The following is a 57,671-nucleotide window of genomic DNA, read 5'->3' on the forward strand; positions in this document are numbered from 1 at the left end:
AGCCGACAGCATCCGCGCGATCAACGATGCGTTCCGCATCACGCGGGCAGACGGCTCGGTGGAATACCGAAGCCAGCGCGGCGCTGGTGGCGCAGCTCAAGGAAAGCCTGGGGCTGCACTACACCGAAGGCACCGTCGCCGACGACATCGACACTCGGTTCATCAAGGAAAAGAAGGGCTTCGGCATCATCGGCCAGATTGTGGCGATGGCGGCGGCGGTGGCGATTTCGATTGTCACGGCGGGGGCTGGGGCGGCTTTGATGAGTGTGGCCGTCGCACAGATGACGGCGATGCAGGCGGCGATGGTCGCCATGGTGTCGGGTACGTTGTCGAGCATGGTGAGCCAAGTTATTACAACGGGTTCTCTTGATTTCGGTTCAGCGTTAAAGGCTGGTGCAATCTCCGGACTGACCGCTGGGCTAACCCAAGGCGCATTGGGCGCACTGGACTTGAACCAGGCAGGGATCGGCAGCATTGGCGACAACCTTGCCAAGGGAAACTGGACCCAGGCAATGGGGCAGTTCGGCAGCTACGCCCAGGCGAGCGTTGTGCGCTCGGCTATCAGCGCGGGGATTAATACAGCGGTATATGGTGGTAGCTTCGGACAGGCCTTTGCCGGGGGGCTAGTGCGAGACGCAGCGGCGCTGGCGGCCAATGCGGTGGGCGTCAAGCTACCTGGCATTGGTAGTGAGGGTGCGACAACGAGCACCATCGTCGCAAACGCGGCGGCGCACGCCCTGATTGGCTGTGCGGCGCAAGGCTTGACTGGCGGTGACTGTGCGGGCGGTGCCATTGGCGGAGCAGCTAGCGCGATTGCCGCGCCGCTGATTCGTGATGGGTTTTATGAGGGCAGTCAGACTGTCGTCGACAACGGTGATGGCACCCAGACGGTCAAGTACGGGAACACGGCCTACAACGCCACGACGGTCGCGCTGGCAACGCTCATCGGTGGCTCTGCTGGAGCATTGCTTGGGCGGGACGCGACCTCCGCATCGCTGGCGGCTCAGAATGAGTCGTTGAACAACGCACTGAGCGTGAAGGTTGTTCCACGGCCGGTCCCGACAATATTTGGCGTGTTGATGATTCCGACGCTGGTCGTGACCGATGAGCCCATGGGCACACCAAACAACGGGCCACAGAAATCCGATCCACTTTCGAACCCGCTGGAAGAGCAGAACCGCAATGGCAATGCCATTGGGACACCAAACAATGGGCCGCAGGGCTCGACATTGACCGACACGCCCGCGAACGGTCCTCAGGGGCCAACGATTCTGGGCAATCCTGGGTGTATGCTGGCACCGGTGCTATGTGCGGGACTTATAGCGATCGCTCAGATCCAAAATGGCGTCGCGGCAAACAACGTCACCATTGACACCAAAATTGCCGCTCAACTTGATGGGCGAGGGTGGACGGAACAAGACGTGCGAACCGTCATTGGTCAAGGGGCGGTAGGGGCTACTAGTGACAATCGATCTGCGGCAAAGACTCCCGATGGTTTGCCGAGAAGCGATCCCGCCTCTGTCTATGGATCAAAGAATGGCTACGTTGTTGTGAATGATCGGACGGGTGAGGTTGTTCAAGTAAGCGGAAAAAACGATCCGGGATGGATTCCTGACAGTCGAATTCAGTGGAAGTAATGTTTATGGAAATTGATCTTCAACAGTTGTACCACTCATCGGACGAGTTCTTCGAACTGGGTGGAAGCGTGGTAATGAAGTTGTCTACCAACGCGGCAGTGGCCGTTTGTGAGAGCGCAGTAAAGCACGGGTTGCTCATTGCTCGAATCGAAGGGGGAATTTGGCACGCCCCCGGATTTGAAGCGAGGTTGGATTGTATTTGGGACGGATTTAACCCTCCAGTTGATCTCCAACTGGCCGAGCAGAACAATCGTGAGGCGGCGGCATTCATCCGGAAAGAAAGTGGGATGCATGACGTGTTTGTACTTACCGCACCTTCAATGGTAGGTTGGTAACGATAATGGGATGGAAACCCCTATCGCCCAGAGGCCGAATCCCCCCTCTCGACCTTGACCTCAGGCGCGGCGTGACAATCATGGAGATGCTGCTGCGAGACCAGTAAAGTGCCGGCCTGAAGTCGCTACTGCCTGGCCGCAGGCGGCACACGATAGCAAGCAAGAATACGCAAGCATCGGGTATCGTCCTAGACCTGACAAACTCAACAGTTACTCCAGAGCAGCTAGGAAGCTTATTGCAGCGTGTAAGAGGGGCCGGAGCAACGAATATTACTGACATTAAGGTTATAAAAAAATAGATATGCCGAGCATGACTTGCAAGTGCGGTCATCGGATCACGTTTGGTGCGATACCGTGTAGCGATCAGTGGCTGCTCATCTCAGATGAGGACTATGATCAATTCTCAGGCGATGTGGATACCGAAGACATTTATCGGGCGATGCAGCCAATGTTGAAATGCTCAAACTGTGGACGCCTATGGATATTCTGGGATGGATTCGGCAATCCCGCAGTCGCCTACAAATTGGATTAGAAGCAATTGCTGTTTTAGTTAGACACCCTCCCTGGGAGGTTGAATTGAGACCAAAAAAATCGGAGCAATACGAGGTAATCTGTAGAGAGCTCCTTGCCTCTTCCGAAGAGATATTTTCGAACAATGAACAGACGGAACTCGCATCTGCGCTGCGTGACTTTTTTCCCCCACTGGATCGAGCGTTTGTTTTGAAGTGGATCCCGGAGCAGTCCGAAGACATCTATTGGGTGCTTATCAGCGCTACGACGATACTTGAGGTTGAGATTCCGCGTGGGCGACGAGGGCCCAACTCACTCCAAGCCATTGACGTTGCAATGTTTCGAGGTAGGCCACACGCGCGTAAGGTGATGGAGAAGCTGGAAGTCGCTCTCAAATTGGTACAGGCATGAATTGCATGTAAGTGATCTTCGGGCGGCCAGACGGGCGGGAGAGCTTTATCAGCGGCTTGTCATGGGATAGCCAGAACAACCTGTCGGTCACCGATCAGGAAAAACTGGCGCTCTACAAGAACGCGGCCGACTACGCAAAGGATCACAGTATCGCGCTCGGCACAGCCCTGAGCGACGACCAGATCAAGGCGCTGGACGCGCCGATGCTCTGGTACGTGGAGCAAGCCGTCCCCGATCCGCGGTGCACGGTATCGAGCACGATCTGTGCGCCGGTCAACGCGCTAGTCCCGCAGGTTTACCTGCCAGAAGGCTACGCGCAGGCACTGTCCGTCCCCACGGGCGGCACGATCAGCGGCGAGAACATCAAGCTGACCATCGACGGTCAGCTACGCAACACCGGGCAAGTGATCGCCAGCGACACGCTGTCGGTCAAGGACGGGAGCCTCGACCTGAGCCCGAACGTGGTGTCGATCGGCACCAACGCATACAAGGCGCAAGGTGGCTGGAATGTCGTCACCGGCACGGTGGTGCAACCCGGCGGCTTCCTGTCGGCGATGCACATGGACATCGAGGCCGACAGTATCCACGCGGTCAACGATGCGTTCCGTATCACGCGCGCCGACGGCTCGGTGGATACGGAAGCCAGCGCGGCGCTAGTGGCGCAGCTCAAGGAAAGCCTGGGGCTGAACTACACCGAAGGCACGGTCGCCGACGACATCCACACGCGGTTCATCAAGGAGAAGAAGGGCTTCGGCATCATCGGCCAGATCGTGGCGATGGCGGCGGCGGTGGCGATTTCGATTGTCACGGCGGGGGCGGGGAACCGAACGCGGGGGGAGGGGGCCGCATACACCAGTGCGATGGGTACCTTGATGGACTCGAGGCTACGAGAAGTGCATGATCTGCGGATGGGACGATGGAAGGTGTTGCGATGTTGAATTTGACCGATGCAATGGTGGGAAGCGAAGTTGCCTTGGACGGGTGGTTGGTAGATCGGAAGGATGGTTTGTTTTTACTGGATAATCATTACCCGGAAGACATCAACTATCCACTAAGAGTTAAATTTGTGAATGGAGATGTAATGTATCCAGTCCTGGCGAGGATTCCATCGCTGGCGGGAGGCGTGTCATTAATTTTTTGTCGGGCTAGAATTTTTGGCACACTGATTGGAACGAAGCCATTGTCAATGATTGTGGGGGAGATGACTGTGGAGGAAATTCGTGGTTCTGGTAAATATGTGAATATAGATATTTCTACGGAATTGGTGAATGAATATGTAGCGAAGAGGGGGAAATACAAATTTTGGATGGTGCGACCGTCAGCTCGTGACTGGTTGGAGGATTGACAGTGAGCGTTGCGAAATAGACGGATACCAAACCAAGAAAGCTCTTTTCAAGAAAATGAAGAATTGCAGCATAGTGCTGCTCAGAGATAATATAGTCTTCTCCCCAGTCACCATGACGGAAACAATAGCTGGAGTCGGAGTAAAGGGTGATTGGATTGAGGATGTCATCGTTACTGCCGGCAGTTCAACGGAGGAATTTGGCGCGGCGTCGCACCTAGCATTCAGTCGTTGCACGGAGTAGGTTGTCGACATTGCGATCACGGTCAATTTTCCTAACAGACAACCTGTGACAAGGTCGAAATATGACAAGCAAAAATATCACAAGAGCATTGGTGGATCTTGCCATCTTCCTGGAATACGCAGATCAAAAAATCCTTGATACGGATGCAGCAATCCAGGCGATGGAGCAGCTTGCGGAACGTCTGCAGAACCTGCCAGAGCAGGAGAAGATGCACTTGATACGTCAGTTAGAGGAAGTATCCCTAGAGTACGGCGAGCACGAGGGTTTTGTACGAGCACTGGCGGAAAATCTGGACCTGCGGTGATGTAATTCAGCGGTTAGCAGCGCCGCCGTCCGACATCCACCGATATCGGCGCCCTCATCGCCATATCAGCGTCCCCATAGCACCCCCCAAAACCAAGACGCCGAAGCACCCTCTCAGATGCTCCGGCGCGGGATCTCGCTTCAGTGAGCCCCGTCTTGACCTAAGGCGAGGTGTGACAACCGTGGAGATGTCACTGCGAGATCCGGAAAGCGATGGCTTGAAGCCGCTATCGCGTTACTGCTGGCGATTCTTGTCCTGCTGGCCTTGCTGGCCTTGTTGCCCTTGCTTCTGGCCGGCGTCCTGTTGAGGCTGGCCGGAGCGCTTGTCCTGATTTCCCATCTGGCCGCCGCCTTGCTGGCGTTGCTGGTCCTGGCCGCCTTGCTGTCCACCTTGGCCGGATTGCTGTTGTTCCTGCTGCTTCTGGCCTTGCTGTCCCGACTGTTGGCCCGGTTGGCCCGACTGGCTACCTTGCTGCTGTCCCATTGCTTTCTCCGGAAGATCGCGGCGAGGCTGCCGCGTTGGTATTCAGCAATCGGCATGCCATCTGACAAAGTGCGACGGATGCCATCTGTCGGACATACAGGTAGCGGATACGAGACACCGCCTTTGCCGCTTTTACAAGCCATGCATGGTTTTCACACAATGCGCGTGCGAGCGCTCCGCAGGCGGCGCCAGCACCGCTTCGCGCACAGCGTCGCAACTTTGATGGGTCAAGGGTTTGCGGCCGATGGCGCCAGATGTGGAACGGGATTTGCAGAACAGTGGGCAGGATGGTCAGTAACGCTATCGGGTCCACGGCTTCATACAGTGTGATGTGAGGAAGGACGCGGCGCCCGGTGACTGATCTTGTTTCACAGACCTTGATTCATTGCGATTCAAACGCTAACAAGGAGATATCACCATGAAAAACGCACCGACCACTCGCACTGTTCGTATCGCTTCGATCTTGCTGGCTACCGCTGCCGCATTTGCTGCGGGCGGCGCGCATGCGCTCGATAACGGCGGCTTCATGAAGGTGGCCGACTCCACCGGCAACACCACGGCCACGCAGACGCCTGCGTACACAGGTGCTGCTACGCCGGGCCGTATCGACGGCGACAAGGAGAAGATGCCCGCTGCAACCACTGGCGCGAAGATGGAAAACAAGGTGGAGAACGGCGCGGACAATGCGAAGCAGGTCGTGACGGACAGCGCGCTGACCACGAAGATCAAGTCGAAGCTGCTGGCCACGAAGGATCTGAAGTCGACGGGCATTCACGTCAAGACGAAGGATCGCGTGGTGAATCTCACGGGCTCGGTGCCGACGAAGGCCGAGCATGAACTCGCGCTGGACGCCGTGCGTTCGGTGGAAGGCGTGGATTCCGTGAAGGATCACCTCAAGGTGTCGTCGCGCTAAGGAGCTGACCTAGCAGACGTACCTGAACGATTGATGATGCGCGGCGGCTCAGGCCGCCCTGCGCTGAGCCGCGACTCTCCCACGTGTCGCGGCTCTTTTTCTTTGGGGCGGCGCAGGCTGGAATCAGGCCGCTTTCTTTCGCGTCGCGGTCTTCGCTGTCTTTGATTTCTTCGCTGTCGCAGTTTTTTTCCTGGCACCAGGTTTCGCGGTCTCCTTCGTCGCTGCTCCCTTCGTCGCCGCTTTCTTCGTTGCTGCTTTCTTCGCCACAGCCTTCCGCGCCGATTTCCTTGCGGGTGCCTTGTCGCGTTGCCCAATGCTCTGCTTGAGCAGCGCCATCATGTCGATGACCTTGGCGCCCTTGGACGGCGTCGGCGTGTCGTCGCCAGCCGGTGTCAGCAGATGGGTCTTGCCGGCCTTGATCTTGGCGTGGATGACTGCGAGCAAGTCTTCGCGATAGGTGTCGTGGAACTGTTCCGGCTTCCAGTCTTCGCTCATGTCTTCCACGAGCTTGGTGGCCATCTGCACTTCGCGCGCGCTCGCCGCGTGTTTCCTGGCGGCGGGCAATTTCAGGTCCTCGATGGGGAGCACCTCGTCGGCGAACCGCATTGTGTTCAGCACCAGTGCCTTGCCTAGCGGCAACAGTGCCGCCAGATGCTGCCGGTTGCGCAGCACAACGAGCGCTATGGCCGCGCGGCCGGTCTTGCGCATGGTCTCGTGCAGGAGCGCATAGCCGCGCTCGCCGCGCTTGTCGGGTTCGAGATAGTAGGGCGTCTCGAAGTAGTAGGGCGGGATCGCGCCGGCATCGACGAACGACACGATATCCACCGTTTGCGTGGCCTCGACATTGGCCTGGCGGAAATCCTCGTCACTGAGCACGACGTATTCATCCTTCTCGTACGCGTAGCCTTTGACGATCTGCGTGTTCTCGATGACCTTGCCGGTGTGCTTGTTGATGCGCTGATAGCCCACGGGCGCCATGTCGCGCTTGTCGAGCATGTCGAGGTCGAGCGTATTCGAGCGGGATGCGGCCTTCAGTGAGACGGGGATGTTGACCAGCCCGAAGCTGATGGCCCCTTTCCAGATCACGCGTGACACGTTGCGCTCCGGCTATGCGCGCTGCGGCGGGGGTGGCGGCATGTCCCCTGGAGGCGGATCGTTGATGGGCTCCGGCGTGGTATCGGGTGGCTCGGGTGGCGGGGTTTCGGGCTTGGGCGGCACGATGTCGGGTTCGGGCGTGATATGCATGCGCATGGGGTTCCTTGTCCGGGACGCGATGGATCAGGCGTCCAGTTCGTCGAGCAAACGGGTCAACGCGTTGAGATCGGCGGGCTTCACCAGATGCATGTCGAAGCCAGCATCGCGGGTGCGGCGGCGATCGTCGGGCTGGCCGAAGCCCGTCAGTGCCACCAGCCGCGCATTGCGAAGTTCGGGAATCTCGCGCAGCCTTCGCGCGGTTTCAAAGCCATCCATCGTGGGCATGCCCAGGTCCAGCAGCACCACGTCGGGCCGCACGCTGGCCGCGCGATCGATGGCGCTCTGGCCATCCGGCGCGGTCACTACGGTATGGCCCAGCGTTTCGAGCGTCATCGTCATGGCTTCCAGCGCATCGACGTTGTCGTCCACGAGCATGATGGTATGCGGCGCGCCTGGCACGGCGCGCGCCTTGCCGGCAGACGGATGCCAGTTCTGCCACGGCTCCACTGGCAACTCCACGGTAAAGGTGCTGCCCTTGCCAGCACCGGGGCTTTCCGCCGTGATGCGGCCACCGTGCAGTGTGACCAGCTTTTGCACCAGCGTCAGGCCGATGCCGGCACCTTCGCGTGCGGCAAAGTTGTCGGGGTCGGTCGGTGGTGTGGCTGGCAATGTGGCGTTGGTGTTCGGACGGTCATCGTGCTCGCCGATGTGGGCGGCCGCGCCATCCGACTCGCCGCCGCCGACGGCTGCGGCCAGCGGATCGAACAGGTGGCGTTGCAGCGCCGTGGATAACCCATTGCCGTTGTCGCGTACGCGCACGTACACCTTGCCCTCCGCGACCGAGGCCTCCACGGAAAGCTGTCCGCCCTCGGCGGTGTACTTGGCGGCATTGTGCAGCAGGTTGGCGAAGATCTGCGTCAGCCGCACCATGTCGCCGCGAATGGGCAGCGGCTGCTCGGGCAGCGACAGCCGCAGCGCGTGGCGGCGCGTTTCCAGCAGCGGCCGCACGGTCTCAACGGCGGTGTTCAGCGCGCCGCGCAATTCAACAAGGTCGCGCCGCAGCGTGATCTGGCCCTGATTGAAGCGCGAGATATCGAGCAGTTCATCCACCAGTCGCGTCATGTGATGCAGTTGACGGCCGATGATGTCGCGCGCGCGGAACATGTCTTCGCGCGACGGGGCGAGTTGCTGCAACAGGTCCACTGCGCTGCGCATCGGCGCCAGCGGATTACGCAGTTCGTGCGCGAGCATGGCGAGGAATTCGTCCTTGCGACGCTCCTCGTTATGCAGCGCGCGTTCCGCGCGTTTGTGGCGCGTAACGTCCTGGCAGATACCGGCCACGCGCAGGCAGCGGCCATCGGCACCGCGTACCGGAAACGCGCGCATATGCACCTCGCGGATCTCGCCATTGGGACGTTCGAGCTGGAATTCGGTATCGAGCCGGCCGTCGCGCAACATGCTCTCCCACTCCACTTCCATGCGCACACGGTCTTCCGGCGCCAGCCAGTGCAGCCATTCCGTGGCGTTCTGCTTGAGCGCATCGGCAGGGCGGCCCCACAGTGATTCGAACGAAGGGCTGATGAACAGGAAGCGCTGGCTCCGGGGCTCCAGAATCCACACCACATCGGCCAGTGACTCGGCCAGTTGCCGGAACAGGTCCTCGTTTTCGTGAAGGGCCTGCGACGTGCGCTGAAACGCATCCTCGGCGCCGCGCATGCGCAGCAACGCATTGATATTAGAGACCAGTTCCTCGGGTTCCAGCGGTTCCACCAGCAGGCTGTCCGCGCCGCCATTGAGCGCCTGCACGCGGCGATGGGAGTCGGTGACGCCCGCTGTGGTCAGCAGCACCATGGTCCGCGCGGTCAGCGGATCGTCCTTGATCAGGCGGCAGACGTCGAGGCCGTCGATATCGGGAAGCTGGCCCGAAAGCAGCACGAGGTCCGGCGTGTGCTGGCGCACCAGTGCCAGGGCGGATTGGCCGTTCGATGCCTCGAGTACCGAGAACTCCGCCCGGTTCAGGATGCGGCTCTTGACGTAGCGTGGCCCTTCGCGACCCTCGACATTGAGGATCAGCGGGCGGCGCGTCGGTTGCTGGTTCGGCGTGGCATTCATGGCTGGCTGGCGGCAGGGAATGCCGCAATCGTGATGTCGCGATTCGACCTCTCCAGGGCATGACACGCCACGTCGCCTGCACGGATAGCCGTCGCGGGTGGCGTCGCCACATCCTGAATTGTATTTTTTACCTTTTTGCTGCCCATATGCTTTGTATTTTTGACTCGCGTGTTTTCGGGTGTCGAACTGGCTGCTTCTAGCGATTCGCCAGGGCGGGGCGGACAGGGGCCGCGCCCGCATCGAACGGCGAAGACAGCAGATAGGCCAGCGCCAGCGTCAGAATGCAGAGGATGGCGCGCTGCCAGAACTCACTTGAAAACCACGGATCGGGGTCTTGTCTCATTGGTTGTTTGCCTTGCTGCGGATGCCCTCGGGGCAACGTTTTGGGTCCACAGTGGCAAGAACCGTGCCGCGCCGTCACAAGACCGCTGACAGACGGACGCCGACAGCGCGGCGTCCCATGCATCCGTTCAGCCGCCGGCGAGTCGTCTGCGGGCGCGCGTGAGCGTCTGGCGCGAGGTGGCGAACCCGGCCCAGGGGTCGTGCCGCGACAGTTCCTGGAGCCGGGCGCCGACATTGGCGATGGTCCAGTGCGCCGCACTCGTCAGTTCTGCAAGCTCGTCCCAGCTGACCGGAATGGACACGCCGAGCCCGGGACGCGCCCGCGCGGAAAATGCGGCAGCGGTGGTAGCCCCGACACCATTGCGCAGGTAATCGATGAAAATCTTGCCAACGCGATTGCGCGGGCCACTTTTGGCGACGAATCGATCGGGAATCGTCCGCGCCATATGGATCACGGCGTCCTGCGCGAAGTCACGCACAGTCTCCCAATCGGCGCGTGGCGCCAGTGGCACCACCACATGCAGGCCCTTGCCGCCACTGGTCTTGAGAAAGCTTTCCAGTTCCAGCGCCTCGAGCAACGCCCTGACCAGGCCGGCGGCTTCCTGGATCTGCGGCCATTTCACGCCTTCGCCCGGATCGATGTCGAACACCACCTGGTTGGGCTTGTCGATCGCGCGGGATGTGGCATTCCACGTGTGAAACTCGATCACGTTCATTTGCGCGGCCTCGACAATCGCCGCTTCGCTGGTGACTTCGATCAGCGCAGGATGGCCGGGCCAGAGGTCAGGGTCGAGCGCCTTCATGCCCGTGATGTGGAGCGTATCGCCGTGCCGCTGGAAGAACTGCTGCCCGTCGATGCCCGACGGTGCGCGCACTAGCGCCAGCGGCCTTGCCTTCAGGTAGGGCAGCATCAATGCGGCGGCACGCGCGTAGTAATCCACGAGATCGCCCTTGGTCAGTCCGGTGGATTTGTCGATGACGCGGTCGGCATGGCTGACGACGACATCGGCAACAACGGTCTTGCCACGGGGGGCGGATGTCTTTGTGGCGGCTTTCTTCGCTGCCATGCGTGTCTTGGTTGCGACCTTTTTCGCTGGCGCCGCTGGTGTTTCTACGGTGATGCTGCCTGCAGCCTTGTCGCTGCGCAGGCCATGGAATACCGAATGCCGGACACGACCCTCGCGCGTCCACGCACCGAACGAGACTTCGGCCACGAGCTTTGGCTTGACCCAATGTCCCTTGACGCCGCGTGGCAGCGGATCGAAGGGCGCGGTGTCCGTGGTCAGCGCATCGAGTTGCTTGCGCAATCTGTCGAGTGTGGCGGTATCGAATCCGGTGCCGACATTGCCCGCATATCGCAACTTGCCCTGTGCGTCATGAACACCCAGCAGCAGCGAGCCCAGCCCGCTTCGGCTGCCCTTGGGGTCGGTAAATCCGCCGATCACGAACTCCTGGCGATGGGTGCATTTGAGCTTGATCCACGAGTTCGCCCGCGTGCTGACATAGGGCGCATCCACACGTTTGCCGATCACGCCTTCGAGCTTCATGCGACACGCGGCCTGTAGCATCTCGCCGGGGTCGGCCTCGAAGCTGTCGCTGAAACGCACGCGCTGCGACGTGCGATCGGCCATCAGGCTGGCGAGCAGCGCCCGTCGATTTGCGAGCGGCACCGCGCGCAAATCATGGCCATCGTAGTAGGGCAGGTCGAAGGCGTAGAACTGAATCTGATCGACGTGCGCGGTCTCGAACGCATTCTGCAGCGCCTGGAAATCGGTGATGCCGTGTGCATCGACCACGACGATCTCGCCATCGAGCCAGCCATCAGGCAATCCGATATCGCGAATCTCGGCCGCGAGACTGCGCAGCTTCGATGTCCAGTCGTGTCCCTGACGCGTGAAGAGCCGCACGTCATCGCCATCCACGCGCGCCAGGATGCGGTAGCCGTCGAACTTGATCTCGTATTGCCAGTTCGCGCTGTCGGCAGGGGCCTTGTCGACGAGCGTAGCCAACTGGGGAGACAGTGCAAGCGGTAGCTTGGCTTTCTTCGCGCCGTCGGGCAGGGCGATAGGGGTGGCTTTTCCCGCTTGATTCGTTGTCTTCTTCGTTGCTTTTTTTGATGCGGTCTTGGCTTTCGATGCCGTGCCGCCGAGTACGCTGTCCGGCAGTGCCTCCACCACATCGAATTCCGATGCAGGCCGCGCGAATTCGTCGCGCTCCTTGATCAGCAGCCATGCATTGTCATCGCGCGCACGCTTGCCGCCCATGCGCACGAGCGTCCAGTGTCCCTGCAGCTTTTCTCCGCGTAATGCGAACTTGAGCTTGCCTTCGCGATAGGCCGTCTCCGGATCATTGTCGGGAATCCACACGCCACGGTCCCAGACGATGACGGTGCCGGCGCCATAGTGGCCTGCGGGAATCACACCTTCGAAACCGCCGTAGTCGAGCGGATGGTCTTCCACGTGCACTGCCATGCGCTTGTCGGCGGGATCGTAGCTCGGCCCCTTGGGTACGGCCCAGCTTTTGAGGGTGCCATCGAGTTCGAGCCGGAAATCGTAGTGCAACCGCCGCGCGGCGTGCTTCTGGATCACGAACGAGAGCGCGGCGGTCTTGCGGCGCGCGATCGTCTTGCCAGCTGTCTTGCCACTGGGTTCCGGTGTGGCGGCGAAATCGCGTTTGCGGTGGTATTTCCCGAGCGGGGCGTCTGTTTCGGCGGGTGCGGCGGTTGTCTTGGCCATGGATGCGTCCGACAGGTCGGGGATCGTTCCAGCTTATGCAGCACACGCTGCGCGCGAAAGCGGAAGGCGTCCTACATCGCTTATCGGCCTTACGCGCCATTGTAAAAATGTCCACGCCGATGCTGCGCTGCACATCGATGCGTGGCGGCGCGTGCGCGGGAATGGGACTTGCGGAAGAGAGAAGTATTTGCACGGCGCGCCGGACTCACCCGGAATCTCGCGCGCTATCCAGCCTCCCGTGCCGGGCCTATCGATGAAAGACATGATGAAACCCCTCAAGAAGATCGGCTCGCAGGTCATCGTCCTGACCGGCGCCACCAGCGGTGTGGGACTCGTCACGGCACGCCAGGCCGCCGAGAAAGGCGCAAAGCTCGTGCTGGTGGCGCGTAGCGAGGAAGCGCTGCACAAACTTGCCGAGGAACTGCGCGAGCGCGGCACCGAGGTCATCACCGTCACCGCCGATGTGGGCCGGCAGGAAGATATGGTCCGGGTGGCGAACATGGCTGTCGAACGCTTTGGGGGATTCGATACGTGGATCAACAATGCGGGCGTGACGATCTTCGGGCGGCACGGCGATGTGCCGCTGGAGGACCAGCGACGGTTGTTCGAAACCAACTACTGGGGCGTGGTCCACGGTTCGCTGGTGGCCGCCAGCCATCTGCGTGACCAGCGATGCGAATTCGGACGGGATTTTGGCGGCACCATCATCAACATGGGCAGCGAGGCGTGCGATGGGCCGCTGCCACTGCAAAGCGCGTACGCGGCCTCGCAGCACGCAATCAAGGGCTTCACCGATACCCTGCGGCTGGAACTGGAGCAGGAAAAGGCGCCGATCTCGATCACGTTGATCAAGTCGGCCGGACTGAATACGCCGCTGGTGACTCACGCCAAGAACTTCCTGCACGTGGAACCCCGCCAGGCCCCACCACTCTACGACCCCTCACTGGTGGCGGAAGCCATCCTCTTCGTCGCCGAACACCCACGCCGCGACATGTTCGTCGGCGCATCCGCCAAGGCGTTCTCCGCCGCCGCGTATCACGCGCCGCATGCCTTCGACCGATTCATGAGCCGCTTCATGGGCCGCGCCCAACAGACCCGCGAGCCAGCCGGCCCCATCGAAAACAACGCTCTGCACGATGCCGGCAACACGCTGATAGAACGCACCGGCAACAGCCGCGCAATGCAACGCTGCGCGTACACGACCACGGCACGACATCCGCTGCTGACCACTGCACTGGTGGTGGGCGTATCGGCGGCAATCACGGCGATGGTAAGGAGTCGAAGAGGATAGGCGGCGCGTGATGACCCACAGCTTCCATCCATAGCAGGAAATTGATTTTGCAGTTTCTTTGATCGTCCGCTGTTAACGCGGCGGATAGGCCGTTTTCCCTTGATTCGGTTCAATCGCGTGACACGCAAGGTCTATGTGCACAACCGGCCGAGCGCGGGCGGGATTGTTGTGCACGACTGGGACGATGCCCGGGCCACGCTCGACAATCCTGCGGCATTTTCTCCCGAACCTGTTAGCGAGAAAGAGGCCAATTTGGGTCACGGTCGCCTGATCCTGTGTTGGGTGGACATGGAGGCGGCGCAAATGCGCGGCCTGATCTTCGTGGGTCGAGCGGCAGGCAATGCTGCGCGGGGCCGGGCATGGTGGGAGTACATCCGGCGCTATATGGAAGAAGGGGCCGAGAGTGTGCCCCAACCGTTCCTGCGGCCATGGAAAGGCGCGTGGCCGCATATGTCGTTGCTGGAGGTCTTCTACCTCTACCCGGAGCGGATTCTGCGCGGTGGTCCTCTGTGGTGGGTATTGCTGCCGTGTCTTGCCCCGCTCGATCTGATGCGCGCCACCCTGCATTGGCTTGCGATGCTGCTGTGCGTGGAGCCGAAGTTTCCGCCGGAGATCGAGTCTGCAGGAAGTCCGCAGGAGGGATCTGCTTAACCAAGGGCGATAACAGACACAAAAAAGGGGCTGCCAACGGCAGCCCCTTATCACATCACCAACACACCCTTCACTGGAACAGCTTCAGCGCCTGGGTAATCGTGTTCGACACGCCCCAGACCAGCGGCACCAGTACGTAGAGCCAGAAGGCGGCCAGCAGGGCCTTGTTGGTGGGGGCGGCGTTGAGGTTCTGGTTTTCCATGTTCGACTCCTCGGGATCAGTGGGCGGCGCCGGTGCCGGCACCGAGCTTGGCCACGTCTGCGTCGCTCATGTGGTGCTTGTTATTGACACGCGACACCATCAGGTTGCAGATGAAGCCGATCACCAGCAGGGCGGCCATGATGTGCAGTGTCATGGTGTAAGCGGCGGCGCCGGTCACGCCGTGGGCTACCTGGTACTCGCGGATGTAGTTGACCAGCACGGGGCCGGCGATACCTGCAGCGGCCCAGGCGGTCAGCAGGCGGCCGTGGATACCGCCCACGAATGCCGTGCCGAACATGTCGGCCAGGTAGGCCGGGATGGTGGAGAAGCCACCGCCGTACATCGACATGATCACGCAGTAGGCCAGCACGAACAGCGCGATATTGCCGGCGGCGCCCAGTTGCGGCACCAGCCAGTACAGCACGGCACCCAGCGCGAAGAAAATGAAGTACGTGTTCTTGCGGCCGATCCAGTCCGACGAGGAAGCCCAGAAGAAGCGGCCGCCCATGTTGAACAGCGACAGCAGGCCGACGAAGCCGGCTGCGGCGGCGGCGGTGACGCTGCCCTTGAAGCTTTCCTGGATCATCAGCGATGCCTGGCCGAGCACGCCGATACCGGCGGTCACGTTCAGGAACAGTACGAACCACAGCAGATAGAACTGCGGCGTCTTCAGGGCTTCATCGATATGCACGTGGTTGCGCGTGATCATCTTGTTCTCGACCACGGGCGGGGTCCAGCCTTCCGGCTTCCAGCCGGGCGGTGGCACGCGGATGGCCAGCGAGCCGATGCTCATCGAGATGAAGTAGCCTACGCCCATCACCAGAAAGGTCTGGGCCACGCCTACCGACGTTGCGCTCTTGAAATGGTTCATCAGCACCACGGACAGCGGGGCGGCGATCATCGCGCCGCCGCCAAAGCCCATGATCGCCATGCCGGTGGCCATGCCGCGGCGGTCCGGGAACCAGCGGATCAGCGTGGAGACGGGCGACACATAGCCCAGGCCCAGGCCGATGCCGCCGAGCACGCCATAGCCGAGATAGAGCAGGGCGATCTGGTGCGTGTAGACGCCGAGGGCCGAGATCAGGAAGCCGCCGCCGAAACAGCAGGCAGCCGTGAACATCGTGCGGCGCGGACCCACGCGCTCCAGCCATTTACCGGCGAAAGCGGCGGAAATGCCGAGGAAGAAAATGGCCAGCGAGAAAATCCAGCCGAGCGTGGTCAGTTTCCAGTCGTCGGCCACCGATTCGGTAATGCCGATGACTTTCGACAGCGGCGCGTTGAACACCGAAAACGCGTAGGCCTGGCCGATACAGAGGTGCACCGCCAGTGCAGCGGGCGGGACCATCCAGCGGGAAAACCCCGGCTGGGCGTAGGTCGCCTCCTTTGAAAAGAACGGCGCTTTAGCGCCGCCACCATTAGTCACACTGCTCATTGAAAGTTCTCCAGACGTGGATCCTGGGTAATACATCCATGCTGGCCTGGCGACGCCCGCGGGTCTGGCTGGCCCGTCGGTTGACCCCGTACACCTTGGATGTATTACCCCCAGAGGTGTCGCTGTTCCGGGATATCAGAGACGTTTTGCCCCGGATGCAGCGACGGTTGCTACGAAGCTGCTACAAAACCGGTAAGCGGAAATGGATGGTCATGGACGCACGCAGGGCGCACGGGGGCGTGCGTCGGCGAGCTCCGTCGAGGCGGGGCGTGAGGGCGGCTGGAGACGCGAGGCGTCCCGGAATGGTGTCGTGCATCGTTTTTTCCGATCGGGGCGAACAATATATGTTTTTGATTGCATATATTGCCGTGGAAAATATTATGCGCTGAACCATATCCGGCCCGATTGATCACTTCAATAGGCTAAAGATGACATATTCCGAAAACGCACGAAATCGGCCGCTTGATGCGCAAAACTGCCGAATGACAGGTTTGTAACGTTTGATTTTCGCCACACACGGTGTGGTGACCGGAGAAAAAACTGGTCCACGGGCAGGTCGTCCGCAGGCATATTGAAGGACCGGTTTCGGCACTTCGGATGGTCGATTGTCATGACAATTCGTCACGAGACTGACATCTGGAGCGCTTAGGATGGCTGCCCGTGGCGGTACTCAACCGCTGCTCGGACAAGCCGGTCAGACCTGCAGGTGGGCTGCAGATCGCCAATACACGGGTGACAGAAGTGGGTGTCGCCCGGACCGGCATTTTCACGACGCCGCGACCATACATGGCTCGCGGCGTTTTTTTTCGTCCGCTGTGTGACCCGGCAAGAAGTGACGCTCCCGGCTGCTCGCGAATTGTTGCGGGTTCAACGTGTTGTCACATTCGGTTCATACGATGCCACCCGGCTTGACCGCTGTGCGGTTGCCTCCACAAGAGCTGACCGGGTTGCCATGTACGCATGTGCAGGGCGGTCTGATGAAAACACTAGATCGACGGGGAAATCCAAAAAATGTCCGAAAAACTTGACGCATCGCGCCGCAAGGCACTGAAGTTCCTGGCCGGCGCACCGATGCTGCCGCTGGGCCTGGCCTCCACCTCGCTGCTGGCAGGTTGTGGCGGCGGCGACGACGCCCCCGCTACCCCTCCCGTGACGACGAACCCGCCGGCTTCCACGGCCACGTTCACGACCGCCGAGTTCACCGGCATGCCGGCACCTTCGCTGGCCAATGCGGCCGAAATGGCCACCACTACCGTGGGTTCGAGCCTGAAGGTGAACTTCAGCGATGGTACGAGCCAGAACTTCAAGCTGGCGTACCAGCCGTTCTTCATGACCGGCGACAAGGTGTCGGACGGCAAGGGCGGCACGATCCTGGCCGGCGGCTACTTCGACATCAACAACCAGCCGATCATGGATTCGTCCACGGGCACGGCTGCCCAGTTCTTCTCGGACTCGCCGGACGGCACGTCGCTGCTGAAGATCGACGGCGCCAAGGTAGACGGCGTGAAGGGCAACACGGTCTTTGCCGTGGTGCAGTTCGAATACACCACGTGGGACCAGGCCAAGGTGACGGACATGTACGGCAAGCTGCCGTCGCCGATCGCCATCCTGACGCTGGACCAGGACCCGGCCACCGGCAAGCTGTCGCTGGTGAAGTACCACAACGTCGACACGTCGTCGGCCAACGGCCTGTGGATCACGTGCGGCGCCAGCCTGTCGCCGTGGAACACCCACCTGTCGAGCGAAGAGTACGAGCCGGATGCCTCGAATCCGAACACGGTGCAGAACCTGGCCTTCGCCAAGAACCTGTACGGCACGAGCACGATCCCGTTCAACCCGTACCTGTACGGTCACCTGCCGGAAGTCACGGTCAATGCCGACGGCACGGGCTCGATCAAGAAGCACTACTGCATGGGCCGTATCTCGCACGAACTCGTGCAGGTGATGCCGGACAACCGCACCGTGCTGATGGGCGACGACGCCACCAACAGCGGTCTGTTCATGTTCGTGGCTGACAAGGAAAAGGATCTGTCCGCCGGTACGCTGTACGTGGCCAAGGTGGGCACCGGCTTCTCCGTGAACCCGGCCGATGCTGGCGCCGACCTGACCTGGATCAAGCTGGGCCATGCCACGAGCGCGCAAGTGGAAGGCTGGGCCAAGTCGCACACGTTTGCCGACATCATGGACATCAGCGCCACGGATCCGGCCCTGAATGCCACGCCGGACACGACGTACACGAAGATCGCGTACAGCGGCAAGTTCCAGTGGATCAAGATCAAGCCGGGCAAGGAACTGGTGGCAGCGTTCCTGGAAACGCACCGCTATGCCTTCGTGGCTGGTGGCAGCATGGGCTTCACCAAGATGGAAGGCACCACCGTCAACATCAAGGACAAGATCGCCTACTCCGCGCTGCAGAACATCGTCGACTCGATGGTGCTGAACAACGCCAAGGGCTGGAACGCGCAGAGCAATATCAGCGTGCCGGCAGCCATCAACGCCGGCGGCGTGATGCAGCACAAGCTGGGCGGCGGCCAGAAGGATACGTCGGGCGCGGCCATCGTTAGCGAATGGGTACCGATCCACACCCAGGCGCTGATCGTCGGCAAGGACATCGCCGCCGATGCACTGGGCAACACCGCCGATCCGACGACCATCGGCAACCCGGACAACCTCAAGTTCTCCGAGAAGCTGCGCACGCTGTTCATCGGCGAGGACAGCAGCAACCACACCAACAACTTCCTGTGGGCGTACAACGTCGATACGAAGAAATTGTCGCGCCTGATGTCGGTGCCGGCCGGTGGTGAATCGACGGGCCTGCACGCCGTCGACGAAATCAACGGCTGGACGTACATCATGAGCAACTTCCAGCACGCCGGCGATGGCATCAAGGCTGCCGTGAAGGCGCAAGTGGAGCCGCTGGTGTTCGCCAACTACAAGAACGGCCTGGGCGCCTCGGTGGGTTACCTGACCGCCGACGCTACGAGCATCAAGACCGCGAAGTAAGCCGTTCGGTCTGTAGAAAAGAAAAGCGCCGCGGTCCGTGAGGTCCGCGGCGTTTTTCATCGACAAAGCATACCGGTAAGGAAAGTACCGATAACTCAGACGATCTTCCGGCGATCAGAAGCGGTGACGGACACCCATCACCATGCCGATCTGGTCGTCACCGGCCACGACATTGGCCGGGCTACCCGCCGGCCCATTGAATCCGTTCATGCCCAGTTGGGAGCCGTCGCGGTTGATGGCGTAGCCGATATTGAAATAGACGTCGGTACGCTTGGAGAACGCATAGTCCGCCGAGGCGACGAGCATGATCGGGTCGGCACTCGAATTGCGGGTGTCGGTGTAGTACGCGGCGCCCATCAGGGAGACGGAGGGGTTCACCGCGTAACGCATACCCGCCCAGTAGAGGTTCGAACCGCTACCCGGAAGCGTGCCGACATCGCCCTTGAACCAGCGGTAGCCCACAAAGGCGCGGGCTGCGCCGAATGCATAACTGGCGCCGATCAGGGCACGACGATCCTTGCGGTCCGCCGTGGCCACGCTGGTGCCCTGGAATTCGTCATACGCGGCGCCAATCCCCAGCGGGCCGTTTTCGTACATCACCGAGGCGCCGTAGTTGCGGTCCACCTTGAAGTTGCCCGGGATCTCGCCAGTGCCGGTGCGGCCCAGGCTGTACATCGCGCTCATCGTCAGGCCGCCGAACTTGCCGTCGTACCGGATCGCGTTATCGGCGCGGCCGGCGAGGATATCGTCGTTTGTCCACAGCGAGTAGCGGGGCGCGTATCGCATCGGGTCCAGGATATGACCCGTGTCGTGGATCGGCGTGTTCTGCCGGCCAAGCGCCACAGTGCCGTACCGGCTCTGGAGACCGACATACGCCGCACGGTCGAACAACCGGTTCGTGAGCAGACTGCCGTTGTCCGGCGCAAATCCGCTTTCGAGCTGAAAGATGGCCTTCAGTCCGCCGCCGAGATCCTCTTGACCGCGCAGGCCCCAGCGCGACGTGGACATATTGCCCGAACTCATGCGCACCTGATTGGCGCCGCCTGTGGCAGTTGGCACATTGTTGAGATATTCGATACCCACATCGAGAATGCCGTAAAGCGTGACATGGGATTGGGCGAAGGTGGCGGCAGACAGCATGCTGAGAGTTGCCGCGGCAAAGCCGTAACGGAGTTTCATTGCGCTTCCTTAAATAAAACGCACTTGGTTCTCAGTGGAATCAAGGTGGTGAAAAGTAAATTCACGGCCCATAAAAAGACTTCAGGCCGCTCGGAGGCGGCCTGGTTTTGTCTTCATGGCGACGTGGATTCAGTGGGGAGTGCCATTGGCGGTGCGTGCACCGTCTGTGTAGACATCACGCTGTTGAATGCGGCCACCATCGGTGTAGGGATCACGAGGACGATGCACTTGTCCTTGTTTTTCGAACGATGCATCCACCACGATGGGGGTCTGGCTCGCATTGGCCGTCGCACTGATCGCGATCAGTGCTGCGCCTGTGGCGAGCGTGGCGAGAGATTTCTTCATTGGTAGTTCTCAGGAGCTGAACGATTTTTCGGGGGGCTCGCTGAGTCTAATGACGCGACATGGAGTGCCCATGGCAGGCCGGTTACACCTCGGTCATGGAAATGCGACCGTGTTGGTGCACTCGTCAATAGATTGCTGAAGTGATAAGAAATTCGCGAAACGTTTCGCTCAAAACGCCTCGTTGATCTGGAAATACACACCCTTGGTGTTCTTGCCCACGCCTACGTCAAAGCGCACGTTGACGCGCGGCTTGAACTCGAAGCGGTAGCCCACGCCGCCATTGGGCAGCCAGTGCGCATCGCGCAACGCACCGGGGTTGCCGGCGATGGCGCCGGTGGCCAGCCAGAACACCATGCCCTGCCGGCCCGCGATGTGCCAGCGATATTCCACCTGTGCGGTCAGCAACGCCTTGTCGCGGTATTGGCCCATGAAGTAGCCGCGCATGCGCCGGTTGTCGCCGAGCTTGGACATCATGCTCCATGGCACGTCGCCCCAGTTGAACTTGCCGTAGATGTCGAAGGCCAGCACGTCGCGCTCGCGCATGGCGAAGTACTTGTCGTAGGTGATCTCCAGCGTTTCGAAATCGAAATCGCTGCCCAGGCCGCGGCGATACACCGTACCGTTGATCAAAAGCGCCTGGCCCTTGTACGGGTTGGGGATGAAATCGCGCGTGTCGTAAGAGAAATGCGCGGTGAGGCCGCTGCTGATGACATGCGTGCCGTGGGGATCGGCGGCGAACGCGCTGGCGCTGCCACGTTCGATGTTGGCCGCGTCGTCGTACTCGAAGTCGTAGCCGCCGCCGATGTAGGTATTCGGCATGATCCGCATCATCATGCGCGGTTGCAGCGAGACCCCCCGGTGCGTGTAGCCCTCCTTGTTGGCGTCGTTGATGGCGTTGTCGTAGCCAATGCCCCAGTAGGAGGTCGGCATGTTGAACAGGCCGCCCGAGAACACGAAGCGATAGCTGTCGTCGCCGAAGAACGTGTTGTTGTCCGCGCCGATACCGAATGCGCCGGTCGTCGTCACAAAGCCGTGTAGCGTGAGCGTGGAGAGCTGCGTGTCCTTCTCGGCGTTCTTCGGCTTGTACAGGCCGATGGCTGCCGCGCCGAGTCCCAGCCCCATCTCCGGGTTGTAGAACGGCCCGGGCAGGATGCCCCAGTCCACGCCATGGCTCAGGTCCACCTCCTTCGAGGCGCCAAGCTTGTTCAGGATCTTGTCGATCCAGGCGGTCTTGGGCGGGGTGTCGGGCGTGGCTTCCTGTGCCGCCACGGGCATGGTCAGCAAGGCGGCGAGCAAGGGAGGGAAGGTGGCGCGCATGATCGTCAGAACCGGAAGAAGCCGGTGGCGATGATGTTGTTACGGTTGTACCCGTAGCCGATTTCCAACAAGACGCCGACGCTGCGGTTGATGGTCCAGTTGGCGCCTACGGAACCGCTCCAGTAACCCGTCACCCGTTCCGCGATCTGATAGTTCAACCGCTCGGTCTGGCCGTCGGTATCGGGGATCGGTACGTCAAAGTGTCCGGTGATGGTGGCGCGGGTGCGGAAGTAGGTGGCGCCGATGAAGGGCGTGAGCAGCCCCAGTCCGTGGCCCAGCCGGAGATTCCATCCCACGCGCGGTCCGATGTTGATCGACTTGACCGGCGTGTCCGACATCGAGATATCCGCCACGGTGTAGGTCACCGGCAACGCGAAGAACAGGTCGCGGTAGGTGCCCACCAGTGTGAAGCCGCCGCCGTAGGTATGGCCGCTGTAGCTGGCATGCTGGGTGGGCAGCTTGATCGGCTTGCTGCAGGCGTCGCGGGGACGCCGCCCCCCGCAGCCTATGTTGACCCCGAAGAACCGCTCGAGATCGGTGAGCGAAGAAAAGCTGATGTCGATGTTGCCGCTGCCCTGCACGTTGCCAACGATGCCGTACACATTCATGAACGGAAACAGCCATGCACCCATCTGCACCTGGTTCGAACTGTTATGAATGCGTGATTGCTGGAACTGCACGAAATCCGCGCCGCGCAGCGGGTTGCCGCCCGCGGATACCTGCAGGCCGCTCAATTGATAGCGCTGGTAGCCATCGTAGTAGGAGTACCCGATGTCGTACGGATTGGGCAGGTTGTAGCCTTTGTCGATCACGCGCTGCGCGAAGAAGGGCAATGCGCGGTCCCAGGTCTTTGGCGCCTCCGGTGCAGGCTCCGGGGAACCGACCGGCCCGACGATGCCGCGATACGGCCCGGAGTGGGTATCGGGCGATGCCGTGGCTGCCGCCGCACCGCCGCTGCCGCCCGCGGTCCATGCCGAAGCGGTAACGGGCAGCGCCAGCCCCATCGTAATCAGGCAGCCACGCGCAACGCGAAGAAAGGGAAAGGGGCGGCCGCCAGCGGGCATATTGGTGCGCTCCCATATCGGCATGAAAACCTGATCTTCCACGATCCCGCCGGGACCTCGAAGTGAATGTTTTCGTGAGCCGACTTAGGAGAAGCTGCCTGATTGCGAGAACAGCGCGCACGCTGGTTTGCTGCGGCGCGGCATGTGGATACCCACCCGCGTGGGGGTAAACGATGTCACGGATGTGACACATTGCGCGTTTACATTTTCATTCGAACATATAGAGTGATCGAATGAGCCTGACTGCCCGCCAGCGTGAAATTTTTGGATGGTTGAACGATACCGGCTACCTCAGTACCGAGCAGCTGGCCAGCCGCTTTGGGGTTAGCAGCCAGACCATTCGCCGCGACATCAACGAGCTGAGCGTGCAAGGGCTGGCGCGCCGCATGCACGGCGGGCTGACGTTGCCTGCGAGCCAGAACAACATCAGCTATCTGCAGCGCAGCACCGCGCAGGTGGAGCGCAAGCGCCGGATCGCGCAGGCCGCCGTGGAGATGATCGAACCAGATGCCACGATATTCCTCGGATATGGCACCACCGTGGCAGAGTTCGCGCGGGCACTGCCGGCTGACCGACCGCTGCGTGTGGTGACCACCAACCTCGGCGCGGTACTGGCGCTGGCGGACAAGCCCGCTGTCGAAACCTGGGTGGCCGGCGGACGCCTGCGCGCGGGCGATTTCGACGTGATGGGCAGTGCCACGGTGGATTTCATGCGGAAGTTCCGTGCCCATGTGGCGATATGCGGGGCGGCCGGCATTGACGAGCACGGCACGCTGTACGAGTTCCAGCCCGAGGAAGCCGAACTGAGCCATGCGCTGCTCTCGCACAGCCACGAGCGGATGCTGCTGGCTGACAGCAGCAAGTTCGGGCGCCACGCGCCATGCCGCGTCGCGGCGTTCGAGCAGATCGACCACCTGTTCACCGATACCGATGCCACGGATGCCCAACCCGCGCTGTCCGCGTTATGCGAAGCCGCAGGCGTGACGCTGCATGCCTGCTGAACCTGTCGTTTCCACCGCCTCCATCGCCCCCGAAAGACACCCTCCATGGCCTATCTGCGACTCGAACGGATTGCGCAGCGCTTCGGCGATAACGTGGTACTGCGCGGCATCGACCTCGACATCGAGCGCGGCGAATTCATCGCGCTGCTCGGCGCGTCCGGCTGCGGCAAGACCACGCTGCTGCGCCTGATTGCCGGACTGGATCAGCCAGACGCCGGCCGCATTCATCTGGATGGTCGCGATATCACTGCGGTGGAAGCCGCGCAACGCGGCTTGAGCATGGTGTTCCAGTCGTATGCACTGTTCCCGCATTTGAGCGTGGCAGACAATATCCTGTTCGGGCTGCGCGCGCGCAAGGTGCCGCGTGACGAGCAAGGGCGCCGACTCACGCATGCGGCCGAGCTGCTGGGCCTGGGCGCGCTGCTGGCGCGCAAGCCCGGCGCGCTGTCGGGTGGACAGAAGCAGCGCGTGGCGCTGGCGCGCGCCATCGTCTCGCAGCATCCGCTGTGCCTGATGGACGAGCCATTGTCGAATCTCGACGCGCAACTGCGTGCCGAGATGCGCGCGGAATTGCGCAAGCTCCAGCAGCAACTGGGTTTGACGGTGATCTACGTCACGCACGATCAGGTGGAGGCGATGAGCATGGCCGACCGTATCGTGCTGATGCACCAGGGCGAAATTGCGCAGACCGGTACGCCGGCGCAGCTTTACGACACGCCTGCCACGCCGGTGGTGGCGCGCTTTATCGGCCAGCCGCCGATGAACCTGATCCGCATGCCTGGTACGGACGAATGGCTGGGCGTGCGTCCCGAACATATCGAACTGGGTGGATCGCATGCCGGCACGGTGGTGCGCACCGAATATCACGGCGCCGACACGCTGGTGGAGGTGCGCCTCTACGACCAGCCCGTGCTCGTGCGCCATCCGGGCCGGGTGGCGTTGTCCCCCGGCGCCGGCCTGATGTTGAAGTGGGATGCCACCCGCGAGCATCGTTTTGCCGCTGCAGTTGCCACCGAAGCAGCCGTCGCCCGTCTTTCCGCTTTGCCCTGAACCTACCCCTCAAGGAGCCTTCATGTCGTTCAAGACCCGCCTGGCCACCGCGCTGGGCACGCTTACCTGCCTGGCGTCGATGATGTCGATGTCGGCCGTCGCCGCGCCGACGCAGGTCACGATGTACTACCCCGTTTCCGTCGGCGGTCCGCTCACGCAAGTAGTGGACAAGCTGGTCGGCGAGTTCGAGCAAGCCAATCCGGACGTCAAGGTCAACGCGATCTACGCGGGCAACTACGACGACGCGCGCACCAAGGCGCTGGCCGCGCTCAAGGCCGGCACGCCGGTGCAGACGTCGGTGCTGTTCTCGATCGACCTGCACGAACTCAAGGACCTTGGCGTGATCCGTCCGTTCGACGATTTCGCGACCACGGCCGAAGACAAGGAGTGGCTCAAGAGCTTCTACCCGGGCCTGATGGACAATGGCCGCGCCGATGGCAAGACCTGGGGCATTCCGTTCCAGCGCTCGACCATCGTCATGTTCTATAACAAGGACGCGTTCCGCCAGGCCGGGCTCGATGCGGACAAGCCGCCGCGCAACTGGACGGAAATGCGCGAAGCCGCTGCCAAGCTGGTGAAGCGCGATGGCGGCAACACCAGCCGCTGGGGCGTGATGATCCCGTCCACGGGCTACGCCTACTGGATGTTCGGCGCGCTGGCCAAGCAGAACGGCCAGACGCTGATGAACCCGGCTGGTACGCGTACCACGTTCGATACGCCCAAGGCCGTGCAGGCGCTGGAATACTGGACGTCGCTGTCGAAGGACGGCGTGAGCCCGAAGGGCCTGATCGAGTGGGGCACGCTGCGCCAGAACTTCGTCGAGGGCAAGACCGCGATGATGTGGCACTCCACAGGTAACCTGACGGCCGTGCTGAAGGATGCCAAGTTCGATGTCGGCGTGGCCCCGCTGCCTGCCAACACCGAGCCGGGCTCGCCCACGGGCGGCGGCAATTTCTATCTGTTCAAGAGCGGTTCCGATGCCGAGCAGCGCGCCGCGTTCCGTCTGATCAAGTTCCTGACCGCACCGGATCGCTCGGCGCAGTGGAGCGTGGCAACGGGCTATATGGGCGTGAGCCCGGCCAGCTACCAGACCGCCACGCTGAAGGACTACGCGGCCAAGGTGCCCCAGACGCTGGTCGCACGTGACCAGTTGTCGGTGGCGACGGCCGAGTTGTCGACCCACCAGGCTGGGCGCGTGCGCAAGCTGCTGGAAGACGCGCTGCAATCGGCCATCACGGGCCAGCAGGAACCGAAGGCTGCATTGAGCGGCGCACAGGCGCAGGCCGAGCGCATCCTGAAGCCGTATCAGCGTTAAACACGTGAAGCCTGCGGCGTCCGGGATCGATACCGATAGGGACGCCGCAGGCATATCCGCCATGACATCTAGAAAACCCGTCGCACGACAAGCCGCACAGGCATGGCTGCTGCTGTTGCCGGCGCTCGTGCTGCTGGCGGCGTTCACGTACTGGCCCATCGCCGGCAGCTTCTGGCACAGCATTCACACGCAGGCGCCCGGCATTCCGCCAGCGTTCTCCGGGATGGAGCAGTTCCAGGCGCTGATGGACGATCCCGTTTTCCGTCAGGCCGTGCGCAACAACCTTTGGTATGCGCTGATCACCGTGCCGGTGTCGGTGGTGCTGGCGCTGGCCATGGCGCTGTGGGTCAATCAGCGCTACGCCGGTCGCGGACTGCTGCGGCTGGCGTTCTTCACGCCGACCATGTTGCCGATGGTGGCGGCGGCCAATGTGTGGTTGTTCTTCTACGCGCCCGATATCGGCCTGCTGAACCGGCTGCTGGCATGGCTCGGCATCGCGGGCCGCAACTGGCTCGGCGATACGGATACTGCGCTGCCCGCGCTGATGGTGGTCACCATCTGGAAGGAAGCGGGCTTCTTCATGATTTTCTATCTGGCGGCGCTGCAATCGATCTCGTCGGAGCAACTTGATGCCGCGCGGCTGGAGGCGCCTTCGCCATGGTTCCGGCTGCGCCACGTGATCTTGCCGCTGCTGGCGCCCACCACGCTGTTCGTGGTGATCAACGCGCTGATCAATGCGTTCAAGCTGATCGATCACCTGTTCGTGCTCACGCGCGGCGGTCCCAATAACGCCAGCACGCTGCTGCTGTACTACCTCTACGAGATTGCGTTCCGGTTCCAGGACGCGAGCTATGCAGGCGCACTGACCATCGTGCTGCTGCTGGTGCTGGCCCTGTGCTCGGGATTCCAGTTCTGGCTGACGCGCAACCGCATTCACTACCGATGACCGCTTCCTCGATATCGCTGCGCTCCGCGCTTGTGCCGGTTGCCGCCGCCGTGGCCGGCCTGCTGTGGATCTCGCCGCTGTTGCTGCTGGTCTGGGGCGCCTTTCACCCGGGCGGCGAGGCAATGCGGCTGAGCTTCGACACCCGGTGGGGACTCGACAATTTTCCGCAGGCGTGGAGCGTGGCGCCGTTCGCGCGGTACCTGATCAACACGGTTGCCATCGTCACGCTGCTGCTGGCGCTGCAACTGGTGGTCTGCACATTGGCAGGGTTCGCGCTGGCGCGGATGACATTCCCGGGTCGCAGCATCGTCTTCGGGCTGGTGCTGCTGCAACTGATGGTGATGCCCGAGGTGCTGATTGCCGAGAACTACCTGACCATCGCGCAACTGGGACAGGTGGATCGATGGCTGGGCGTGGCGTTGCCGTATATCGCCAGCGCCTTCGGTATCTTTTTGCTGCGCCAGACGTTCATGACCGTGCCGCAGGAGCTGGAGGATGCTGCGCGCATCGAGGGCCTGGGCCGCCTTGGCATCCTGTGGAAGGTGTATGTGCCGCTGGCGCGTCCGACTTACCTGGCCTATGCGCTGGTCTCGGTCAGCTATCACTGGAACAACTTCCTGTGGCCGCTGGTGGCCACGCAGACCGAGGCCAGCCGGCCCGTGACGGTGGGCATGGCGCTGTTTGCGGCGCCCGAGACCGGCGTGGACTGGGGTGTGCTGTCGGCAGGCACGCTGCTGTGCGTAGGGCCGCTGGTGCTGGCCTTCCTGCTGTTCCAGCGCCAGTTCATGCAGTCGTTCATGCAGGCCGGGGTGAAGTAAAAAAACGGCGGGTCTCCCCGCCGTTTTCGTTCTATCTGCCGATTCAGTGGTCGCGCCAGCGCTGCACCATCACCTGCTGGATCTTGCCCTTGAAGAAGTAGCGGCGGTCGGTAGCCCCCTGCGGGTCCGCACCGATCACGATGGGGCTGGTGTTCAGGCCCACGCCGCCCGAGACCGATACCGACGGCACGCCCTCCACATTGTTGACCCACAACCGTACCGCACCGTTGCCGTCGTAGGCGCCGATGATGAAGTACGAGTCCGTGCCGTTCAAGCCCGCGAGCGAAGCGGTGGCGTACTGGTAGGCGCCGTTCACGTAGACGCCGAAGCGCAGCGAGGTGCCGGCCTGCTCCAGCGCGAAGCCGCCCGCATCGCTCTTGGCCACGATGGCCGCCGTGGCACCCGAGGTCAGGTCGTCGAAATTGACGACCGCGCTGACGAGGAAGCCGCCGTTGCTGGCGTTATCGGCCTGCCACGTGGTCACCGACTGTGTGCCCGTGAACACCATGCTGCCGCCCACGCGGTCTTCGTCGGACGTCACCGCCAGCACTTCCAGCGTCGGCGCGGTGCTGCCCTGTGCCACCGGATACGTCGTGGCATTGGTGCGGCGGTAGGTCAGGGGCCAGGCCGTCTGCTGTGCCGTGTTCATATGCACCAGCGACGTCGATTCGGTGATCACGGCGCGGGCCGACGTAGCCAGCGCCGTGGTGCCGCGATCGTAGTCCGAGGTGATGAAGTCCACGTCCTCGCGCAGCGCCGACAGATAGGCTTCGCCCATGCTGGCCGGCGTGGTGTAGACACCCACGCCCAGCCCGAGCAGCTTCGCCTGCATCAGCGCGCCGAACAGGCTGGCCATCCGATATTCCAGTTCCACGCCGTGGAAGCCCAGGCTCTTCGTCGCGCGGATGTTGTTGCGGATATCGCTCTCGATCAGCGTGTGGAAGCGGACATGGTCACGGATGCTGGCGAACTCGGACTGCGCGAGCAGAGCCTTGGCGCGCACCAGATGCTGGTGGCGGCCATCCATGAAGCCGCGCAGCACCACGGGGCGTCCGGCCGAGGCGTAGCCCCAGTCGCGCACGGCGCGTAGCACGCCAAGCATCAGTGTGTCGCTGGCGGCGGCAGTGGTGTACTTCTCCTTGATTTCGAGGAACAGCAGGCGGTCGCTCTGCTGCAGGTTCGTGTTGGCCAGCGCATTGGCAAACGTACCTACTGCGCTTTCGCTGTCGCCATGCTCCACGTAGACCTGGCCATCGGCATGCAGCGTCAGGTCGAATTCGATCAGGTCATAGCCGCGCGACAAGGCCATCGACACCTGCGTGTTGGTGGCAGCCGTGGAACTGCCATAGCAGTTGTGGCAGGACAGCGCCACGGTGTTGCCTAGCGGGGAGACGGGCAGGGCACGGCTCACGCCGTTCCAGTACGTGCCGGCCTGCGCCAGCGTGGGCGCGGCGCAGAGCGCCACCCAGCACACTGCGCGAACGAAACTTCGATACATCCTGTTGGATTGGCTCATCCGGGATCTCATCGTGTTGTGTGGAAGGGAACACGGGCCTGAAATCACCGCATGAAAAGCCGGAACGGCCCGTCATCGCAGCTGACAGGGCGCAGGAATGCACCGACGCGGCATGTGATGTTCGCGATTGTCGGGCAGGGTGTGTGTCAGATCAATGAAGGCGATATGAAACTATTTCGCGTTCATTCGATCAGCGGGGCGCCTGTGGAGGAATGATTGGCGCGACGCCATTCGATGGGGGCGGCCGTTGGGGCAGAACGGAGGTGCCAAAGGTATTGCCCATCCGCGTGGACGTGGCCGCGCGGTTGTAGAGCCCCAACTGGTTCGACGGCTGATTGGCGATGGCCTCCGATCCCAGCACACCGGGTTTCCCCGCGCGTGGCGACGAGGCTGGCGCCAGCCGCTGCGTCAGGCAGTCATACGCTGGCGCGCGCTCGCCGTTGACCTCCACCTCCGCGCAACTCCCTTGCGTAGTCCCTTCGTTCGCGCCCCATGCCGAGGCCGATACGCCAAGCGCGGCCACTACCGCCAAGGTTTTCCACGTCTGCATCGCCTGCTCCTGATCGTCATCGCCCTGGAAGTCTCGTCCGTGCGGAATGTGTCGTCGATGAAATATTTGTGACAAACGACATGCCCTGCCAGGTTTGGCCGTCTAGGCATCTGTGCGTAACGCTGACATGAGCGCTGGTGATCATGTCTCGCGGCGTGATGCCCCAAACGATGCCGTCCTCGGTCAGGACACTGGCACGCGGGGCTGGCAATCGAAAAAAGAAGAAGGTCAGCAACTCATGCGAGTCAGCAAGAAGAAAGGCCCGTCGCCACGGTGGAGGGCAGTGTGCGTGGCGATGATTGGACTGGGGACGGGTGGGGCATTGGCGCAATCTGCGCAGTCCGCGCCAGCGGATGGCGCGCAGCCTGCCGCCGCGCAGGCCACGCAGGCCGCGCCGCAACCGGAGCGCGCGGTCGATATCAGCGAATACGTGGTGCGTGGCAACACGGTGCTGGACGTGCGCACGATCGAGCGTGCCGTGACGCCGTACCTGGGACCATCGCGCACGCTCAAGGACATCGAATCCGCGCGTGACGCGCTGCTGGCCGCCTATCAGGCCAAGGGCTTCCAGTCGGTCTATGTGGAACTGCCCGAGCAGCAGGTCACGAGCGGCGTGGTCTACCTCCAGGTCAGTGAAACCCGTGTGGGCCGCGTGCGTGTGGTGGGCGCCGAGTACCAGTCGCCGCGCGAGGTGCGCGAACAGGTGCCGGCGTTGGCCGAAGGGCAGGTGCCCGATTTCACGCAGGCGCAAGCGGAACTCACCGAACTGAACAAGACGGGCAAGCGGCAGGTCATGCCGCTGGTGCGGCAGGGCACATTGCCGGGCACGATGGACGTCGATCTCAAGGTCGAGGACAGCAGCCCGTGGCGCGGCAGTATCGGCCTGAACAACGACTACAGCCCCGATACCAAGGAGTTGCGCGCGCTGGCATCGATTGGCCACGACAACCTCTGGCAACTGGGCCACAGCGCGTCGCTGAGCTTCTTCGGCGCGCCGCAGGACCTGAACCAGACGCAGGTGTTCTCGGGCTCCTATATCGCCCCAATCCGCGGCACGAACTGGGGCGTCGAACTCTCCGGCTATCTCTCTGACAGCAACGTGGCGACGGTAGGCGGCACCAGCGTGCTGGGCAAGGGCCATTCGGTCGGCCTGCGCGGTACATACACCGTGCCGAACACCGGCGACTGGTATCACGCGCTGAGCCTGGGCGTCGATTTCAAGGACAACAAGGAAACCACGCGCCTCGGCACCTCCGGCGACACCGTGCCGCTCAAGTACGCACCGATCACGCTGTCCTATACGGGCTTCACGCAGACCACGCGCGGCCAGTACGGCTTGAACATGGCGCTGGTGGCCGGCACGCGCAGCTTCCTGGGCTACGGCAGCGACTGGAAGGAGTTCGACTACAAGCGCTACAAAGCGTCGCCGAGCTTCCTGCTGCTCAAGGGCGATACCAACGGCACGTGGAATTTCGCGGGCAATGCGCAGTTGGCATGGCGACTGGCGGGCCAGATCACCGATTCGCCGCTGGTATCGAGCGAGCAGATCGCGGCGGGCGGCATGAACTCGGTGCGCGGCTACCTGGCTGCCGAGACCACGGGCGACTACGGCGTGGTGGGCTCCGTGGAAATGCGCACGCCGCCGCTGGACTTCTTCGGCGGCACGGTGTCCGACTGGCGCGTCTATGCATTCGCCGATGCGGGTCAGTTGCGCCTGCGCGATCCGCTGCCGGAGCAGGAGAGCCGCTTCTCGCTGGCCTCCGTCGGCATCGGCACCAGCTTCAGGCTGGCGCGCTACGTGAACGGCCGGCTGGACCTGGGCTTTCCGCTCAAGGACGGCCCGCGTACCGATCGTGGCGACCCCCGACTCAATTTCAGCGTGACGGCCAGTTACTGATCCACACATCAATCCCGGCACGCACCCAACACAGCATTCCGAAGAAAGCCAACGGAGAACCATAGTCATGCGACGTTCCCTATTCCTGCTGCTGGCACTGGCCAGCACGCTCGTGCCCAGCCTCGCGCACGCCTGGTGGCAGCCCGACTGGGCCTACCGCAAGCCGGTGACCATCGACGCCGGCCCGCAAGGCGGCAACATCGGCGGCGACGCCGGCCGCACGCCGGTGCTGCTGCGCCTGCATACGGGCAACTTCAGTTTCGAGGGCGTCAGCGAGACCGGCGCAGACCTGCGCTTCGTGGCCGGTGACGACAAGACCGTGTTGAACCACCAGATCGAACAGTTCGATCCGCTGCTCGGCATCGCGCTGGTGTGGGTCGATGTGCCGGCGGTGTCGGCCAACGGCAAGCAGCAGGTGTGGATGTACTACGGCAACGCGAAGGCGCCTGCCTCCGGCAACGGCCAGCGCGTGTTCGATCCGGACTTCACGCTGGTCTACCACTTCGCCGAAGGCAATGTGCCGGCGCGCGATACCACCGCGTATGGCAACAACAGCCAGACCCCCGTGGTCAGCGTGGACGGCACTGTGATCGGGAAGGGCGCGCAGCTCGGCAAGGCCGCACTGGCACTGCCCGCATCGCCGTCGCTGACGGTGGCGGCCGGTGGCACGTTCGCGTTTTCCGCATGGGTCCGTCCCGAGCAGCTCGGCGCCGGCCAACTGGTCTATGCGCGCCGCGATGGCGCGGGGGAACTGCTGATCGGCGTGGACCAGGGCGTGCCGTATGTGCAGGTCAACGGCCAGCGCAGCAACCCCGGCCAGCCGATCCAGGCGGGCCAGTGGTCGCATCTGGCGGTGAATGCCGATGGCAAGACGGTCACGCTGTTCGTAGGCGGCCGCCAGGCGGCACAACTGCAAGCCGCGCTGCCGGCGCTGAACACGCCGGCCTTTATCGGCGCGGACAGCGAAGGCGCGCATACCTTCCCCGGCACGATCGATGAAGTGCGCCTGTCGAAGGTGGCACGTCCCGCCGCGCTGCTGTTGGCCGATGCGGTGTCGCAAGGCGCCGATTCGCGCCTGGCCGTGTTCGGTCCGGACGAGCAACAAGCTGGCAAGAGCCATTTCGGCTTCATCCTGGCCGCCATGCCGCTGGATGCATGGGTGGTGATCGGCCTGCTGGGCCTGATGATGGGTGTGTCGTGGACGATCATGATCGGCAAGGGTCGCAGCTACGGCGCCAACTCGCGCGCCAACGTGGCATTCATGGGCCAGTTCCGCGAGGCATCGGGTGTATCGCTCGATCACCTCGCCAAGACGGGCCGCGTGACCGGCGAGGTCAAGGAGCACTCCTCGCTGTGGCGCCTGTATGAAGTGGCCGTCGATGAACTGCATCGCCGCCATCAACTCGGCTACGACCTCAACGCCGTGGGCGACGCCACGATCAGCGCGATCCGTGCCTCGATGGACGGCGTGATGGTGCGCGAGAACGAACGTCTGGGCCGCCGCATGAACTGGCTGTCCACCACGATCGAAGGCGCGCCGTATGTGGGTCTGTTCGGCACCGTGATCGGCATCATGCTGGTGTTCGTGGTGGCTGCGATGGCCGGTGCCGTGGACATCAACTCCGTGGCGCCGGGTATGGCTGCGGCGCTGCTGTGTACCGCTGCGGGCCTGGGCGTGGCGATTCCCGCGCTGTTTGGCTACAACTGGCTGGCCTCGCGGGCAGACGCCATTGCCGCCGACATGGCCGTGTTCGTGGACGAGTTCGCCACGCGCCTGGCGGAAGAGCAGGGCGAAGGCCGCCGCACGCCCGTGCTGCAGCGCGCCTGAGCGGAGTTAAGGACCATGGCAAACGCAAGCAGGTTTGGCGTACGCAAGCGCACGGGGGGCATCAACATCACGCCGTTCGTGGACGTGCTGCTGGTGGTGCTGGTGATCTTCATCCTGACCAGCAACGCCAGCATTCCGGGCATCAAGGTGGATCTGCCGAAGGCCAGCGCCTCGGTGGCGCTGGAGAAGCCCAAGACCAAGGCCATCACGGTCGATAACGCGGGACAGGTGTTCCTGGATGCGTATCCGGTGACGCTGCCCGAACTGGAAGAACGGCTCCGCACGGAAAAGGCGCTGACGCCGGACTTTCCGGTGATCGTGCGCGGCGATGCGTCGGTGCAGTACGCCAAGGTGGTGGAGGTGCTGGATCTTCTGCGGCGCATCGACCTGAACCAGATCGGTCTGGTGACCGGCAAGCCGGCCTGAGGAGCGCAGCGTGAATCGTCGCGATCCCCTGGCGTCCCTGCCGCGCGCCACGCTGTTCTGGCGCCGCTGGGGCGGGTTTGCCGCTGGCGGGCTGGTTGTCGCCGCGCTGGCGCTGCTGCTCTGGTATCTGCTGAGCGATACGGCGTCCACGCGGCGCGAAGTACCGTCCACGCCGATGCTGGTGTTGCCGCCGCCTCCGCCGCCCCCGCCCGAGCCGGAGAAGCTGCCCGAACCCGAGCCGGTGAAGCCCGAAGTGGTGGAACCCAAGCCGGCCGAGCCCACCAACGCACCGCCCGACGATGCCCCGCCCGCACCCTCGCAGGACCTGGGGCAGGCGGTCACGATCGACGGCGCCGCGCAGGCTGGCAACGATGCCTTCGGCATCCAGGCCGGTGGTGGCGGTGGCATGACCGGTAGCGGCGGGGGACTGGGCGGGCGCTCCTATTCCAACTACGTGTCGAACGCATTGCAGCAGGCGTTCGTGCGTGATGCCCGCACGCGTCAGTTGGCCTTCGACGATATCCGCATCGAAATCTGGCTCGACCCCGAGGGGCGCGTCACGCGCGTGCAGCTTGTGGGTGGCTCCGGCAACGTGACCACGGACGAGGCCGTGCTGGCCATGGTGCGTGACTTCCGTGCCGACGAACGTCCGCCTGCATCGCTGCGGTTCCCGATGCGCCTGTCCATCAAGGGTCGACGCCCCTGAATGCGTCGCCAACCATATCCAACAGACATGCCGAGCAGTGTCATGAACCCCGTGATGAACCCCGCGATGAACCCATCGAAGAATCCATGCGTCCAGTCCCCGCGCTACACGCTGCGCGCCAATGCGCTGGCCGCAGCCGTTGCCACGGTGCTGCTGACCACAGCCGGCGTCGGCCACGCACAGAATGCCGTGCCGCCAGAGAGCGCGATGATCAAGCTGATCCGTGGCCTGATCCAGAGCGGCGCGCTGGAAAAGAGTACGGGCGAGGCGCTGCTGGCCCAGGCCCAGACCGAAGCGATGGCCGCACAGCAAGCCCAGCGCGCAGCGCCAGCGCCGGTAGTTGCCGCAGCGGCCACGGGTGCCACCGCAGGTGCCGTGGCCAGTGAAGTCCGCGTGCCCTATATCCCTGAAACCGTGCGTGATCAGATCCGCGACGAGGTCAAGGGCGAAGTCATGGCGCAAGCCAAGGCCGAAGGCTGGGCCGCCCCGAACGAGACGCCGGAGTGGACCAAGCGCATTCGTGTGGAAGGCGATGTCCGTCTGCGTAACGAATCGCGCTTCTACTCGGGCAGCAACAGCGATATCCAGATCGACTGGGCGGCCATCAACTCGGGTAGCGGCTACGACGTGAACCCCAACACCAACCTGAACCTGCCGCCGCTGCTGAACACGCGCCAGAATCGCCCGAACCAGTGGCGCGCCCGCGCGCGGATCGGCGTGCTGGCCGATGTATCGGACAGTGTGAAGGCCGGCGTGCGCCTGGCAACCGGCAACGACAACAGTCCGGTATCGACCAACCAGACGCTGGGGGGCGGGCTCGCCAAGAAGGACGTGTGGCTCGACCAGGCATGGCTGTCCTACCAGCCGTTCGAATGGATGAAGCTGACGGGTGGCCGCTTTGACAATCCGTTCGTCTCTACGGACACGCTGTTCTCGCACGACCTGAACTTCGACGGTATCGCCGCGCAGTTCGAGAAGATGCTGCCGAACAAGGACATCACGATGTTCGGCTCGCTGGGCTTTATTCCGCTGGAATACTCGAAGGACAACGCACCGTCGAACAGCCAGGACAAGATGTCGAGCGAGTCGAAGTGGCTGCTCGGCGCGCAGGTGGGCGCGGCGTGGAAGGTCAACGAAGAAAACCGCCTGCGCGGCGCGCTGGCGTACTACGACTTCCACAACGTCACCGGCCGCGTGTCGCAGCCTTGCGCACTGTATGCGGGCGCCGACGGTTGCAGCACGGACTGGACGCGTCCGGCCTTCATGCAGAAGGGCAACACGCTGATGCTGTTGCGCAATATCGCGCTGAACCCGCTGGACCCGGCCAACACCCCGCAGCCGCAATACGTGGGCCTGGCGTCGAAGTTCCAGTTGCTCGACATGAACCTGCGCTGGGACACCAAGGTGGCGGGCTATGGCCTGCGTTTTGACGGTAACTACATCCGCAACCTCGCCTATGACGAGGACGGTATGTGGAACCGCTCCAACGGCGGCATCGTGAACAACTTCGGCGGCTCGGGCGGCACCACGCGTGCGGACTTCAAGAGCGGCGGCAACGCGTACATGTTCCAGGCCACCTTCGGCAAGCCCACGCCTGCTGCGCGCGGGGACTGGAACGTGCTGGCCGGCTACAAGCGCATCGAACCCGATGCCATGCCCGACGGCTACAACGACTCCACGTTCCACGGCGGCGGCACCAATGCGCGTGGCTACTACCTGGGCGGCTCCTATGCGCTGGACAAGAACGCATGGGTGACCGGACGCTGGATCTCGACCAAGGAAGTTTTTGGGCCGCCGCTGGCCATCGACACACTGCAGTTCGAATTCAACGCGCGCTTCTGAGGAGGATGACGTGATCCCGATCCCTTTGATACGTGCCATGCCGCTGGTTCTTGCCCTGGTGGCAACCGGCGCCCATGCGCAGGCACAGAGCATGGAAGAGCGCCTGCGCAACCAGCTTCGCATCACCACCACGCAGTTGCAGCAGGCCCAGAACGAACTGGCCGCGCTGAAGGCCGGCCAGCCGCAGGCGGGCGCGGGCAACGCAGGCAGCACCGATGCGGCCGCGATGAAGAAGGAGCTGGACGCCACGCGCGCCCAGCTAGCCGCCGAGCGTGGCGCGCGCGAGAAGCTCGCCGACGCGGCGCGTCAATCGCAGCTGCAGGGGCAGGGCGCGGCCGAGAAGGCCGCAAGCCAGGTGGCGCAGTTCCGGGGTGCCTACGACGAATTGCTGCGCATGGCGCGCGGCATCGACGCTGAACGCCAGAAGCTGGCCTCGGAAGCCACCACGCAGAAGGCCGCGCTGCAACGCTGCGAAATCGCCAATGCAAAGCTTTACGCCGTGGGGCAGGACATCCTGCGCGCCTACGAGACCGTGGATCTCACCACCGTGATGGCCTCGCGCCAGCCATTCGCCGCGCAAAGCCGCGTGCGCTACGAGCACATCGCGCAGGACTACGGCGACAAGCTCTACGAAGGCCGCTTCGATGCCAACGCGGTGCCTGCCGCAGAGGCACAGGCAGCCCAGCCAGCGTCTACGCCTACTGCTGCCGCGCCATCGAGCGCGCCCGCGCAAGCGCAGTGACACACCCCATTCATCCGCACAGAACACACTGAACGCACAGAACACAGGACATGACCATGACTGAAGCCGTACTCGATATCGCAGCCAGCACCGAAGCCAACCTCGAAACCAACATTGCCACCCAGCCCGCCGTAGTGCCCGCCGTCAGCGCCGAGCAACTTGCCGAAGCCATCCGCCGCGCGGGTTGCGCCGTGCAGGTGGTGGAAGAGGAGCAGGGCACCCGCCTGCACAGCGCCAGCCACGGCGTGGGCTTCCAGGTGCTGTGGGGCAATCGCCTCGGCCCCGACCAGTATCTCGATTTCACGCTGAGCTGCCCGTTGCGCGTGGACGGCGGCGTATTCCCCGATGCGCTGCTGGCCGACTGGCACCGCAGCCGCCGCTTCGCGCGCATTGCCACGCACGGTGACTTCGTCGTGCTGGAAATGGACGTGATGGTGACGGGTGGTGTCAGCGAGGATTTCCTGTCCGTGTCGATGCAGGTGTGGATCCAGATGATGGGCCAGTTCTTCCTGCATCTGCGCAACTTCCGCGCCGAGGGTGAGGGCGAAGCCGCCGAGACCTCCGACGCTGCCGCATAACGCTTTCCCTTCTTCACTGTGGGCGACGCGCCGAATGACCTGCCGGCGCGTCGTTCTTTTTTTGTCATGGCAACGTCACGTCACAGTCATACGATCCGGTCGAACCCAAGCACCCTATGAACAGGTCACCCGCATTCCATGGCATGCCCGCCCGCTTCCCGTCGACCGTGTACGCCCAGGCGTTCGCGGCGGGGGCGTGTCGCGGTCATGGCGCTCGCCGCCACGCTGCCGTGGATGACGTTCGCGCGCGCCGCCGAGATGGTGTTCGACTTGCCGGCCCAGCCGCTGAAGTTGGCGCTGGACCGCTATGACGCGCAGACCAGCATGTCGGTCTTCTATCCGTCCGAACTCGCGGATGGCCGCACCTCGCACGCGGTGGTGGGTGCGATGACGCCGCGCGACGCTTTGCACCGTTTGCTGGAAGGCACCGGCCTGGCCGCGCATGCCACCGCTGGCGATGCTTTCGTGCTGGCCCCTTCAGGCGACACGCCGGTTTCCCCTGCGACACAGGACGCTTCGGTGGCACGGCAGGACTATGACGCGCTGGTGCAGTCGCGCGTGCGGCAGGCACTGTGTGCGCGGCCTGCGCTGGCGCTGGGCAGCTATCGGCTCGCCGTGACCGTGCAGATTGGTCGCGCGGGACGCGTGCAGCGGGCACGATTGCTCGATACCACGGGTGACAACCGCCGCGACGCCGCCATCCTCGACACGCTGCAGCAGATCGACATGGGCCGCGCGCCCGAGAAGCCCGATACGCCGTTCGTGCTGCTGGTGCGGCAATGCGTGGCGGGGCAGGCGTGCGTTCCCGCATGTGAAGCGCCACGGAGCCTGCGATGAGCGAGACCATCCGCTCCGGGCTGCGTGACCTGCTTACGCAACGCTACGACGATCTCAAGCGCCGCCTGACATGGCGCCTGGGATCGGCCGAGCTGGCCAGCGACGCGCTGCACGACACCTGGGTCCATCTCGAAGATCGCAACGATGCCAACGGCCCGGTAGCGAGCCCCGCTGCGTACCTGATGCGCATGGCGACCAACCTCGCGCTGGATCGCCTGCAGCGCGACCGCCGCTTCATGAGCGCGGAAGAACTCGACACGCTGATGCTCGATATCGCGGACCCCGCACCGGGTCCGGCGCAGACCGTGGCGGCGCGCAGCGACGTGCAGGCACTGGCGGACGTAATCGACAAGATGCCACCGCGTCGCCGTGCAATCTTTCTGGCAGTGCGGGTCGAGGAACTGTCGAATCAGGAAGCGGCCGTGCGCTTTGGCGTATCGGCGCGCCTGATCGGACTCGAATTGAAACGCGCACATGAGTACTGCGTGGCGCACATGGAACAGCGGGGTTGAAGAAATCGTGCCGATCCTGAGCGCCAGAACCGTCTTGATGTCATGCGCCCCCGCTTGGTGGGGTTGCCAGACGCCATGACTGCCACCATGAACCCTCTGCGACAACGGCCACGCGGCCTCTCCCGGATCGAACGCCAGGCCCTGGAATGGGTGCGGCGGATCGGTGCCGGCCAGATGACGCATCGCGATGGCGATGCGCTGCGGCAATGGTGCAAATCCAATCCCGCCCACGCCGCTGCTTTTACCGCTGCGCAACGCCAGTGGCAGGACCTCGCGCAGGCGGGTCGCCAACTGCTCGAACAGAAGCCGATGGCCGCGCGGCCCGAACCCAAGGCCGCGCCTGCGCCGGTGCATTTCCCGCGTCGCGCTTTCCTTGGCGGCGCGCTCGGCACCGCGGCTGTGGCGTCCGTCGCGATGGTCTATCCGCCCATGGGAATGTGGGCGTCCGTAAGCGAGCGGCGCGGCGACTATCGCACCGTGGCTGGCGAGCAGCGGCACATCACGCTGGGCGGCAACGTCGGTGTGGAAATGAATACACGCACCAGCATCGCGCTGCATCCGCGTGGCCGGGTGGCCGGTATCGAGTTGATCGCGGGCGAGACCGCCATCGACATGAGCGACACCAGCCGGCCCTTTGCGGTCACGGCGGGCGCGGGCCGTGCGGTGGCTGCGCGTGCGCGATTCGAGGTGCTGCACACCGCCGATTCCGTCTGCGTGACCTGTGTGCAGGGCGTGGTGCAGGTGGCGCATCCCACGGGCACGGTCACGCTGAATGCGCGGCAGCAGGTCACCTATGACGACCGCAAGCTTGCACACGTGGTGGATCTGGACGCCGCGCGCATGCCCGCGTGGCGCGAGGGGTTCCTGCGCTTTGCCGAGACGCCATTGGGCGATGTGGTCAACGAGATCAATCGCTACCGCAATGGCAAGCTCGTGCTGATGTCGCGCCAGCTTGCCGCGCGCCCCGTCACAGGGCGCTTCCGCATCGATGCGCTCGACAAGGCCATCGCACAGATTCAGCAGTCGTTCGGGCTCGACGCCCGTCATCTGCCCGGTGGGGTCGTCCTGTTGTCTTGATGCCGTCGCGGGACTGTCACCAAATCTTCAAGGAAAACCTTGCCGATTCGGTCCCGCCAAAGGGTCTAGCTCCCAGGAGCATCGGCGGCAACGCCCGTCGATGGCAATGACGACAGGAGTCGGACCGCACGCCTCGCACGCGCTGCGCACCGGCTCCGCAAACTTGCTTGACGGGATCAGGGCACCATGCAGACGCGCGCAAACCAGAACAAATCGCTGGCGCAACACAAGGTTGGGATGGCAATACCGCAGGCGAGGCCGCTGGCCCGTACCGTGGCGCTGCTGGTGGCGGCGGGCGGCCTGTGGGGCACCTCGGGCGCCACGCACGCAAACCAGGCGTTCAGCCGCGCATGGATGGCGCAGAAGAACATGACGCAGGACACGGCGGCTGCCACGGGCCGTCTGCCCAACGGCATGCCGGCGTCGATGCTGACCAATCCGCAGGGGCAGCAGCAACAAGCCAACGCACAACTGCAGCGCTCGATCCAGAATCTCGGGCAGGCTGCGCAAAGCATTGCCGCAATGCAGGCCACGCAGGCCGCCGCACGCCAGGCCGCCGCGCAGCAAGCCTCGGTGCCCGATGGGCTGGGCGAGGGCGGCCTCAAGGTCGATACCAATAGCCTGACCGCCGGCTGGATCAACGCCAAGGACGCCACGCAGAAAGTGGTGGATGGGCGCACGCAGGTCACCATCGAACAGACCGCTTATAAAGCGATCCTGAACTGGGAAACGTTCAACGTGGGCCGCAACACCACGGTGGAATTCCAGCAGCGCCAGGACTGGGCCGTGCTGAACCGCGTGAACGATCCGCAGGCGCGCCCGAGCAAGATCCAGGGGCAGATCAAGGCCGATGGCACGGTCATGATCGTGAACCGCAACGGCATCGTGTTCACGGGCACGAGCCAGGTGGATACCCGCAATCTGGTGGCCGCTGCCGCTGGCATGACCAATGCGCAGTTCGACAAGGGCCTGTTCAGCGAGGCACGCGGCGCGGGCTATGTGCCGACGTTCGCCAACGATCTGGCTGTGAGCACAACGGCGGTCACGCATGGTGCGGCCACGGGCGATGTCATTGTCGAGGCCGGCGCGCGCATTGCCACGCGCAAGCCCGAGTCCGTCACGCAGGGCGGCGGGTACGTGCTGCTGCTGGGCCGCGAGGCGCATAACCGCGGCACCATCGTCACGCCGGGCGGACAAACCGCGCTGGCGGCTGGAGACAGCTTCGTGATCCGCCGGGGTCAGGGCACCGACGGCAATCCCAATTCGAGCACGCGCGGCAACGAAATCGACGTCACGCGACTGGCCAACAGCGCAGCGGGTCTTGTCACCAACAGCGGTCTGATCCAGGCCACCACGGGCGATATCACGCTCAAGGGCCATACCGTCGAGCAGTCGGGCGTGCTGGTGTCGAGCACCTCGGTCAATACGCGCGGCACGATCCACCTGCGCGCCGAAGGCGACGACAAGAGCCGCGTCACGATGGCGCCGAACAGCGTCAGCGCCATCGTGCTGGATGACAGCGGCGGTACGGCACTCGACGTGCAGCGCGATGCGTTGCTGCGCGACTCCGGCACCGTGAGCGAATCCGGCTACAACCGCCGCGACCAGTCGCTGGTGCAGGTGATTTCCTCGGGCGATGTCTTGTTCGATGGCGATTCGCTGACGCTGGCCACGGGCGGCCAGATCAGCGTCAACGCCGCGCGCCGTGCGCTGCTGGCTGACCGCGCCATCCTCGATGTGGCGGGCGCCGTGGGCGTCAACGTGGCGATGGAGGCCAACAACGTCGAGGTCAACGTCCAGGGCAATGAACAGCGCGATTCCCCGGACAACCGCGACTCCGGCAAGCTCAACAACACCACGATGTGGGTGGACCGCCGCTATCTCGTGCGCGTGCCGGCGGGCACCAACGGCTACACCACGGATCGCTGGTACACCGGCGGCGGCCTGCTGGAAGTCAGCGGCTACCTGAACACCAGCGGCCATGGCATCGGCGAATGGGCCGCGCTGGGCGGCACCGTGACGTTCGATGGCGGCCAACTGGTGACGCAGGCCGGATCGTCGGTGAACGTTTCGGGCGGCTCGCTGAACGTGCAGACCGGCATGATTCGCCAAAGCTGGCTGCGCGGCGAGGATGGCCGCCTGTACAGCCTCGACAATGCCCCGGCTGACGTGCTCTACAGCGGCCTGTATCGCGGCTATGAGACCCAGCACCAGCGCTGGGGCAAGACGTCCACCGAACAGTTCAACAGCCCGCTGATTGCGCCCGACCGTCGCCTGGAGAACGGCTACACGGTAGGCCGCGATGCGGGTCGTGTGGTGGTGGGCACGAATTCCGCCGTGCTGGAAGGCGCCATCGAATCGACGGTGTATCAGGGGCCCCGCCAGAGCCAGGCGCGCGATGCCACGCTGGATGGCTATCGCCAGTCGCAGATTGCCGCGCCGCTGGCCGGCGAACTCGTGATCGGGTCGATCAGTCCGTTCTACGACACCGCTTCGGGCATGCTGCGCGACAGCCCGAAGGCCAAGGTGAAGCAGGTGGAGATCGGCGCGGTCGAGGGTATCGCGCAGGGGCTCGGCCTGGATGGCGCGATGCCCGATTCGCTGGCCGGTCACATCGCACTGGATGCCGGCTGGGTCAACGCACAGAAGCTGGGCGGCCTCAAGGTCTACGCACAGGATGGCATCGAGGTGGATGCGCCGATTGCCGTCGCTAACGGCGGCGGCATCGCGCTGCACGCGGGCAAGGTGGACGTCAACGCCGATCTGACCGCACGTGGCGGCCAGATCGTGCTCGGCAACGTCCTTAGCCAGAGGACCGGCAACGAATGGGTCGACGGGACGATTTCCGCGACGCCGGTTGCGATGACCGGTGTCAACGTCGCGCGTGGCGTCACGCTCGATACGCGCGGGCTCTGGACCAACCTGCGCACGGACGCGGGCGACATCGCGGGGCTGCCGTACATCAATGGCGGCGATATCCGCATCAGCACCACGGGCAATATCGTGCTGGACACCGGCAGCGTGCTCGATGTCTCGTCGGGCGCGGCGCTGAAAGCCAGCGGCAAGCTCGATGGGGGACGCGGTGGCAATATTTCGCTGCTATCGAACCAGTTGGATACCACCGGCAAGAACGCTGGCACGCTGCGCATGGACGGCGAACTGCGCGGCTACGGCGTGCGCGGCGGCGGCAAGCTGACGCTCGATTCCGGCACGGGCGTGATCGTGGGCAGCAGTCCGCTGGCAGAGAACGGCGTGCTGAAGGCTGGTGAATCGGCGGACGTCCAGTTGATGCTGGCGCAGGACCTGACGATGCCGGTAGGTACTGTCCTGCCGACCGACTACACCTACACCACCGATCGCATCCAGCCGGGCGGCGTCGCGCGCGGCAATCTCCTGGTCACGGTGGACAAGCCTGCGACGCTGGTAGGCAACTGGCAGGTGCCGGCTGGCGAGGGCGGTGTCGCGTACGTGGTCTACGACAGCTACGGCAACTTCTACCAGACCGGCATGACGGTTCCGACTGGGGCGAAGATCACCAGGACGGTCGGCAACATGGCGGCCGGCTACGTGGTGCCCGCGGGTGTGTTTGCCGATGGCATGCCCGTGGCGCCGTTCGACACCACGGTCAAGGCCGGCACGCCGTTCACGCAGGCCGTGACGCTGCACGCGGGCGACCGGCTCGCACCGGGCACGGCGCTGTCCGCCGATGTGAAGGTCAAGCCATTGCTGGTGCTCGACGGCAAGGTGTTCCAGACCGGCTTCGGCCAATACGAGGTGATCGGCCAGCAAGGCGTGGCGGTGGCGCCGGGCGCGATCATCGACGTCAGCATGCCCGTGATGCGCCACGATACCGTGCTCGCGCACGCGGCCCCCACGGGCACGACGCCAGCGGATGCGATGCAGCAATGGCTGCCGCCCCTCTGGGAAGAAGACCCCGAAGACGGTGTGCTGACGCAGCGGCGCGGTGCCGATCTGGTGCTGACGGGCGGCAGCGTCTACGGGCACGCGCCGGTGGCAGTCGGCACGGGCAGCGTGGTCTCGGTCGACCCCGTTCACAAGATCACGTTGCAGGGCAACGGCCAGATCACCATCGACGGCACGCTGAACGCGTGGGGCGGCAAGATCTCGGTGCTGGAGACGGCGCTGGGCGTGGCTGCGGCCGATACGCCGAGCGGTCACGCGGACAGCCGTTCCATCTGGATCGGCAACCACGCGGTGCTCGATGCGGCAGGCCGTGCGGCCACCGCAGTGGATAACGCCGGACGCGTCTACGGGCGGGCAGCCAATGGCGGCACCATCGAGATTGGCGCGCCTTATGTGGCGGGCGCGCGTCAGGTGGACGCCGCAGATGCGTTCATCGTGGTGCGTCCAGGCGCGCGCCTCGACGCATCGGGCGACGCCGCCACGATCGACGTGCCGGGCCAGGGTGCCGTGGCACTGCCGGGCAACGGCGGCGTGATTGCGCTGAGTTCCTACCGTGGGCTGTTCGTCGATGGTGCCATGCGCGCGGCGTCGGCGGGCCCCGGCGCAGCGGGCGGCACGCTGGCGCTGGCGCTGGAAACGCCGGCCTATCTGGGCGTGGCGAACAACACGCTGCAAGGCGTTGGCGTGGAAGACGCCGTGCGGGTGCCGCGCGAGTTGATCCTGGCGCAGGTGCAGGGCGCCAGCGTCCTGTCCGACGACCTCGCCCCGGGCGCCAATCTCGCGAATGGCGAGACGCTGGCCTTCGGTTACGGGCGCATTGGCGTGGACCGCACCGCGGCAGGCGGCTTCGGCAATCTTTCGCTGCTCGCCAACGGCCTGATCAGCTTCGACGGCGATGTCGATCTGAAGATGGACCAGAGCCTGCGGCTGGTGGCCAGTTCGTTGAATCTTGCGCAGCAAGCGGATCGGGCGACCCACGTCACGCTGGCGGCACCGTACATGCAGATTGCTGGCAATACGCGCCGCGCGGTGGATAACTCGATCATGCCCAATCCGGTGGTCGGTTCGCGCAACCTGATCACTTCGGGCGGCGGGTCGCTCGGCGTGCCGCTGGTGGCCGAAGATGCCAGCCTGACCGTGGATGCAGGGTTTCTCGATATCGCCGGGCAGATGCTGATGGGCACGCGCGGCGACATCGTGATGAATAGCGGCACGCCGCTGAAGGTGGAGCGTGACACGTTCGGGTCGATCGCCCTGCGCAGTGCGGCCGATATGCGCCTGTCCGGTGCCGCCGAGCTCTATTCAGCCGGCAACCTGACGCTGGCTGCGTCGCAGATCTATCCGGCCACGCTGGACAGCGGCAAGTTCGTCGTTGGCCTGGAAAACTACGTGGACCAGTGGGGCACCCGGATGACCCGCATGGTCCCCACGCGTGTGCTGAACATCGAGCGGTCGGGCGCGGCGGGGGCGGCCGACCCGGCATTGCCGTATTCGGTCTTCGGCTCGATCCAGCTGGCCGGACCCACGGTCAACCAGAACGGCGTGGTGCGCGCACCGATGGGCAGCGTGACCATCGGCTCCAGCCAGAACGGTCAGGAAACCGGCATCGTCAACCTGCTGCCGGGTAGCGTCACGTCCGTGAGCGCGAAGGGCCTGACCATGCCGTTCGGCGGATCGCTGGATGGCTTGAGCTACATGTATAACGGCGCCGATGTGGCGTTCGACAAGGCGGGCGCCGGACCCGCTGTCACGCTGGCCGGCCACGCCATCGACGTGAAAGAGGGGGCCGTCCTCGACATGAGCGGCGGTGGCGACCTGAAGGGCGCTGCGTTCCTGTCCGGACGCGGCGGTTCCACCGATGCGCGCATGAACTCGCTCATTCAGGTGGACCCGCAGGGTGGCTTCACGCTGCCGGGGCTGGCGACCAACCCGGTCTACGCCATCGTGCCGGGTGCGCAGGCCGGGTACGCACCCATCGTGGCGGAGAAAGGCGCGAGCGACCCGGCCATCGGCCGCCAGATCACCATCGGCGCGGGCGTGCCGGGCTTGCCGGCGGGCACTTATACGTTGCTGCCGTCCACCTACGCGCTGCTGCCGGGCGCCTTCCGTGTGGAACTGAACGGCGCGCAGGCCGCCGCCTCTATCGCCACCACTACGCGGCAGGATGCGCTGGCGATGCGCAATGGCTCGTACGCCACCAGCGCGCAACTGAGCACGTTCGGCACGGGCATTCGCGACGCACTGCCTACGCAGGCCATCGTCACTTCGGCGGACGTACTGCGCCGCTATTCGCAGTACAACGAGACGAACTACACCGATTACGCTATCGCCGCAGCCCAGCGCAACGGCATGCCGCGTACGATGATCGAGCGCGATGCCAAGACGCTCAAGCTTGATTTCCTCGCGGGCTACTCCAACGGCAAGATCGGCGATACCGAATCGCTGCACTTCGCTGGCAAGGCACTGTATGACACGCCGGAAGGCGGCTGGGGCGGCAGCGCGCTGGTCACTGGCGCAGGCAATTACGAGGTTCTGGCCGCTGGCGCAGCGCCTGGTGCACCGGGTGCCATGTCGTATCCGGTGTCACTGCACGCCGATGACCTGAACGCGATCGGCGCCTCCCGGCTTGCCATCGGCGCATTGCCGAAGGTCGGCGGCGCGGGCAGCAACGCCCAGCGCGGCAATGTGGCGACATTCGATTCCGCCGCTTCCAACATCGTATTGCGCGAAGGTGCTGTGCTGAAGGCGCCCGAGGTATTCCTCGTGACCAGCAACCCGACCGGTGGCATCACTATCGAGCAGGGTGCGGGCATCAACACGCTGGGGCAGGGCAAGGCCGCGTGGGACTCGACTAACGGCTTCGTTTTCGAGCCGGGCCAGCGCGGAGTGGTGGCGCTGTCGAACGGGTGGCTGGACATGCTGGCACCTGTTGCGAGCAACGGAAGCTTCGGCGGCGGCTTCATCGATATCGGCGCCTGCGGCGCGGGCGCCGCGTGCCAGGGCAATGCGCAGCTGTATTCGGAAGGCACCATCGCGGCGGCTACCGACAACACGTTCGAACTGCGCGACGCGGTGCGCTACGGCACGCGCAATCTCTCGCTGTCGGTGGGGGCGATCAACGTGGGCACCGAAGCCGCGCTGGCGGGTGCGGCGTCGCGCGGCGCACTGACGCCGGGCCTGCGGCTCTCGCAGGACGTGCTGAACCGCCTGATCAACGGCGACACCAGCACCGGCGCCCCGGCGCTGGAGAACCTGATCCTGACCGCGCGCGATGCGGTCAACTTCCACGATTCGATCACGCTCTCCACGCTCGATCCTGTCACCGGCAAATCCGCGCTCGACCGCCTGGTGCTGACCACGCCGGCCATCTATGGCGCGGGCGATGCCAATGCCGATGCACGCATCCAGACCGATGTGCTGGTGTGGAACGGCGCCACCACGCCGGCTGGGCAGGTGGCTGCAGGCGGGGCCGGCACCGGCTCGGGCAAGTTCACGATCGATGCGCGCGAGATCGAGTTCGGCTTCGCACCATCGGTACGCACGGACACCGTGCATGACATGGACCGTCTGGCGCTTGGCTTCAGCGATGTGATCCTGAAGGCTGGCGAGCGCATCACGGCCAATCGAAAGGGCACGCTGGCGGTCTACCAGTCGCGCGGCGCATGGGACGACGCAGCAGGCAAGTTCCCCTACAACGGCGGCAATCTGCATATCGAGACGCCGCTGCTGACGGGCCAGGCAGGCTCCGTCAACACGCTGCGCGCCGGTGGCGACATCAGCGTGGCCGCACCGGCTGGCGCGACGGCGCCGGTGCTGTCGAACGCCGCACTGGTGGCGGCGATGGGTGCGGAGATTGCGCTGGAAGGGCGCAACGTTGCGCTCGATACGGCCGTGGCGCTGCCGAGCGGCAAGCTCACGGTCACCGCGCAGGGCGACATCGCGCTGGGTGATCGCGCCGACCTCGACCTCGCCGGGCGCAAGCTCGACTTCTTCGACGTCAGCAAGTACAGCTGGGGCGGCGATGTGGTGCTTGACAGCAAGGCGGGCAACATCCGCCAGGCATCGGGTTCGCACGTCGATCTCTCCGCAGTGGAGAACCGCGCGGGCAAGTTCACGGCCATCGCGCTGGGCACCGGTGCGGGCATGGTCGATCTGCAAGGCTCCTTCGCGGGCGGCAGCACCGGCCACTACGACGCGGGCGGCACCTACGTGCCATATGCCGCAGGCGGCGCCGATATTCGCGGCCAGCAGATCGCGGACTTCACGGGCCTGAACCAGCGACTCAACGATGGCAAGGTCAGCGGCAGCCGCAACTTCCAGATCAAGCAGGGCGACCTGACGATTGGCGACGAACTGAAGGCGCGCGAGATCAGCGTGTCCGTCGATGGCGGCCGGCTCGTGGTCAACGGCACCGTGGATGCCAGCGGCGAACAGGTGGGCAGCATCCGCCTGGCGGCGCGCGATGGCGTGGCCATCGGCGGCAATGCACTGCTCGATGCGCACAGCCGCGTGCTGCGCGTGGACAGCTACGGCAAGATCATCGAGGCGCCGAACCGCGCCATGATCGAGATCCAGAGCGGCAACGGCACGCTGGTGCTGGCCGATGGCGCGCGCATGGACGTGCGCGCCGGCACCGATGGCACGGCGCAGGCGCTGGGGACGGTGGAACTGAGCGCGCGGCGTATTGGCGGCGCGCGCGGTACGGATGTGGATATCGATGCGTCGGGCACCGTGCGCATCGATGGCGCGCGCGGCATCTACGTCAACGCGTTCCAGCGTTATGACAACGCGCCGCTGATCACGGGCGGCACCGTCGATGGCCGCGACTACCAGTCGATCACGCAGGGCTACCTGAAAGACCTGCATGACGACAGCGCGGCGTTCATGACCAACGCGCTGGCCAACGGCGACCTGATGAATCGCAAGCTGGCCGGCCTGCGTGGCTACGCGGACGCGTTCCATCTGCGCCCCGGCGTCGAGATCGTCAGCGCCACGCCCGATGGCGACCTTCATGTCGATGGCGATATCGACCTGTCCGGCTTCCGCTACGCCAGCGTGAATCCGCATTCGCAGATGACTGGTGTCTATGGTTCGGGCGAGGCGGGCGCGCTGGTGCTGCGCGCGGGCGGCAACCTCAAGATCTACGGCAGCCTCACCGATGGTTTCGATACCTCGGTGCTGCAGCCCACGATCGACGACAAGGGCTGGATTCTGGTCAAGGGCCGCATCCCTTGGGGCGGCGATGTGATCATCCCGACCGACAACCTCGTGACGCTGGCAGAAGGCACGTTCTTCTACTCGGGCCGCGCGCTGAACTATGCGTTGTCGATGCAGGCGATGTCGCTGCGCGCCGGCACCGAACTCGCCACCCGCGCCACGCTGACGGCGGACCTCGTGTTGCCGGCTGGCACGGTGCTGGGCGGCGCGGTGCGCGATAGCAGCGGCAACGTGGTCTACGCCGCTGGCGCCGTGTTGCCGCAGGCCGTGACGCTGTCCAGCGGCATGCAGCTCGACGCGGGCAACCGTCTGCCGTCCGCCGCGAAGGTGGGGCCGATGGTGTGGCCGGCCGGCGTGCCGCTGCCGTTCCCCGACGGTGCCATTGTCGATGTCGGGTCGTCCTGGGCGGGCGTGAATGGCGTGCAACTGGCGGGTTCGCTGACCCTGCGCAAGGGTGCGATGCTGCCGGCCGAAACCGTGGTCAAGCTGCCGGGCGACGCAGAGAGCGTACAGATGCGTCCGGCCGATGCCGATGGCAATCAGGGCCGCAATCTCGCGCTGGCGCCGATGCTGGCACCGGGGTCGCAATCGTGGTCGATCCGTCTGGTGGGCGGCGCGGATCTGGATGCCGCGGACACGCGCGCCTTGCTGCCGCACAGTGCCAGCGGCCATGTGCTGCTGGCCGATACGCACTATGGTCTGGTGTTTCAGAAGAACGTTCTGGTGCCGGGCACGGGCCTGCCGGGGCAGTATGTGTGGGGTCCGGACGCCGAGATTTTCGGATACATGCCGGGTGATGTCATCACGCCTCAAGACATCATCAACTTTGGTGGTGAAGAAGCGCTGATGGGCCTGAACGACTGGGGTCTCGGCGTACTTGTGACGAAAATCGCGGACGGCACCCCGGCAGAGTATGAGGACCGCGCGACGCCGGGCCGCCAGCAGCTCTACAGCGTGCTGCGTACCGGCACGGGCGATCTGGACGTGTTGTCGGCCGGTGATTTCACGATGTCGTCGCCGTTCGGCGTCTACACGGCGGGCACGCAGTCGATTGGCGTGAGTACGGCGTACAACCAGCCGCGTTCGAACGGGGCGGACGGCACCATCCTGGGCGCGCTGGGCGCCGACTGGGCACCGTATGTCAACGGCGGTACGCAAAGTCTCTATCAGGCGTGGTATCCGGAACACGGCGGCAACGTGCTGGTGCGTGCGCAGGGCACCGTGCGCGGCGACACCATCGGACAGGCGTCGGGCTCCATCCGCAACGACGATGCGCTTGGCGTCATGCGGACGCATTTCGACACCTCCGCCGTGGGCGGCTGGCTGTGGCGCCAGGGAACCGGTAGCGCCGCGCAACCGGGCGAAGGCGTGCCGACCGCGTGGTGGATCAACTTCGGTACCTACGTGCCCGCTGCAAAGGGCACGGCCAATGCGCTGCATGACGGCACGCCATTCCTGGTGGGCTTCACGGGCATTGGCACGATGGGTGGCGGCAATCTCGTGCTCGAAGCCGGCGCTGACGCCGGCATGATGGAATCGCGCATGGGCAAGGCAGACAACGTACTGTCGCGCAGCCAGGGCCTGAACCTGGCAGTAGCCAGCACGGGCCGCGTTTCGGCCGATGGCAGCACGCTGACGCTGACCGGTGGCGGCGACCTCGACATCCGCATCGGCGGGGGACTCAACCCTGTGGCGGAGGTGCGGGCGACACCGAATACGGGCAGCAGCGGCATGGATGGCGTCCTGCTGCGCTACGACAACGTGCAGATTCCGCTCAACAGCACGTTCACGAACCTGCGCGGCGCGCTGCGGCTGGCGGCCGGTTCGGTGGGTGGTGTGGAACTGCGCTACGACGTCTCGGATCGCATGGAATCGCGTGCGTACCAGCCCAACGTGGCGACCTCGTCGATTGCGGCCGGTGGGCCGGTGCTGGTGCCCGGCGATGCGACGATCAGCATCGATGCGCGCGGCGATCTCGCCGTGGGTGGCGTGGCCGATCCGGGCCGCGTGCCGCAGTACCACAACGGCACGCCGTTCACGCTCAACGGCACCGCGCAGGACGGTGAGGGCTTCAGCTGGTTCTCGCTGTGGACCCCGGCCACGGCGGTAAATCTGCTGGCGGCGGGCGGCAACCTGACGCCGTCGATGGCGTGGATGGATAACCGTACCGGCCAGAATCACAGCGCCACCGATGGCCGCTTCATGATGCCGGCCATCCTGCGCGCGGCGGCGCCCAACGGCAGCCTCTACTATGGTGGGTCGAGCCAGGGCAGGCGCGGTAGCGACAACCTGATCGCGCAGTCGCCATATGGCCTGATGCTGGCGCCGTCGCCAGTGGGTTCGCAGTTCACGACCACGGGCACCGGCGCGCTGGAACTGCTGGCGGGCGATTCGATCTACGCCGGCGGCTACGCGGTGACGCAGTCGGGTGCCGATGGCGCCGCGTTGCCCACGCCGTTCAACCCCGGCTTTGTTGGCGTGGTGGGGCGGGTCTGGTACGGTGCGCATCTGGTCGGCAATGTCAGTCAACAGGCGCTTGCACCAAGCGTGATGTTCACCAACGGCATGGACACCGACCAGCTTTATCCGCTGTTCAGCCTGACGGCACCGACCGCCTCCGGGCAGGCACATGTGGGCCAGCCGCCCGCGCGCTTTTATGCCAACGACGGCGATATCGTGGGGTTGCGCACGGGCGGCATCATCACGCACGGCAACCCCAAGGGCCAGGACGGGCTGCAGCCGACGTGGTACGAAGGCGGCGGCCCGGTGGCGATCCGCGCGGGGCGCGATATCGTCAACGCCGGCACGGAACTCGGCATTGTCGAGACGGTGCCGACTGCCGCGCTCGGCTGGTACGGGCAGTATTACAGCGCGCAGCCCAATGCGCCGCTGCGTCCCACGCGGATCGAGACAGGCAGCGTGCGCGGCAACCTGATCGTGCACAACAGCGCGGACGATGTCTCGGTGATCTCGGCCGGGCGCGACATCCTGGGCGGCACGTTCTACGTGGCAGGGCCGGGCCTGATGGAAGTGACCGCGGGCCGCGATCTCTACCTCGCCGACAAGGGCGAACTCAAGAGCATCGGCCAGGTGGTCAATGCCCGGGCGGGGGATCGCGCCAGCGGGGCCGGTATCGCCGTGGCAGCAGGTGTAGGCGCACGCGGACTCGACGGGCTGGGTTTCCAGGCGTTTGCGGCGCGTTACCTCGATCCGGCCAATCAGGCCGATCCGTCTCGTCCGCTGGCCGACCAGCCGGGCAAGGTGGTGACCACGTATGGCGGCAAGCTGACGCTGGGCGACTGGCTGCGCGCGGAGTTCGGCTACGGCGGTGACGAAGCTGGCGCGCCTGCGTTCCTCGCCGCCAAGCAAGGGGAGCTGGACCTTGCCCGCGACCAGAAGCAGGCAGGCGGCACGGCCGCCACCAGCCGCGACCTGCAGCGCGAGTTCGGCCTCCAGTCTCAGTTGCATCTCGTGAACTGGCTGACCGACCGCTTCGGCGGCGCCAATGGCCTGGGCCTGCATTTCGATGCCGCCGCCGGCGATGCGCGCGCATTCTTCGCCGCGCTGCCGCCCGAGCAGCAGCGCGCCTATCTGCGCAATGTCTACTACGCGGAACTGAAGGCATCGGGGCGCGAGTACAACGCCGTGGGCGGCCCGCGTGCCGGCAGCTACTTGCGGGGCCGGGAGGCCATCGCCACGTTGTTGCCGAATGGCGCGAGCCTGGGCGACGCGACGGGCGAGCGCGCCTACGACGGCGACCTGACCATGTTCAGCAGCGCGAAGTACTACATGGACTCGGCCAACCCGACCTTCACCACGCGTCCCCGGGCCGGTGTGAAGTACCTGACCAAGGCCCAGTGGGTGGCCGCCGGATCGCCGGGCAACGTGCCGTACTTCGACGTGCTCGATGCCGGCATCCATACGGACTTTGGCGGCGACATCAGCATCCTGACGCCGGGTGGCCGCACGCTGGTGGGCGTGGATGGCGGCTTCGTGCCGGGCGAGGGGTCGGGCGTGCTGACGCAGGGTTCTGGCGAGATCCAGATGTATGCCCGCGACAGCATCCTGCTGGGCCAGAGCCGTATCTTCACCACGTTCGGCGGCAGCATCCTGGGCTGGTCGGCGCAAGGCGACATCAACGCGGGCCGGGGTTCCAAGTCCACGGTGGTCTACACGCCACAGCGGCGCATTTACGACGACTATGGCCGCGTGACGTTGTCTCCGACCACGCCAAACACCGGCGCCGGTATCGCCACGCTGAATCCGATTGCCGAGGTGCCGCCCGGCGACATCGACCTGATTGCGCCGCTGGGCACCATCGACGCGGGCGAAGCTGGCATCCGTGTGTCGGGCAACGTCAACCTGGCGGCGCTGCGCGTGGTGAATGCCGAGAACATCCAGGTGCAGGGTAAGGCAACCGGCATCCCGGTGGTGGCTGCCGTCAACGTGGGTGCCCTGTCGAATGCCAGCGCGGCGGCGTCGCAAGCCGCCAATGCGGCGCAGGAGGCCGTGCAGCGCGAACGCACGGCCGCCCGCCAGGCCATGCCGTCGGTGTTCACGGTGCGCGTGCTGTCCACGGGTGGCGAGCCAGCGGAAGGCGCGCCCAAGCCGGGGCAGGGCGCCAGCGTCCAGCCCGCGCCTTACGACTACAAGTCGGCAGTGCAGGTACTGGGGCAGATGAACCTGGGCGATGCCGCGCTGAGCCAGTTGACCCCGACCGAGCGGAGGAACCTGCAGCAGCACTGATAGGGAAGGTGGCAGGACAAAGGGGCGCCTTCGGGCGCCCCTTTGCGTTGGGGCGTCGAAGTTTAGGGTTTGTACGAGGGAGGCGACGCAGATTCTTTGCCAGGGCGGAACTTGCCAGCCTCTGCCGGGTCCATTGTTGCGATCGGTTACAATGCTGTGCCGCAGCATCCCGCCCCCGGCAAGTGCCTGATAATGGGCATCCGCCTGCTTTGTCTGCTGCCTGACCCCTGTTTCGACTGGTTTCCGCCCCCGAGCCTGATGCGTTTTCTCGTTTTCCTGCTGACTGCCCTGTGCTTGTCCGCGCTGTCGTTCCCGGCAGCGGCGAACGTGCGCGCGGACGCCGTGCAGGCGGAGGCGGTGGACTACGCGATGCAGGCGGCCGATGACGATTTGTCGCAGCTCGTGCTGCCGGGCGATCCGGACTACGGTGAAGACGAGGTGGCTGACGATGGCCCGCCGCCGGGCTATTGCAACATCTGGTCGGCCGACCTGCTCGATCCGCTGGACCTCTTCGACGCCGTTGACGAGACCAGCGCACTGTTCGTACTCCCTTCCTTCCAGCTTCCCCAGTCCGTGGACGATCTGGTGCAGCCGCTCGCCGCGCGCACCACGTTCGAGTCTGAGGGCGTGTTCCGCCCGCCCAATCTCCTCGGCTGATCTGCCGAGCCGCCGTGCGCGCAGCTTGATTCGCGCCCACGGTGTGCTTTCCTTGTCTTGCGCCCCCGAATTCGCGTGATGCCCTGAGCATCGCGCCGTAACGCCTTGCCACACGCGTACCCGCCATGCCGGCCGGTACGGTTGGCGCGCGTGGATGCCGGAGGGGCGGGACAGCCGTACCGTTTGATTCTCTCCGACATGAAGACCAAAACAACGTTGACTTGGGTCGCGTCGCTGTCTTTCCTGACAGCGCCCGCCTGGGCCGCGCAGCCCGTGCCGGTCAGTTCTGCCCCTTCGCCCGCCAAGGCGGGTGCCCCTGCCGGATCATTGCCGGCAACCACCACGCTGGCGGCCCGTGCGATGCCCCGGGTCACCACGCCCGCCGCCGAAACCTTCGAACTCCAGCAACTGCTGGAACTCGCCCAATCGACCAACAAGGGCGTGGACGCTGCCCAGGCCAATGTGGATGCCGCCACGGCAGCGATCACCACGGCCCGTGCCTATCCGAACCCGCAGGTGGAAGTGATGTATGGCCGCCTGCACGGCAAGGAAGCTGGCGTGCAAAGCGGCAATGCGCCGTCCTACGCCTTTGTGCAGAAGTTCGATTATCCGAACCAGCGCAGCCTGCGCGAGCGGATGGCCGGACGCGGACTCGAAGCCTCCGAGGCCCAGCGCCAGACCTTTCGCGCCGAACTGGCTGGCCGCGTGAAGACCGCGTACTTCCAGGTGCTGCGCCGCGAGACCGAACTGGCTGCCGCGCGCGAGGACCTGACCCTGATGCGCCAGATCCAGGAACGCGCCAAGGTGCGTGTGGATGTGGGCGAGGCGCCACGCTATGAACTGATCAAGGCCGATACCGAACTGCTGGGCGCGCAGAAGACGCTGCAAACGGCGGAGTTGCGCGTGGAGCAGGCCAAGGCGTCGCTGCGTCAGCAGGTGGGCGGCGCGTTGCCGGCCAGCTTTGCGCTGCACGGCAGCCTGTCCCATGCGCCCAACGTGCCGAATCTGGCCGTGCTGCGCGACACGCTGCAAGCCAACAATGCCGAACTGAACCAGCGCCGCAGCGAAGTGGAACGCGCGCGCCTGGGCGTGGATTACCAGCGCTCGCTGCGCTGGCCCGAGGTGGCCGTGCGTGCCGTGACCAACCGCGAGCCGGACAACAACGTGAACCAGATCGGCCTGGTCATGACCATTCCGCTGTGGGACCGCCGCAGCGGCCCGGTGGGCGAGGCGACCGCACAGGCCACGCAGGCCCGCACGGCGCTTGAGGCGCGCGAGTTCGAACTGACGCAGGAACTGAGCAACGCTTACCAGCAGTACGAGATCACGCAGGCCCAGGTCACGGCGCTGGAATCCGGCATCGTGCGCGAAGCGGAATCGGCGCTGGGCGTGGCGGAAGCCGCCTACCGCTTTGGCGAGCGCGGCATCCTGGATTACCTCGATGCACAGCGCGTGCTGCGCAATGCGCGCAGCGAACTGATCACCGCGCAGTACGAACTGCAGGTTGCCGCCATCCAGATTGAAAAGCTCATGTCGGCCACGCCCGGCGCGCCCACTGGCGCCGCCCCGGCCTCCGCCATGCCCGCCTACCAGACTCCGAACTGATCATGCGTCCCTCTCACTCCCTGCTTTCCATTGCAGCCGCCGTCATGATGGTGATGACGCTGGCAGGTTGCTCCAAGGACCCCGAGCCGGCGGCTGAAGCGCCCAAGCTGCCGCCGGGTATCGTCAAGCCCGCTGAAAACCTGCAGAAGACCCTGAAGGTGGCCGCCCTGGGCACGTCTCCGTTCAGCGAGATGCTGCGCGTGGCCGGCCGTATCGATTTCGACGAGCAGCGCGTGTCGCGCATCGGCGCCACGGTCACCGGCCGCGTGACCGACCTCTATGCCGTGCTCGGCCAGGAGGTCAAGGCCGGCCAGGTGCTGGCCCGCCTGCACAGCAGCGAACTGGGCGCCGCCCAGATGGCCTTCCTGAAGGCCGAAGCGCAGAACGACCTGCAGGCCCGCAACGCCGAGCGTGCGCGCCAACTGTTCGACGCCGACGTGATCGGCCGCGCAGAACTGCAGCGCCGCCAGAGCGAATACGCGATTGCCGCCGCCGAGATGCGTGCCTATCGTGACCAGCTTCGCGTGCTGGGCATGTCCGCCGGCGCGATTTCCACGCTGGCCAAGAACGGCAGCATCGATTCCTATTCGCCGGTGTTCTCCAGCATCAGCGGCACCGTGGTGGAGCGCAATGTGGCGCAAGGCCAGGTGGTGCAGCCCGCGGATGCGCTCTACACCGTGGCGGACCTGTCGCGCGTGTGGGTCGTGGCCGAGGTGCCCGAGCAGCAGGCCGCGCAGGTGGCCGAAGGCCAGAACGTGGAGATCGAGGTGCCGTCGCTGGCCAATGGCAGCGGCACCATCACCGGCAAGCTGATCTATGTGGGCCGCACGGTCAG

The 57,671-nt window shown here is 64.4% G+C and carries 42 protein-coding genes (1 of these 42 running past the window's edge); 28 read left to right on the top strand and 14 right to left on the bottom strand.

Annotated features, from left to right (window positions below):
- From ABDB81_RS18125 to ABDB81_RS18145, 5 genes are all read left to right on the top strand, one after another.
- Positions 1-1,637: colicin E5-related ribonuclease (locus ABDB81_RS18125; RefSeq protein ID WP_346812646.1), on the top strand; the 1,637-nt coding region annotated here is incomplete at its 5' end.
- Between the two features lie 5 nt (positions 1,638-1,642).
- Positions 1,643-1,972: a colicin immunity protein gene (locus ABDB81_RS18130; protein WP_346812649.1), complete on the top strand. Its 330-nt coding sequence runs from the start codon at positions 1,643-1,645 to the stop codon at positions 1,970-1,972.
- Positions 1,973-2,949: 977 nt separating this feature from the next.
- Positions 2,950-3,831, top strand: a complete 882-nt coding sequence (locus tag ABDB81_RS18135; protein ID WP_346812652.1) for a hypothetical protein — start codon at positions 2,950-2,952, stop codon at positions 3,829-3,831.
- Entirely contained in the window at positions 3,825-4,238 is a 414-nt protein-coding gene (locus ABDB81_RS18140) for a hypothetical protein (RefSeq protein ID WP_346812655.1), read from the top strand. Before ABDB81_RS18135 ends, ABDB81_RS18140 begins: the two co-directional genes overlap by 7 nt.
- Before the next feature lie 302 nt (positions 4,239-4,540).
- Positions 4,541-4,783, top strand: coding sequence for a hypothetical protein (locus tag ABDB81_RS18145; RefSeq protein ID WP_346812658.1), 243 nt, complete (start codon positions 4,541-4,543; stop codon positions 4,781-4,783).
- A gap of 234 nt (positions 4,784-5,017) precedes the next feature.
- Here ABDB81_RS18145 and ABDB81_RS18150 read toward each other — a convergent pair whose 3' ends face one another.
- Positions 5,018-5,266 carry a hypothetical protein gene (locus ABDB81_RS18150; protein WP_346812661.1) on the bottom strand — a complete coding sequence of 83 codons (249 nt, stop codon included), beginning with the start codon at positions 5,264-5,266 and terminating at the stop codon, positions 5,018-5,020.
- Positions 5,267-5,684: 418 nt separating this feature from the next.
- On the opposite strand from ABDB81_RS18150, the gene ABDB81_RS18155 reads away from it, so the two are divergent.
- Entirely contained in the window at positions 5,685-6,179 is a 495-nt protein-coding gene (locus tag ABDB81_RS18155; RefSeq protein ID WP_137926539.1) for a BON domain-containing protein, read from the top strand.
- Between the two features lie 123 nt (positions 6,180-6,302).
- Here the strand turns inward: ABDB81_RS18155 and ABDB81_RS18160 are convergent, their stop codons facing one another.
- From ABDB81_RS18160 to ligD, 5 genes are all read right to left on the bottom strand, one after another.
- A complete protein-coding gene (locus ABDB81_RS18160; protein WP_137926540.1) occupies positions 6,303-7,274 on the bottom strand; it encodes a Ku protein in 972 nt (323 codons plus the stop codon).
- Positions 7,275-7,286: 12 nt separating this feature from the next.
- Positions 7,287-7,424: a hypothetical protein gene (locus tag ABDB81_RS18165; protein ID WP_346812666.1), complete on the bottom strand. Its 138-nt coding sequence runs from the start codon at positions 7,422-7,424 to the stop codon at positions 7,287-7,289.
- 33 nt (positions 7,425-7,457) lie between these two features.
- A complete protein-coding gene (locus ABDB81_RS18170; protein ID WP_346812669.1) occupies positions 7,458-9,485 on the bottom strand; it encodes a response regulator in 2,028 nt (675 codons plus the stop codon).
- Positions 9,486-9,681: 196 nt separating this feature from the next.
- On the bottom strand, positions 9,682-9,828 hold the full coding sequence (locus ABDB81_RS18175) for a hypothetical protein (protein WP_346812671.1): 147 nt from the start codon (positions 9,826-9,828) through the stop codon (positions 9,682-9,684).
- Between the two features lie 127 nt (positions 9,829-9,955).
- On the bottom strand, positions 9,956-12,562 hold the full coding sequence (gene ligD / locus ABDB81_RS18180) for a DNA ligase D (RefSeq protein ID WP_346812673.1): 2,607 nt from the start codon (positions 12,560-12,562) through the stop codon (positions 9,956-9,958).
- Between the two features lie 265 nt (positions 12,563-12,827).
- On the opposite strand from ligD, the gene ABDB81_RS18185 reads away from it, so the two are divergent.
- Both ABDB81_RS18185 and ABDB81_RS18190 read left to right on the top strand, forming a co-directional pair.
- Positions 12,828-13,853: an SDR family oxidoreductase gene (locus ABDB81_RS18185; protein ID WP_137926547.1), complete on the top strand. Its 1,026-nt coding sequence runs from the start codon at positions 12,828-12,830 to the stop codon at positions 13,851-13,853.
- Between the two features lie 99 nt (positions 13,854-13,952).
- On the top strand, positions 13,953-14,504 hold the full coding sequence (locus ABDB81_RS18190; protein WP_346812675.1) for a DUF6708 domain-containing protein: 552 nt from the start codon (positions 13,953-13,955) through the stop codon (positions 14,502-14,504).
- 70 nt (positions 14,505-14,574) lie between these two features.
- Here the strand turns inward: ABDB81_RS18190 and ABDB81_RS18195 are convergent, their stop codons facing one another.
- Together ABDB81_RS18195 and ABDB81_RS18200 are read right to left on the bottom strand one after the other, a co-directional pair.
- The gene (locus tag ABDB81_RS18195) at positions 14,575-14,706 is read right to left on the bottom strand and encodes an oxalate:formate antiporter (RefSeq protein WP_137926779.1); all 132 of its coding nucleotides are present in this window, start codon (positions 14,704-14,706) and stop codon (positions 14,575-14,577) included.
- A 16-nt stretch (positions 14,707-14,722) separates the two neighbouring features.
- Positions 14,723-16,138: an OFA family MFS transporter gene (locus tag ABDB81_RS18200; RefSeq protein WP_137926778.1), complete on the bottom strand. Its 1,416-nt coding sequence runs from the start codon at positions 16,136-16,138 to the stop codon at positions 14,723-14,725.
- Between the two features lie 1,011 nt (positions 16,139-17,149).
- Here ABDB81_RS18200 and ABDB81_RS18205 point away from each other — a divergent pair.
- Positions 17,150-19,141: an alkaline phosphatase PhoX gene (locus tag ABDB81_RS18205; RefSeq protein ID WP_137926777.1), complete on the top strand. Its 1,992-nt coding sequence runs from the start codon at positions 17,150-17,152 to the stop codon at positions 19,139-19,141.
- Between the two features lie 114 nt (positions 19,142-19,255).
- On the opposite strand, the gene ABDB81_RS18210 is transcribed toward ABDB81_RS18205, so the two are convergent.
- The 4 genes from ABDB81_RS18210 to ABDB81_RS18225 form a co-directional block, all read right to left on the bottom strand.
- Positions 19,256-20,320: a porin gene (locus ABDB81_RS18210; RefSeq protein ID WP_346812681.1), complete on the bottom strand. Its 1,065-nt coding sequence runs from the start codon at positions 20,318-20,320 to the stop codon at positions 19,256-19,258.
- A gap of 129 nt (positions 20,321-20,449) precedes the next feature.
- Positions 20,450-20,665 (bottom strand): hypothetical protein, encoded by a 216-nt coding sequence (locus ABDB81_RS18215; protein ID WP_137926775.1) that lies wholly within the window; start codon positions 20,663-20,665, stop codon positions 20,450-20,452.
- 168 nt (positions 20,666-20,833) lie between these two features.
- A complete protein-coding gene (locus ABDB81_RS18220) occupies positions 20,834-21,982 on the bottom strand; it encodes a BamA/TamA family outer membrane protein (RefSeq protein ID WP_160474041.1) in 1,149 nt (382 codons plus the stop codon).
- 5 nt (positions 21,983-21,987) lie between these two features.
- Positions 21,988-23,088: a hypothetical protein gene (locus tag ABDB81_RS18225; RefSeq protein WP_346812685.1), complete on the bottom strand. Its 1,101-nt coding sequence runs from the start codon at positions 23,086-23,088 to the stop codon at positions 21,988-21,990.
- Between the two features lie 191 nt (positions 23,089-23,279).
- On the opposite strand from ABDB81_RS18225, the gene ABDB81_RS18230 reads away from it, so the two are divergent.
- The 5 genes from ABDB81_RS18230 (at position 23,280) to ABDB81_RS18250 (ending at position 28,176) form a co-directional block, all read left to right on the top strand.
- Positions 23,280-24,047, top strand: a complete 768-nt coding sequence (locus ABDB81_RS18230) for a DeoR/GlpR family DNA-binding transcription regulator (RefSeq protein WP_160474040.1) — start codon at positions 23,280-23,282, stop codon at positions 24,045-24,047.
- 45 nt (positions 24,048-24,092) lie between these two features.
- Positions 24,093-25,097, top strand: coding sequence for an ABC transporter ATP-binding protein (locus ABDB81_RS18235; protein WP_137926772.1), 1,005 nt, complete (start codon positions 24,093-24,095; stop codon positions 25,095-25,097).
- A gap of 22 nt (positions 25,098-25,119) precedes the next feature.
- Positions 25,120-26,412 carry an ABC transporter substrate-binding protein gene (locus ABDB81_RS18240; protein ID WP_137926771.1) on the top strand — a complete coding sequence of 431 codons (1,293 nt, stop codon included), beginning with the start codon at positions 25,120-25,122 and terminating at the stop codon, positions 26,410-26,412.
- Positions 26,413-26,473: 61 nt separating this feature from the next.
- Positions 26,474-27,358, top strand: a complete 885-nt coding sequence (locus ABDB81_RS18245; protein ID WP_346812690.1) for a sugar ABC transporter permease — start codon at positions 26,474-26,476, stop codon at positions 27,356-27,358.
- Positions 27,355-28,176 carry a carbohydrate ABC transporter permease gene (locus ABDB81_RS18250; protein WP_137926769.1) on the top strand — a complete coding sequence of 274 codons (822 nt, stop codon included), beginning with the start codon at positions 27,355-27,357 and terminating at the stop codon, positions 28,174-28,176. Before ABDB81_RS18245 ends, ABDB81_RS18250 begins: the two co-directional genes overlap by 4 nt.
- 43 nt (positions 28,177-28,219) lie before the next feature.
- Here the strand turns inward: ABDB81_RS18250 and ABDB81_RS18255 are convergent, their stop codons facing one another.
- On the bottom strand, positions 28,220-29,692 hold the full coding sequence (locus ABDB81_RS18255) for a LamG-like jellyroll fold domain-containing protein (RefSeq protein WP_346812694.1): 1,473 nt from the start codon (positions 29,690-29,692) through the stop codon (positions 28,220-28,222).
- A gap of 190 nt (positions 29,693-29,882) precedes the next feature.
- A complete protein-coding gene (locus ABDB81_RS18260) occupies positions 29,883-30,242 on the bottom strand; it encodes a hypothetical protein (RefSeq protein WP_137926767.1) in 360 nt (119 codons plus the stop codon).
- 295 nt (positions 30,243-30,537) lie between these two features.
- Here ABDB81_RS18260 and ABDB81_RS18265 point away from each other — a divergent pair, with 295 nt between their 5' ends.
- From ABDB81_RS18265 to ABDB81_RS18330, 14 genes are all read left to right on the top strand, one after another.
- Positions 30,538-32,139, top strand: coding sequence for a ShlB/FhaC/HecB family hemolysin secretion/activation protein (locus ABDB81_RS18265; RefSeq protein WP_346812781.1), 1,602 nt, complete (start codon positions 30,538-30,540; stop codon positions 32,137-32,139).
- 67 nt (positions 32,140-32,206) lie between these two features.
- Complete coding sequence (locus tag ABDB81_RS18270; RefSeq protein ID WP_346812698.1) at positions 32,207-33,967, top strand: DUF2341 domain-containing protein; 1,761 nt, start codon at positions 32,207-32,209, stop codon at positions 33,965-33,967.
- Positions 33,968-33,982: 15 nt separating this feature from the next.
- A complete protein-coding gene (locus ABDB81_RS18275; RefSeq protein ID WP_137926765.1) occupies positions 33,983-34,393 on the top strand; it encodes a biopolymer transporter ExbD in 411 nt (136 codons plus the stop codon).
- A gap of 10 nt (positions 34,394-34,403) precedes the next feature.
- Positions 34,404-35,099 carry an energy transducer TonB gene (locus tag ABDB81_RS18280; RefSeq protein WP_346812700.1) on the top strand — a complete coding sequence of 232 codons (696 nt, stop codon included), beginning with the start codon at positions 34,404-34,406 and terminating at the stop codon, positions 35,097-35,099.
- A gap of 42 nt (positions 35,100-35,141) precedes the next feature.
- On the top strand, positions 35,142-36,941 hold the full coding sequence (locus tag ABDB81_RS18285) for a putative porin (protein WP_346812703.1): 1,800 nt from the start codon (positions 35,142-35,144) through the stop codon (positions 36,939-36,941).
- Positions 36,942-36,978: 37 nt separating this feature from the next.
- Positions 36,979-37,683, top strand: coding sequence for a hypothetical protein (locus ABDB81_RS18290; RefSeq protein ID WP_346812705.1), 705 nt, complete (start codon positions 36,979-36,981; stop codon positions 37,681-37,683).
- A 56-nt stretch (positions 37,684-37,739) separates the two neighbouring features.
- Positions 37,740-38,261, top strand: coding sequence for a YbjN domain-containing protein (locus tag ABDB81_RS18295; protein ID WP_346812709.1), 522 nt, complete (start codon positions 37,740-37,742; stop codon positions 38,259-38,261).
- Between the two features lie 207 nt (positions 38,262-38,468).
- The gene (locus ABDB81_RS18300; protein WP_346812712.1) at positions 38,469-39,098 is read left to right on the top strand and encodes a secretin and TonB N-terminal domain-containing protein; all 630 of its coding nucleotides are present in this window, start codon (positions 38,469-38,471) and stop codon (positions 39,096-39,098) included.
- Positions 39,095-39,610, top strand: a complete 516-nt coding sequence (locus ABDB81_RS18305) for an RNA polymerase sigma factor (protein ID WP_346812714.1) — start codon at positions 39,095-39,097, stop codon at positions 39,608-39,610. Before ABDB81_RS18300 ends, ABDB81_RS18305 begins: the two co-directional genes overlap by 4 nt.
- 87 nt (positions 39,611-39,697) lie before the next feature.
- On the top strand, positions 39,698-40,687 hold the full coding sequence (locus ABDB81_RS18310; protein ID WP_346812716.1) for a FecR domain-containing protein: 990 nt from the start codon (positions 39,698-39,700) through the stop codon (positions 40,685-40,687).
- 186 nt (positions 40,688-40,873) lie between these two features.
- Positions 40,874-54,574, top strand: a complete 13,701-nt coding sequence (locus ABDB81_RS18315; RefSeq protein WP_346812719.1) for a filamentous haemagglutinin family protein — start codon at positions 40,874-40,876, stop codon at positions 54,572-54,574.
- A 258-nt stretch (positions 54,575-54,832) separates the two neighbouring features.
- A complete protein-coding gene (locus ABDB81_RS18320; RefSeq protein ID WP_346812720.1) occupies positions 54,833-55,231 on the top strand; it encodes an auxiliary protein of the heavy metal cation-transporting efflux system HmyCBA in 399 nt (132 codons plus the stop codon).
- A gap of 198 nt (positions 55,232-55,429) precedes the next feature.
- Positions 55,430-56,836, top strand: coding sequence for a TolC family protein (locus tag ABDB81_RS18325; protein ID WP_137926756.1), 1,407 nt, complete (start codon positions 55,430-55,432; stop codon positions 56,834-56,836).
- A gap of 2 nt (positions 56,837-56,838) precedes the next feature.
- Positions 56,839-57,671: the 5' portion of an efflux RND transporter periplasmic adaptor subunit gene (locus ABDB81_RS18330; RefSeq protein WP_160474026.1), read on the top strand. It continues 325 nt past the right edge of the window; the window shows 833 of its 1,158 coding nt (coding positions 1-833); it begins with the start codon at positions 56,839-56,841; its stop codon lies off the right edge, out of view.

The organism is Cupriavidus sp. DL-D2, assembly GCF_039710735.1.
Taxonomy (GTDB): Bacteria; Pseudomonadota; Gammaproteobacteria; order Burkholderiales; family Burkholderiaceae; genus Cupriavidus.

Excerpts from the sequence above, each read along its gene's own strand:
- ABDB81_RS18130 (WP_346812649.1), top strand. The coding sequence starts at position 1,643 with ATGGAAATTGATCTTCAACAGTTGTACCACTCATCGGACGAGTTCTTC.
- ABDB81_RS18140 (WP_346812655.1), top strand. The coding sequence starts at position 3,825 with ATGTTGAATTTGACCGATGCAATGGTGGGAAGCGAAGTTGCCTTGGAC.
- ABDB81_RS18145 (WP_346812658.1), top strand. The coding sequence starts at position 4,541 with ATGACAAGCAAAAATATCACAAGAGCATTGGTGGATCTTGCCATCTTC.
- ABDB81_RS18150 (WP_346812661.1), bottom strand. The coding sequence starts at position 5,266 with ATGGGACAGCAGCAAGGTAGCCAGTCGGGCCAACCGGGCCAACAGTCG.
- ABDB81_RS18155 (WP_137926539.1), top strand. The coding sequence starts at position 5,685 with ATGAAAAACGCACCGACCACTCGCACTGTTCGTATCGCTTCGATCTTG.
- ABDB81_RS18165 (WP_346812666.1), bottom strand. The coding sequence starts at position 7,424 with ATGCATATCACGCCCGAACCCGACATCGTGCCGCCCAAGCCCGAAACC.
- ABDB81_RS18170 (WP_346812669.1), bottom strand. The coding sequence starts at position 9,485 with ATGAATGCCACGCCGAACCAGCAACCGACGCGCCGCCCGCTGATCCTC.
- ABDB81_RS18175 (WP_346812671.1), bottom strand. The coding sequence starts at position 9,828 with ATGAGACAAGACCCCGATCCGTGGTTTTCAAGTGAGTTCTGGCAGCGC.
- ligD (WP_346812673.1), bottom strand. The coding sequence starts at position 12,562 with ATGGCCAAGACAACCGCCGCACCCGCCGAAACAGACGCCCCGCTCGGG.
- ABDB81_RS18185 (WP_137926547.1), top strand. The coding sequence starts at position 12,828 with ATGAAACCCCTCAAGAAGATCGGCTCGCAGGTCATCGTCCTGACCGGC.
- ABDB81_RS18195 (WP_137926779.1), bottom strand. The coding sequence starts at position 14,706 with ATGGAAAACCAGAACCTCAACGCCGCCCCCACCAACAAGGCCCTGCTG.
- ABDB81_RS18200 (WP_137926778.1), bottom strand. The coding sequence starts at position 16,138 with ATGAGCAGTGTGACTAATGGTGGCGGCGCTAAAGCGCCGTTCTTTTCA.
- ABDB81_RS18205 (WP_137926777.1), top strand. The coding sequence starts at position 17,150 with ATGTCCGAAAAACTTGACGCATCGCGCCGCAAGGCACTGAAGTTCCTG.
- ABDB81_RS18210 (WP_346812681.1), bottom strand. The coding sequence starts at position 20,320 with ATGAAACTCCGTTACGGCTTTGCCGCGGCAACTCTCAGCATGCTGTCT.
- ABDB81_RS18215 (WP_137926775.1), bottom strand. The coding sequence starts at position 20,665 with ATGAAGAAATCTCTCGCCACGCTCGCCACAGGCGCAGCACTGATCGCG.
- ABDB81_RS18220 (WP_160474041.1), bottom strand. The coding sequence starts at position 21,982 with ATGCGCGCCACCTTCCCTCCCTTGCTCGCCGCCTTGCTGACCATGCCC.
- ABDB81_RS18230 (WP_160474040.1), top strand. The coding sequence starts at position 23,280 with ATGAGCCTGACTGCCCGCCAGCGTGAAATTTTTGGATGGTTGAACGAT.
- ABDB81_RS18235 (WP_137926772.1), top strand. The coding sequence starts at position 24,093 with ATGGCCTATCTGCGACTCGAACGGATTGCGCAGCGCTTCGGCGATAAC.
- ABDB81_RS18240 (WP_137926771.1), top strand. The coding sequence starts at position 25,120 with ATGTCGTTCAAGACCCGCCTGGCCACCGCGCTGGGCACGCTTACCTGC.
- ABDB81_RS18245 (WP_346812690.1), top strand. The coding sequence starts at position 26,474 with ATGACATCTAGAAAACCCGTCGCACGACAAGCCGCACAGGCATGGCTG.
- ABDB81_RS18250 (WP_137926769.1), top strand. The coding sequence starts at position 27,355 with ATGACCGCTTCCTCGATATCGCTGCGCTCCGCGCTTGTGCCGGTTGCC.
- ABDB81_RS18255 (WP_346812694.1), bottom strand. The coding sequence starts at position 29,692 with ATGAGCCAATCCAACAGGATGTATCGAAGTTTCGTTCGCGCAGTGTGC.
- ABDB81_RS18260 (WP_137926767.1), bottom strand. The coding sequence starts at position 30,242 with ATGCAGACGTGGAAAACCTTGGCGGTAGTGGCCGCGCTTGGCGTATCG.
- ABDB81_RS18265 (WP_346812781.1), top strand. The coding sequence starts at position 30,538 with ATGATTGGACTGGGGACGGGTGGGGCATTGGCGCAATCTGCGCAGTCC.
- ABDB81_RS18270 (WP_346812698.1), top strand. The coding sequence starts at position 32,207 with ATGCGACGTTCCCTATTCCTGCTGCTGGCACTGGCCAGCACGCTCGTG.
- ABDB81_RS18275 (WP_137926765.1), top strand. The coding sequence starts at position 33,983 with ATGGCAAACGCAAGCAGGTTTGGCGTACGCAAGCGCACGGGGGGCATC.
- ABDB81_RS18285 (WP_346812703.1), top strand. The coding sequence starts at position 35,142 with ATGAACCCCGTGATGAACCCCGCGATGAACCCATCGAAGAATCCATGC.
- ABDB81_RS18290 (WP_346812705.1), top strand. The coding sequence starts at position 36,979 with ATGCCGCTGGTTCTTGCCCTGGTGGCAACCGGCGCCCATGCGCAGGCA.
- ABDB81_RS18295 (WP_346812709.1), top strand. The coding sequence starts at position 37,740 with ATGACTGAAGCCGTACTCGATATCGCAGCCAGCACCGAAGCCAACCTC.
- ABDB81_RS18300 (WP_346812712.1), top strand. The coding sequence starts at position 38,469 with ATGGCGCTCGCCGCCACGCTGCCGTGGATGACGTTCGCGCGCGCCGCC.
- ABDB81_RS18305 (WP_346812714.1), top strand. The coding sequence starts at position 39,095 with ATGAGCGAGACCATCCGCTCCGGGCTGCGTGACCTGCTTACGCAACGC.
- ABDB81_RS18310 (WP_346812716.1), top strand. The coding sequence starts at position 39,698 with ATGAACCCTCTGCGACAACGGCCACGCGGCCTCTCCCGGATCGAACGC.
- ABDB81_RS18315 (WP_346812719.1), top strand. The coding sequence starts at position 40,874 with ATGCAGACGCGCGCAAACCAGAACAAATCGCTGGCGCAACACAAGGTT.
- ABDB81_RS18320 (WP_346812720.1), top strand. The coding sequence starts at position 54,833 with ATGCGTTTTCTCGTTTTCCTGCTGACTGCCCTGTGCTTGTCCGCGCTG.
- ABDB81_RS18325 (WP_137926756.1), top strand. The coding sequence starts at position 55,430 with ATGAAGACCAAAACAACGTTGACTTGGGTCGCGTCGCTGTCTTTCCTG.